The 56686-nt window shown below is 67.0% G+C and carries 51 protein-coding genes, 1 tRNA gene and 1 pseudogene (2 of these 53 running past the window's edge); 29 read left to right on the top strand and 24 right to left on the bottom strand.

Going from position 1 to position 56686, the window contains the following annotated elements; translation table 11 throughout:
- The 3 genes from BAU06_RS27260 to BAU06_RS06825 all read left to right on the top strand — a co-directional run.
- Positions 1-762, top strand: the 3' portion of a protein-coding gene (locus tag BAU06_RS27260; RefSeq protein ID WP_156770169.1) for a cytochrome c oxidase assembly protein. It extends 1524 nt beyond the left edge of the window; the window shows 762 of its 2286 coding nt (coding positions 1525-2286); the start codon falls outside the window, past its left edge; its stop codon occupies positions 760-762.
- Positions 763-828: 66 nt separating this feature from the next.
- The gene (locus BAU06_RS06830; protein WP_066346054.1) at positions 829-1026 is read left to right on the top strand and encodes a DUF3606 domain-containing protein; all 198 of its coding nucleotides are present in this window, start codon (positions 829-831) and stop codon (positions 1024-1026) included.
- Positions 1027-1125: 99 nt separating this feature from the next.
- Positions 1126-1998: an MBL fold metallo-hydrolase gene (locus BAU06_RS06825; protein WP_066346051.1), complete on the top strand. Its 873-nt coding sequence runs from the start codon at positions 1126-1128 to the stop codon at positions 1996-1998.
- Positions 1999-2166: 168 nt separating this feature from the next.
- Here BAU06_RS06825 and BAU06_RS26830 read toward each other — a convergent pair whose 3' ends face one another.
- From BAU06_RS26830 to BAU06_RS06810, 3 genes are read right to left on the bottom strand one after another with little or no spacing between them, the layout of a single operon-like run.
- On the bottom strand, positions 2167-3072 hold the full coding sequence (locus tag BAU06_RS26830; protein ID WP_082988027.1) for a c-type cytochrome: 906 nt from the start codon (positions 3070-3072) through the stop codon (positions 2167-2169).
- Positions 3073-3080: 8 nt separating this feature from the next.
- On the bottom strand, positions 3081-4850 hold the full coding sequence (locus BAU06_RS06815; RefSeq protein WP_066358332.1) for a GMC family oxidoreductase: 1770 nt from the start codon (positions 4848-4850) through the stop codon (positions 3081-3083).
- 1 nt (position 4851) lies between these two features.
- Positions 4852-5643, bottom strand: coding sequence for a gluconate 2-dehydrogenase subunit 3 family protein (locus BAU06_RS06810; RefSeq protein ID WP_066346044.1), 792 nt, complete (start codon positions 5641-5643; stop codon positions 4852-4854).
- 424 nt (positions 5644-6067) lie between these two features.
- On the opposite strand from BAU06_RS06810, the gene BAU06_RS06805 reads away from it, so the two are divergent.
- The 3 genes from BAU06_RS06805 to BAU06_RS06795 all read left to right on the top strand — a co-directional run bounded on the left by BAU06_RS06805 (position 6068) and on the right by BAU06_RS06795 (position 8758).
- Positions 6068-6622, top strand: coding sequence for a ferritin-like domain-containing protein (locus BAU06_RS06805; protein WP_066346041.1), 555 nt, complete (start codon positions 6068-6070; stop codon positions 6620-6622).
- Between the two features lie 74 nt (positions 6623-6696).
- Positions 6697-7587, top strand: coding sequence for a manganese catalase family protein (locus tag BAU06_RS06800; protein ID WP_066346037.1), 891 nt, complete (start codon positions 6697-6699; stop codon positions 7585-7587).
- Positions 7588-7618: 31 nt separating this feature from the next.
- Positions 7619-8758 carry a chemotaxis protein CheB gene (locus BAU06_RS06795; protein ID WP_197509453.1) on the top strand — a complete coding sequence of 380 codons (1140 nt, stop codon included), beginning with the start codon at positions 7619-7621 and terminating at the stop codon, positions 8756-8758.
- A gap of 39 nt (positions 8759-8797) precedes the next feature.
- Here BAU06_RS06795 and BAU06_RS06790 read toward each other — a convergent pair whose 3' ends face one another.
- Together BAU06_RS06790 and BAU06_RS06785 are read right to left on the bottom strand one after the other, a co-directional pair.
- Entirely contained in the window at positions 8798-10780 is a 1983-nt protein-coding gene (locus BAU06_RS06790; RefSeq protein WP_066346031.1) for a S9 family peptidase, read from the bottom strand.
- 72 nt (positions 10781-10852) lie between these two features.
- On the bottom strand, positions 10853-11026 hold the full coding sequence (locus BAU06_RS06785; RefSeq protein ID WP_197509451.1) for a hypothetical protein: 174 nt from the start codon (positions 11024-11026) through the stop codon (positions 10853-10855).
- Positions 11027-11207: 181 nt separating this feature from the next.
- Here BAU06_RS06785 and BAU06_RS06780 point away from each other — a divergent pair, with 181 nt between their 5' ends.
- Complete coding sequence (locus BAU06_RS06780; protein WP_197509449.1) at positions 11208-12032, top strand: SIR2 family protein; 825 nt, start codon at positions 11208-11210, stop codon at positions 12030-12032.
- Between the two features lie 46 nt (positions 12033-12078).
- Here the strand turns inward: BAU06_RS06780 and BAU06_RS06775 are convergent, their stop codons facing one another.
- On the bottom strand, positions 12079-14382 hold the full coding sequence (locus tag BAU06_RS06775; protein ID WP_066346025.1) for an ATP-dependent DNA helicase: 2304 nt from the start codon (positions 14380-14382) through the stop codon (positions 12079-12081).
- A complete protein-coding gene (locus BAU06_RS06770) occupies positions 14379-16334 on the bottom strand; it encodes a VRR-NUC domain-containing protein (protein WP_156770168.1) in 1956 nt (651 codons plus the stop codon). The genes BAU06_RS06775 and BAU06_RS06770 overlap by 4 nt, the downstream gene beginning before the upstream one ends.
- A 362-nt stretch (positions 16335-16696) precedes the next feature.
- Here BAU06_RS06770 and BAU06_RS25990 point away from each other — a divergent pair, with 362 nt between their 5' ends.
- Positions 16697-16879, top strand: a complete 183-nt coding sequence (locus BAU06_RS25990; RefSeq protein ID WP_082988026.1) for a hypothetical protein — start codon at positions 16697-16699, stop codon at positions 16877-16879.
- A gap of 48 nt (positions 16880-16927) precedes the next feature.
- On the opposite strand, the gene BAU06_RS06765 is transcribed toward BAU06_RS25990, so the two are convergent.
- The 4 genes from BAU06_RS06765 to BAU06_RS06750 form a co-directional block, all read right to left on the bottom strand.
- A complete protein-coding gene (locus BAU06_RS06765; protein ID WP_066346018.1) occupies positions 16928-17893 on the bottom strand; it encodes a GlxA family transcriptional regulator in 966 nt (321 codons plus the stop codon).
- 125 nt (positions 17894-18018) lie between these two features.
- Entirely contained in the window at positions 18019-18555 is a 537-nt protein-coding gene (locus BAU06_RS06760; RefSeq protein WP_066346015.1) for a carboxymuconolactone decarboxylase family protein, read from the bottom strand.
- 114 nt (positions 18556-18669) lie between these two features.
- Positions 18670-19158, bottom strand: a complete 489-nt coding sequence (locus BAU06_RS27000; protein WP_066668704.1) for a hypothetical protein — start codon at positions 19156-19158, stop codon at positions 18670-18672.
- A 357-nt stretch (positions 19159-19515) separates the two neighbouring features.
- Positions 19516-19591: transfer RNA gene (locus BAU06_RS06750), tRNA-His, on the bottom strand.
- Between the two features lie 251 nt (positions 19592-19842).
- Between BAU06_RS06750 and BAU06_RS06745 the strand changes: the two genes are divergently transcribed.
- Positions 19843-21300, top strand: coding sequence for a phospholipase D-like domain-containing protein (locus BAU06_RS06745; RefSeq protein ID WP_066346009.1), 1458 nt, complete (start codon positions 19843-19845; stop codon positions 21298-21300).
- Between the two features lie 18 nt (positions 21301-21318).
- Here BAU06_RS06745 and BAU06_RS06740 read toward each other — a convergent pair whose 3' ends face one another.
- Complete coding sequence (locus tag BAU06_RS06740; RefSeq protein WP_066346006.1) at positions 21319-21897, bottom strand: ANTAR domain-containing response regulator; 579 nt, start codon at positions 21895-21897, stop codon at positions 21319-21321.
- 580 nt (positions 21898-22477) lie between these two features.
- Here BAU06_RS06740 and BAU06_RS06735 point away from each other — a divergent pair.
- The 9 genes and pseudogenes from BAU06_RS06735 (at position 22478) to BAU06_RS06695 (ending at position 33693) form a co-directional block, all read left to right on the top strand.
- A complete protein-coding gene (locus BAU06_RS06735) occupies positions 22478-23698 on the top strand; it encodes a CmpA/NrtA family ABC transporter substrate-binding protein (RefSeq protein ID WP_231934066.1) in 1221 nt (406 codons plus the stop codon).
- A gap of 10 nt (positions 23699-23708) precedes the next feature.
- Entirely contained in the window at positions 23709-24533 is an 825-nt protein-coding gene (ntrB, locus tag BAU06_RS06730) for a nitrate ABC transporter permease (protein WP_415834845.1), read from the top strand.
- A 4-nt stretch (positions 24534-24537) separates the two neighbouring features.
- The gene (locus BAU06_RS06725) at positions 24538-25422 is read left to right on the top strand and encodes an ABC transporter ATP-binding protein (protein WP_066345993.1); all 885 of its coding nucleotides are present in this window, start codon (positions 24538-24540) and stop codon (positions 25420-25422) included.
- Between the two features lie 34 nt (positions 25423-25456).
- A pseudogene (locus BAU06_RS06720) lies at positions 25457-26659 on the top strand (NAD(P)/FAD-dependent oxidoreductase); the annotation flags it as partial.
- A gap of 88 nt (positions 26660-26747) precedes the next feature.
- Positions 26748-29504 carry a nitrate reductase gene (locus BAU06_RS06715; RefSeq protein WP_066345991.1) on the top strand — a complete coding sequence of 919 codons (2757 nt, stop codon included), beginning with the start codon at positions 26748-26750 and terminating at the stop codon, positions 29502-29504.
- Between the two features lie 2 nt (positions 29505-29506).
- Complete coding sequence (cobA, locus tag BAU06_RS06710) at positions 29507-30331, top strand: uroporphyrinogen-III C-methyltransferase (protein WP_082993540.1); 825 nt, start codon at positions 29507-29509, stop codon at positions 30329-30331.
- Between the two features lie 210 nt (positions 30332-30541).
- Positions 30542-30985 (top strand): HU family DNA-binding protein, encoded by a 444-nt coding sequence (locus BAU06_RS06705; protein WP_066345989.1) that lies wholly within the window; start codon positions 30542-30544, stop codon positions 30983-30985.
- A gap of 436 nt (positions 30986-31421) precedes the next feature.
- A complete protein-coding gene (locus BAU06_RS06700) occupies positions 31422-33152 on the top strand; it encodes a nitrite/sulfite reductase (protein ID WP_066345988.1) in 1731 nt (576 codons plus the stop codon).
- Positions 33145-33693 carry a DUF934 domain-containing protein gene (locus BAU06_RS06695; RefSeq protein WP_066345985.1) on the top strand — a complete coding sequence of 183 codons (549 nt, stop codon included), beginning with the start codon at positions 33145-33147 and terminating at the stop codon, positions 33691-33693. The genes BAU06_RS06700 and BAU06_RS06695 overlap by 8 nt, the downstream gene beginning before the upstream one ends.
- 162 nt (positions 33694-33855) lie before the next feature.
- Here BAU06_RS06695 and BAU06_RS06690 read toward each other — a convergent pair whose 3' ends face one another.
- The 5 genes from BAU06_RS06690 to BAU06_RS26515 form a co-directional block, all read right to left on the bottom strand.
- Positions 33856-34146: a hypothetical protein gene (locus BAU06_RS06690; RefSeq protein ID WP_066345979.1), complete on the bottom strand. Its 291-nt coding sequence runs from the start codon at positions 34144-34146 to the stop codon at positions 33856-33858.
- A 112-nt stretch (positions 34147-34258) separates the two neighbouring features.
- A complete protein-coding gene (locus BAU06_RS06685) occupies positions 34259-34891 on the bottom strand; it encodes a hypothetical protein (RefSeq protein WP_066345971.1) in 633 nt (210 codons plus the stop codon).
- A 50-nt stretch (positions 34892-34941) separates the two neighbouring features.
- Positions 34942-35328 carry a DUF488 domain-containing protein gene (locus BAU06_RS06680; RefSeq protein WP_066345969.1) on the bottom strand — a complete coding sequence of 129 codons (387 nt, stop codon included), beginning with the start codon at positions 35326-35328 and terminating at the stop codon, positions 34942-34944.
- 55 nt (positions 35329-35383) lie between these two features.
- Positions 35384-36358: a tripartite tricarboxylate transporter substrate binding protein gene (locus BAU06_RS06675; protein WP_066345958.1), complete on the bottom strand. Its 975-nt coding sequence runs from the start codon at positions 36356-36358 to the stop codon at positions 35384-35386.
- Positions 36359-36454: 96 nt separating this feature from the next.
- Complete coding sequence (locus BAU06_RS26515) at positions 36455-37102, bottom strand: isocitrate lyase/phosphoenolpyruvate mutase family protein (RefSeq protein ID WP_156770167.1); 648 nt, start codon at positions 37100-37102, stop codon at positions 36455-36457.
- Between the two features lie 282 nt (positions 37103-37384).
- Between BAU06_RS26515 and BAU06_RS06670 the strand changes: the two genes are divergently transcribed.
- Positions 37385-38302 carry a LysR family transcriptional regulator gene (locus tag BAU06_RS06670; protein ID WP_197509448.1) on the top strand — a complete coding sequence of 306 codons (918 nt, stop codon included), beginning with the start codon at positions 37385-37387 and terminating at the stop codon, positions 38300-38302.
- On the opposite strand, the gene BAU06_RS06665 is transcribed toward BAU06_RS06670, so the two are convergent.
- Positions 38299-39192 (bottom strand): LysR substrate-binding domain-containing protein, encoded by an 894-nt coding sequence (locus BAU06_RS06665; protein ID WP_066345947.1) that lies wholly within the window; start codon positions 39190-39192, stop codon positions 38299-38301. The genes BAU06_RS06670 and BAU06_RS06665 overlap by 4 nt on opposite strands.
- Positions 39193-39546: 354 nt before the next feature.
- Between BAU06_RS06665 and BAU06_RS06660 the strand changes: the two genes are divergently transcribed.
- From BAU06_RS06660 to BAU06_RS06640, 5 genes are all read left to right on the top strand, one after another.
- Positions 39547-40119 carry a carboxymuconolactone decarboxylase family protein gene (locus BAU06_RS06660; RefSeq protein ID WP_066345945.1) on the top strand — a complete coding sequence of 191 codons (573 nt, stop codon included), beginning with the start codon at positions 39547-39549 and terminating at the stop codon, positions 40117-40119.
- 28 nt (positions 40120-40147) lie between these two features.
- Complete coding sequence (locus BAU06_RS06655) at positions 40148-40948, top strand: SDR family NAD(P)-dependent oxidoreductase (protein ID WP_066345942.1); 801 nt, start codon at positions 40148-40150, stop codon at positions 40946-40948.
- Positions 40949-40967: 19 nt separating this feature from the next.
- Complete coding sequence (locus tag BAU06_RS06650) at positions 40968-41822, top strand: amidohydrolase family protein (protein WP_066345940.1); 855 nt, start codon at positions 40968-40970, stop codon at positions 41820-41822.
- A gap of 37 nt (positions 41823-41859) precedes the next feature.
- Positions 41860-42798: an SMP-30/gluconolactonase/LRE family protein gene (locus BAU06_RS06645; RefSeq protein ID WP_066345937.1), complete on the top strand. Its 939-nt coding sequence runs from the start codon at positions 41860-41862 to the stop codon at positions 42796-42798.
- 153 nt (positions 42799-42951) lie between these two features.
- Positions 42952-43869, top strand: coding sequence for an NAD(P)-dependent oxidoreductase (locus BAU06_RS06640; RefSeq protein ID WP_156770166.1), 918 nt, complete (start codon positions 42952-42954; stop codon positions 43867-43869).
- 8 nt (positions 43870-43877) lie between these two features.
- Here the strand turns inward: BAU06_RS06640 and BAU06_RS06635 are convergent, their stop codons facing one another.
- Together BAU06_RS06635 and BAU06_RS06630 are read right to left on the bottom strand one after the other, a co-directional pair.
- Entirely contained in the window at positions 43878-44933 is a 1056-nt protein-coding gene (locus tag BAU06_RS06635; protein ID WP_066345928.1) for a CobW family GTP-binding protein, read from the bottom strand.
- A gap of 22 nt (positions 44934-44955) precedes the next feature.
- The gene (locus tag BAU06_RS06630) at positions 44956-46209 is read right to left on the bottom strand and encodes an LVIVD repeat-containing protein (protein WP_197509446.1); all 1254 of its coding nucleotides are present in this window, start codon (positions 46207-46209) and stop codon (positions 44956-44958) included.
- 114 nt (positions 46210-46323) lie between these two features.
- On the opposite strand from BAU06_RS06630, the gene BAU06_RS06625 reads away from it, so the two are divergent.
- From BAU06_RS06625 to BAU06_RS06615, 3 genes are read left to right on the top strand one after another with little or no spacing between them, the layout of a single operon-like run.
- Positions 46324-47292 carry a Bug family tripartite tricarboxylate transporter substrate binding protein gene (locus tag BAU06_RS06625; protein ID WP_066345925.1) on the top strand — a complete coding sequence of 323 codons (969 nt, stop codon included), beginning with the start codon at positions 46324-46326 and terminating at the stop codon, positions 47290-47292.
- Between the two features lie 29 nt (positions 47293-47321).
- On the top strand, positions 47322-47762 hold the full coding sequence (locus BAU06_RS06620; protein ID WP_066345923.1) for a GlcG/HbpS family heme-binding protein: 441 nt from the start codon (positions 47322-47324) through the stop codon (positions 47760-47762).
- Between the two features lie 5 nt (positions 47763-47767).
- Positions 47768-48565 carry a TetR/AcrR family transcriptional regulator gene (locus BAU06_RS06615; protein ID WP_197509444.1) on the top strand — a complete coding sequence of 266 codons (798 nt, stop codon included), beginning with the start codon at positions 47768-47770 and terminating at the stop codon, positions 48563-48565.
- 150 nt (positions 48566-48715) lie between these two features.
- Here the strand turns inward: BAU06_RS06615 and BAU06_RS06610 are convergent, their stop codons facing one another.
- Positions 48716-49156 carry a hypothetical protein gene (locus BAU06_RS06610; RefSeq protein WP_066345920.1) on the bottom strand — a complete coding sequence of 147 codons (441 nt, stop codon included), beginning with the start codon at positions 49154-49156 and terminating at the stop codon, positions 48716-48718.
- A gap of 123 nt (positions 49157-49279) precedes the next feature.
- On the opposite strand from BAU06_RS06610, the gene glgX reads away from it, so the two are divergent.
- On the top strand, positions 49280-51466 hold the full coding sequence (gene glgX, locus BAU06_RS06605) for a glycogen debranching protein GlgX (RefSeq protein ID WP_066345919.1): 2187 nt from the start codon (positions 49280-49282) through the stop codon (positions 51464-51466).
- A gap of 156 nt (positions 51467-51622) precedes the next feature.
- On the opposite strand, the gene BAU06_RS06600 is transcribed toward glgX, so the two are convergent.
- From BAU06_RS06600 to BAU06_RS06590, 3 genes are all read right to left on the bottom strand, one after another.
- Positions 51623-51805, bottom strand: coding sequence for a CsbD family protein (locus tag BAU06_RS06600; RefSeq protein WP_066345917.1), 183 nt, complete (start codon positions 51803-51805; stop codon positions 51623-51625).
- Between the two features lie 139 nt (positions 51806-51944).
- Positions 51945-52610: a ligase-associated DNA damage response endonuclease PdeM gene (pdeM, locus tag BAU06_RS06595; protein WP_066345908.1), complete on the bottom strand. Its 666-nt coding sequence runs from the start codon at positions 52608-52610 to the stop codon at positions 51945-51947.
- Positions 52594-55056: a ligase-associated DNA damage response DEXH box helicase gene (locus BAU06_RS06590; RefSeq protein WP_066358279.1), complete on the bottom strand. Its 2463-nt coding sequence runs from the start codon at positions 55054-55056 to the stop codon at positions 52594-52596. The genes pdeM and BAU06_RS06590 overlap by 17 nt, the downstream gene beginning before the upstream one ends.
- A gap of 244 nt (positions 55057-55300) precedes the next feature.
- Here BAU06_RS06590 and BAU06_RS06585 point away from each other — a divergent pair, with 244 nt between their 5' ends.
- A protein-coding gene (locus BAU06_RS06585; protein WP_066345907.1) for a hypothetical protein crosses the window boundary here: on the top strand, positions 55301-56686 show its 5' portion. It continues 87 nt past the right edge of the window; 1386 of the gene's 1473 nt are visible here — the first part of the coding sequence; it begins with the start codon at positions 55301-55303; the stop codon falls past the right edge of the window.

The raw sequence follows: 56686 nt of genomic DNA, 5'->3' as shown, positions 1-56686 counted from the left end.
GCGCAATGGAACCGCGGCGCCTACCTGGTGCAGACGCTGGGACACTGCGGCGCCTGCCATACGCCCCGCGGCCCCGCCTTCCAGGAACGCGGCGACGACGAAACGTCCCGCCACTTCCTGACCGGCGGCGTGAATGACCACTGGTTCGCGCCCAACTTGAACAGCGGCATGGGCTCGGGACTGGGCCGCATGAGCGTCGACGAGCTGGCCACCTTCATGAAGACCGGACATGCCAACGGCAACATGGCCTACGGCAGCATGGTCGAAACGGTGGAAACCAGCCTGCAGCACCTGACGGACGAGGACCTGCGCGCCATCGCGGTCTACCTGAAGAGCCTGCCGCCGAATGCGGACAGCGGCCGCTACCGCGAGGACCGCGCGGCGGCGGCCGAGGCCACGCCGGAACAGGGCAATCGCACCCTGGACGTGGAGTCCGTGGGCGCCGCCGTGTACAAGAACTTCTGCGCGCAATGCCACCAGGCCAACGGCATGGGCATACCGGGCGTCTACCCCCGCCTGGCGGGCAACCCATCGGTGCTGGCGCAGGACAAGACCTCGCTGATGCGCATCGTGATGGAAGGCGGGCGCAGCGCGCAGACGGCGCACGGCCCGGCGCCGCAGCACATGCCTCCCTTCGATACCGTGCTGACCGAGGCCCAGATCGCGCAGGTCATCACCTATATCCGCAGCTCCTGGGGCAACGACGCGCCGCCGGCTTCGGGCGCGGAAGTCGCGCAGCTGCGGCAGGCGTTGAAGAAATAGCAGCTCAGCCGCCGGCACGCCCTTTGCTCCGCTGTGGGTTCCTGTTCATCGGCAAGGAGAAAAAGCATGAGCGATAACCTCAACGACCGCGGCCCGCGCGACCGCTCCCGGATCGCCCTGGACGAAGAGTGGGAGCTGCGCTACTGGAGCAAGGAATTCGGCTGCACGCCGGACGAATTGCGCGAGGCGGTCAAGGCGGCCGGCAGCAATGCCGTCGACAAGGTGCGCGCGCAGCTGAAGGCACCCGCCCGCACGGCGGGATAGGCCGGCGCCGCCGCGCTATCCCCCGCCCGGGCGCCGCGTGGGCGGCGGCCGGGGCATGGGGCTTGCAACGATGGCGTCCTTCCCTTTGACGGCGCCATCATGCGTATCCATCACCTGAACTGTATATCGTCATGCCCGCTGGGCGGCCATCTGATGGATGGCCGCAGCGATTGCCTGCTCTGCCGGGGCACCCTGTGCTGCCATTGCATCCTGATCGAAACACCGGCGGACGGGCTGGTTCTCATCGACACCGGCTTCGGGCTGCGCGATGTGCGCGCGCCGCGCACGCGCCTGAGCGCTTTCTTCCTGGCGCTGCTCAAGCCCGACTTCAAGGAATCCATGACGGCGGTGCGGCAGATCGAGCGCCTGGGCTACCAGGCGCGCGATGTCCGGCACATCGTGCTGACGCACCTGGATTTCGACCATGCCGGTGGCCTGGACGACTTTCCCGACGCCAGCGTTCACCTGTCGCGCCCGGAACGCGAGGCGGCGGCGCGCCAATCCACCTGGCTGGACCGGCAGCGGTATCGCCCGCAGCAGTGGTCTTCCCGTCGGCGCTGGAAGGAGTACGCCCCCACCGGGGACGACTGGTTCGGTTTCCAGGGCACGCGCCCCATCGAAGCACTGCATGGCGAGGTGGCCCTGGTCCCCCTGCACGGGCACACGCTGGGCCACGCGGGCGTGGCGGTGCGGCGGGGCGATGGCTGGCTGCTGCAAGCCGGGGACGCCTATTTCTATCATCAGGAACTGGACCATGACCGGCCGCGCTGCACACCAGGCCTGCGCCTGTATCAATGGATGATGGAAAAGGACCGCGGCGCGCGCCTGCACAACCAGGCGCGCCTGCGCGAGCTGCGCCATCGACATGGCGGCCAGATCGCCGTCTGCTGCAGCCACGATCCCCACGAATTCGATGCGCTGCGCGCCGGTGCCGACGCCGCGGGCCCGCTGGCGCAGCCGGCGGCGGGCTAGCCGGCCTACCAGGGCTGCACCAGCAGGACCACCAGGATCACGGTGACCAGGGCCCAGAACATCCACTTCGTTTTCATGCATCATCTCCTGGCGCGGTGGCCGGCGGGTACGTCTGGCCGTCCGGCAAGCGGCGCTGGCCGCATCGCGCCGGCTGACGGCGGCTGCCGCTCAGCGTCCCGAACCGCTGCCGGATGGTCCGGATCCGGAACCTCCTCCGCCGCCCCCGGGGCCCTGGCTGCCCCCGGTAAGAGGCGCGCCCTGCTCGGTGCCCGTGCCCGTGGGTGCCGAAGGCCCGGCCTGCGGCGCGGAGGGTACGCTGGCGCCCTGGATGGCGCGCTGCCGGATGGCCGCCGCCTGGGCATCGTCGCGCGACGGCGCCGGCATTTGCGATAGATAGCCGGTCACCGCATCGATATCGGCATCGCTGAGCTGGCGGGCGATCTGGGGCATTTGTCCACTCGGGTCGTTGGTGCGCGTGCCGCTTTTGAACTCGCGCAGCGCGGATGCGAGGTAGCCGGCGTGCTGTCCGGCCAGGTAGGGATAATTGGGCGGCTCTCCCGCGCCGCCCGGGCCATGGCAGTTGGCGCAGGCCTGTACGTGCAGCGCCTCATCGCCGGCGGTATAGAGGGTCTCGCCGCGCTTGCGCGCGTCCGCCGACTGCGCGGGCGCGCCGCCGGTCCCGGAGGCAGGCGGCGTGGCCGGTGGCTTCAGGCTTTCGTAGTAGGCGGACACGGCGGCGCGTTCCTCCGTGCCCAGGCCCTTGGCGATGGGCGCCATGATGGGATTCTGGCGGCGTCCATCGGCATAGCTGTCCAGCTGCTCCTGCAGATAGCGCGCCGGCTGTCCCGCCAGCCGCGGGAAACCGCTGGCGGCATTGCCTTCCCCCTGCGCGCCGTGGCAGGTCACGCAGGCGATCACACCCTTGGCCGGGTTGCCATTGGCCGCGATGCGCTGGCCCGCCTGGACGTCGGCGGTCCCGGCCGCGCCCGCGGCCGTCTGCGCGGCGGCGGGCGCCAGCGTACAGCCCAGCAGCACGGGCAGCGCGGCGTGGGATAAAGCTACTCGGATATTCATGGCGCACCTCAAGCCTGGACCAGCGGAGCCGGGGATTTCAGATACCGCGACACGATGGCGTCCGCCGCCCAGTAGGCCAGCGCGCCGACCGTACCGGTCGGGTTGTACGAAGCATTCTGCGGAAAGTTCGACGCGCCGATGACGAACAGATTGTGCAAGTCCCAGCTTTGCAGGTACCGGTTGACGACGCTGGTCGACCGGTCGTCGCCCATGACCGTGCCGCCGGTATTGTGCGTGGTCTGGTACTGCGTCACGGTGTAGGGCCCCTTGCGCGAGGCGCCATGCACCTGCTTGCCACCCATGGCGCGGCCGATCTCCAGCGCGCGATCGGTCAGGAAGCTGGACATCTTCACGTCGTTCTCATGGAAATCGAACGTCATGCGCAACAGCGGCAGCCCCCAGGCATCGCGATACGTGGGGTCCAGGTCCAGGTAATTGGCCCGGCAGGAAACCGAGCTGCCGTGCACGTTCAGCACCGAGGTATGGTTGTAGTGGCGTATCACCGCCTTTTTCCATTCCGATCCCCAGGGCGGCGTACCCACCGGCGTGGGATGGAACTCGATCGGACGGCCATTGGTCATGATTTCGCCGATATAGGCACCGCCGACGAAACCATGCGGGCCGTGGTCGAAGTTGTCGGAAACGAAATCCGAAACCACCGTGCCGCAGGCCCCCGAACGCATGAAGGGATTGATGTTCACGCTGGCGTCGTAGAACACCTGCACCGCGCTCATGGTCTGGTACGCGTAGCCCCGGCCCACCACGCCCTTGCCGGACTCCGGGTCGTAGGGCTGGCCGATTTTCGACAGCAGCAGCATCCGCACGTTGTTCAGGGCGAAGCCGCCGAGGATCACCAGATTCGCCGGCTGCTCGAACTCGCGTCCCGCCGCATCCACATAGGTCACGCCGGTGGCGCGCTTGCCGTCGCTGTCCACATTGATGCGCAGCACCTGGCACTGGGTACGCAGCTCGAAATTCTTGTCCTTCAGCAGGACCGGCAGCAGGATGGTCTGCGGCGAGGACTTGGCATAGTGCTCGCAACCGTAGCGCTCGCAGAACCCGCAGAACATGCAGGTGTTCAGCGTCATGCCCTCGGGGTTGGTGTAGGGCTGGCTCAGGTTGGCGGAAGGCTGCGGATAGGGGTGCAGGCCCAGCCCGGCCGCCGCCTTGCGGAACATCGCGGACCCGTAGGGTTCTTTCATGGGCGGCGTGGGGTAGTCGCGCGCGCGGGGGTCTTCGAAGGGGTTGCCGCCTTCCACCTTGCCGCTCTTCAGGTTGCCCGCCTTGCCGCTCACCCCCAACAGGTACTCGAAGCGATCGAAGTACGGTTCCATCGTGGCGGCGTCCACGCCCCAGTCCTGCACCAGCAGGTCCTCGGCCATGAATTTGTCCCCATAGCGCTCGCGCGTCAGGCTGCGCATGCGGAAATCCGTATCCTGGAAGCGGTAGGTCTGGCCATTCCAGTGCACGGCCGCGCCGCCCAGGCCCGTACCGGGCAGGAAGCTCTCCCAGCGCCGTATGGGCAAGGCCTCCTGCCGGCTGTTATTGCGGAAGGTCACGGCTTCCTTGGTGTTGTCCTGCATCAGGGCCTTGCGCACGGAATAGCGCAGTTCGTCATGCATGTAGGGCCCCTGGAAGTCCGGCACCGTAAAGCGCGGCTCGCCGCGCTCCAGGCCGACCACATGCAGTCCCGCCCGCGTCAATTCCCGGCCCAGCATGGTGCCCACCAGGCCGACGCCGATGAGCACCGCATCCGTTTCTGGCAGTTTGGTAGCCATGTCAGCGGCCTCCGTGGGACTGCCCGGCCGCATGGCCCGGCATGGTTTCCGGCGTGGTCCCATTGCCGGTGGGGGCGTTGCCGACCGACGCAGGCACCTCCGGATGGATATGGATCACGCCGCGATTGTCTTCGGCCAGGCTCATGGGCGCGCGGTTGAAGGCGATGCCATGCTGGTCCACCAGGTGATAGTAGGTGGCGTGGGCGCCAGGAAAGCCGATCATCTTCCACGACACCATGTCCTTGTTGCCGCCGTACACCGGGTCGCTCAGGAAGCCCTCCACGGTCAGGCCCCACAGCGACTCGAAGAACACATTGGCCGGCACGCCATTCAGATCGCGCTTGCTTTGCTGCAACTCGCGCAGGAAGGCATCCTGCTCGGCCGGGGCGCGCTTGTCGAAAGGCGTGCCGCTCTTGCCGAGCTCCTCCCGCAAGGCGCGACAGGCATTGCGGAACAATTCGGCGGGCGTGAAGGGCAACTGGTATCCCTGGGTCGGCTCGCCCTGCTTCCATGGCCCGCCGCGATACAGCCGCTCGCCGGCTCCCCAGGCGCCGCCCAGCTGCTTGTCGATGTAGTTGGGCACGCCGGCCTCCAGCGCGCCGGGGCCCGCCTCGTCCTGCGGGATCAGCCGCGCCACCGCCGCCTGGACGAAGGCGGCTTCTTCGGGCGTCAGAAAGATGTAGGCAGCCGCCTTGTCGTCCGCCGTCTGCGCGGTCGCGACCGCCGGAGCGGCCGATACCGTCGCCGCCGCCAGTCCGGCGCGCTTGAGGAAGTTTCTTCTCGAAGGAATCATGATGGCTTCTCCCTTGGAAACGCCACGCTGGGCGCATCCGGCGCTCCCGGGATAGCCGTCCTTCCCGGGCAGGCGGGCGGGAAAGGCGCCGGCCGTCCGCGCGCGCCAGGAGGGCGGCGGCGAAGCAAAGGGGCAAGGCGCCGGACACACAGGGCCGCCGGCGCAGGTTGAGTAGGCCTTACCCCTGCTTTGTAGGTAGCGGGCCGGCGTTTCCCGCGCACGGCGCGCCATGCGGACCGCGCCGCCGCACAGGGCGCGGACCTTGCGATTTCTCAATCCATCCATGCGCTACGCCGGATCAATGTCCAGCATATAGACCTGGATGCGGCGGACGGGAACGGCACATGCGCCCTTGGGCCACGTCAGCCAGGCCGCGGCCGCACCGCATCGGGACGCCCGGCGATAACGCTTACAGGAGATCGCGATGGAAAGCACCGCAAGCACCGCAAGCACTGCGGCGACGATAGACCCGGATGTACTGGAATCGCACTTCATGGATTGGCTGCGTGACGCGCACGCCATGGAGCAGCAGGCCGAGACCATGTTGACGGCGATGGCCAAGCGCATAGAAAGCTACCCGGACCTGAAGCTGCGCATCGAAAAGCACATCGAGGAAACGCGCAACCAGGCCCAGCTCATCGCGCAGTGCATAGAACGGCGCGGCGGCGACACCTCCGCGTTGAAGGACCTGGCGGGCAAGGCCATGGCCGGCATGCAGGGCGCCGCGGGCATGTTCGCCAGCGACGAAATCGTCAAGGGCGGGATGATGAGCTACGCCTTCGAGCATTTCGAGATCGCCTCGTATCGCAACCTGATCGAGGCCGCGCGCATGGTGGGGGACCGCGAAACCATGGCCATCTGCGAACGCATCCTGCCCGAGGAGCAGGCGATGGCGGACTGGCTCGCGCACAACCTGGCCGGCGTTTCGCGGCGTTTCCTGGAATTGGCCCAGACCCCCGGCGCCAAGGCCAAGGTCTGAAACCACAACCGTCGGCACGCTGGCGGGCCCGCCGGGTTCGCGGCCGCCGATCCTGCCGATCGACTGGAGGATTTATGTTTGCCCACAACAAACGACTGCAATACACGGTGCGCGTCCAGAGCAGCAACCCCGGACTGGCCAACCTGCTGCTGGAGCAGTTCGGCGGCCCGCAAGGCGAACTGGCCGCCGCCATGCGCTACTTCACGCAGTACGTCGCCGAGGAAGACCCGGGCCGCAAGGACATGCTGATCGACATCGCCACCGAAGAGCTCAGTCACCTGGAAGTCATCGGAACGCTGGTGGCCATGTTGAACAAGGGCGCCAAGGGCCAGCTCGCGGAGGCCGTCGATACCGAAGCCGAGCTTTACCGCGCGGTGAGCGGTCCCGGCAACGATTCCCATGTCACCCAGGTCCTGTACGGCGGCGGGCCGGCGCTGATCAATTCGGGCGGGCAGCTGTGGAACGCCGGCTACATCGATTCCATCGGCGATCCCTCGTGTGACCTGCGCTCGAACATCGCGGCCGAAGCGCGCGCCAAGATCATCTACGAGCGCCTGATCAACGTCACCGACGACCCCGGCGTGAAGGATGCGCTGACCTTCCTGATGACGCGCGAAGTCTCGCACCAGCGGTCCTTCGAAAAGGCGCTGTACTCCATGCAGCCCAACTTCCCCCCGGGCAAGCTGCCGCCCGACCCGCGTTTCGCCAACACCTACTTCAATATGTCCGAAGGCGAAGGCGACACGCGCGGCCCCTGGAACAGCGACGAGAACTTCGAGTTCGTCGCCAGCGCCAGCGAGGCCGGCCCGCAGGACGGCGACGGCATGGCCACGGTGCAGCTGGATGCCGACGAGACCACGGCGGTACAGGGCCTGATGGCTCGCACCGCATCGGACCCGCAATCCAATCCGCGGACCGGCGCGGAATTGGGCGCGGGCAATGCGGAACCCGGAACCACGACCTGAGCAGGGATCCCCGCTACGCCGCGGATCGGGCATGCTGGAGCCCGCCGCGGCGTTTTTTTATGTGCGGGTGGAACGACGCCTGGGTTCCGGCCGCCCGGCACAGCAGTTGCTGCCGATCCTTATCCGCGCCCGGGACCGCGTGATGCACAACGACTACGACGGCGTCCCGGCGCCCAAGGACGACGCCATGTCTTCTTATCTTACCGACCGGTGCATCGCCATCGGCGCTTCCTGGGGAGGTGTCACCGCGATCCTGCGATTGGTCGCCGAACTTCCGGCCGACATTCCCGTGCCGGTTTTCATCGTCCAGCACATCGGCGCGCATGCCAGCCAGCTGGATGCGCTGATCGACCGGCAAGGGCCTAACCCCGCGAAGTTTCCCGCGCACGGCGAACGCATCCAGGCCGGCACCATCTACGTGGCACCTCCGGATCGCCATATGCTGGTCGACAAGGACACCATCATGCTGGACCCGGGCCCCAAGGAGAACCACGCCCGGCCCTCCATCGACCCCTTGTTCCGGTCGGTGGCCCTGGCCTACCGCGAGCGGGCCGCGGGCGTCATCCTGACCGGCATGCTGGACGACGGCACCGCGGGGCTTAAGGCCATCAAGGACTGCGGCGGCATCGCCGTGGTGCAGGATCCGGCCGATGCGGAGCAGGCCGACATGCCCCGCAGCGCGATCGCGAATGTCGAGGTGGATCACATCGTTCCGCTTGCCGGCATGGGCGCCTTGCTTGGAACCTTGGCGCAGTCCCGACCCGGCGGACAGACCGTGAATGTGCCGGACCATGTCCGGCGGGAGCATGCCATGACGCTCGGCCAGAGCATCATCGAGAATCTGACGACGATCGCGCATCCCTCCGCACTGACCTGCCCTGACTGTGGCGGCGCCTTGTTCGAGCTGAACGACACACGGCCAATGCGCTATCGCTGCCATATGGGTCACGCCTTCACGCTGGAGTCGCTCGCGAACGTGCAGGCGGACACCGCGGAAGTGTTCCTGTGGGCGGCGCTACGCTCCCTGACGGAAAAGTCGCTGATCATCCGCCGCATGGCGGAGGCCCTGCCGCACGGAGATACCGCCCAGGCGGAGCAGGCGCTGCGCGAGGCCGACCGGCTGTCAGCGGTGTGCGAACAGTTGCGCGGCCTGGTGCAAAAGTCCACCTGAGGGCACCGCCGCAAGGCAAGGCCTGGTGGCGGCGGGCGCCTAGCTCCGCGGCGCTTCCTCGCGCTTTCGCGGCTGGACGTCGACATCGATCCACTTTTCCACCCAGCCGACCAGCCGGGTCACCGCGTCCATGCGCCGCGAAGGTTTCCCGCTTTCCAGGAAGTGGTGCGTGGCTTCCGGGTAGAGCACCATTTCGGCCGGCGTCCAGGTCGACGCCATGATGCCGACGAAGAGCTCCTCGGCCTGGCATTTGGGGCAGCGGTCGTCCGCCTCGCCTTGCAGGATCAGTGTCGGGGTCCGGATGTTCTCCACATAGTCCATGGGCGAGAGTTCCCGCATGGCATCGCGCTTGACCGCGGCGTCCCCGTACATCGAATACGTATCCGCGTAATAGCCGCTATCCGAACTGCCGAAGTGGTTCTCCAGGCTGGTAACCGGGGCACATACCACCGCCGCGCGGAAGGCCGTGGAATTGCAGATCGCCCATGCGCTGAGAAAGCCGCCATAGGATTTTCCCGCGATGGCCAGCCGCTCGTCGGCGATACCCTCCTTGCGCAGGGTCTCTACCGCAGCCAGATGCTGGTCCAGGTCGTACCTGCCCCAGTTCTCGCGCAGGCGCGAACTGAAAGGCCGTCCGTAGCTGCTGGACCCCACCGGCTTCAAGGCCAGCACGCTCCATCCCCGGGAAATCAGCACATACCAGTAGGCGTGCATATTGAAGTCCAACAGGGCATAGCTGGCCGGTCCGCCGTGCGCGTCCACCAGCAAAGGCGTCGGTCCCTTGGCGTCCACCGGCCGCAGCAGCCAGCCGTCGATCTCTTCGGTCCCGCGATCGCCGTCCGGCACAATGAAGCGCCGCATCTCGACCCGCGGAGGCAGGCGCTCGCTCCACCAGGCGTTGAAGTCGCTGACACGCGTCTCTTTCAATCCGTCGCGGTCCGCGCGCCAGATCTCCCCGGGGCACGCGGCGTCCTGGCTGACGCAGGCCAGGTGGCGGGCGGTGCAAGCGACGCGCGCGATATGCCGGTCGCAGCCCAGTATCGTGGCGACGCGGCCATCCGGCACCGAGACGGAGACCACCTCCTGGCGGCCGTTGCGCGCCAGCAGCGCCACCAGGCTGGTGCCGTCCAGGGACCAATGCACGGATTGGCCCGACACCACTTCGATCCAATCCGGTCCCAGGGCCTCGACGCAGCCGCGCTCCACATCGTAGATCCAGAGGCGCATCTGGGCATCGCCATCCTGCAGGCTGCCCGTCAAGGCGATGTAGCGCCCGTCGGGCGACCACTTCGGATACGACACCGACGCCAGGTCGGAAGTGGCCTGCCGCTGACCGCTGCCGTCCGCATTCATCAGCCACATATCCGTACGATGCGCCAGCCGTCCTTCCCGCGGGCGCGTATAGGCAATGCGCCGGCTGTCGGGAGAGAACCGTATGCTGTTGACCTGGTACGCGCCTTCCGTCAGCGGCTTGTGTTCGCCGGTCTGCGCATCCAGCAGGTAGGCATGGATTTCGGAATCCAGCGTATAGCCTACCCCGTCCAATTTGTACGGCAGGCGCCAGCAGACCCTGGGCGCATCCGGACCGCGGGCCGTATCCTGTTCCTTGCCATGGTCGCCGCGGATCTCCGGATCCACCGTCAGGGTGCAACACACCACCAGGCTGCGCCCATCCGGCGCCCATTCCAGGGAGGACACGCCCGAGGCGGTACGGCTCAGCTGCATGGCTTCTCCGCCATGTGGATCGATCAGGTAGACCTGTTGCCCGTGGCCGCGATTCGATAGAAATGCAAGGCGGCTGCCATCGGGCGACCACCGCGGGGAGCTATCCGATTGGCCGAAGGTCAGTTGTCGCGGATCGCCGCCATCCAGGGGTACCAGCCATATCTGTGTCCGCGTGCCGTCGTTCTCCTCATCGGCCGCTTCGACCGAGCAGGCGGCGATTTCGGTGGACCGGACGCAGTCCAGATCGGTGATCGTGCGGTACAGGCAGATATCGTGAACCTCGAAAGCCTTTTGCATGCCAGTTCCCATTCCTGTCCAGCCAAAAAGAGCCGCCCGCGGGCGGCTCTTTGCACTGCTGCGCGACGGGGCTTAGCGGCGGTTGCGCTCTTGCTCGTTGCGGTCCTGCTGGTTCTGCTGCCGGTTCTGGTTGTTCTGCTGTTCCTGTTGCCGGTTCTGGTTGTTTTGCTGGTTCTGCTGCCGATTCTGGTTGTTCTGCTGGTTCTGCTGGTTGCGATTCTGCTCGTTCTGGTTCTGCTGCGTCATGGCGTGCTCCATCCGAAGGCAAGAAGGTTTGCGGCGAAATGCCGCATCCCTTTGGAGCAATAGCTGTACCCGGCACCATCGGCCAGCGTCATGGCCCGGGCGGACGGCCCCAGGTTCAGCAAGACCGACTCGCATCGCCCTTTCCTGCCAATCCGGGTACACGCCTTGCCTCACGACCGCCATGCATTCCCCCGATGAAGATCCCGATCCCCTGGCAGAACTCCGGCAGGCGTACGCCGACGGCCGTCTCATCCTTTTCGCGGGTGCCGGCGTGTCGGCCGGGCTGGGACTGCCCACGGCGCCGGAATTCGCCGAATGGATCGCGCGACAGCTGGAGCAGGATCCCAAGGCATTCTGCGAGTACGGCGACGTGCAGACGCTGGCCGAGTACTACCGGCTGAGGCTGGGCGCCGAGCAGTTGCACGAATGGCTGCTGAAGGAGTGGAATCAGCGCGATGTCGATGTCGGCGCCTCCGAAATCCACCGCCTGATCGTGCAGGGACGCTTCCATGCCATCTACACGACGAACTTCGACCACTGGCTGGAAGCCGCGCATGAGCACCACGGCAGGCCCTACCTGAAGGTGACCGGCGTCAAGGACCTGGCCGCCCTGGCGGAAACCGACGTGCGGCCGATCATCAAGTTCCATGGCGACCTGGACGATCCGGCATCCCTCGTCCTGGGCGAAAGCGGGTATTTCGAACGCCTGGGCTTCGATACGCCGCTGGACCTGAGACTGCGCGCCGATCTGCTCGTGCGCCCGGTCCTGTTCATCGGCTACAGCATTTCGGATATCAACATCCGCATGCTGTTCTGGAAGCTCGCCAGGCTTTGGGAGAGCCCGCGCGACGTCTGCCATCGGCCGCCTTCCTATCTGTTCTGGCACCAGGACAACCCGGTGGCCAGGGCGGTGCTGGCGCAATGGGGCATACGGGTCGTCTCGTCGCAGGAAGCCGATCCCGGCCAGGCCCTGCTGCACTTCATGCGCGACCTGGCCTCATCCTGAGACCCGCCACGCGCCGGCCGGTATCCGCCGGACGGGATGGCCGGCGTCAGCTTTCCCGCGTTGGCCGCGGCAGCAGGCGAGGCCGCCACCAGGACGGCAGCAGGGCGCGCACCTTGGCGCGACAGAAGCGGTCGTCGATGAGGTACACGCTGCCCCGGTCGTTTTCCGTGCGGATCACCCGGCCCGCGGCCTGCACGACCTTCTGCAGGCCCGGGTACAGATAGGTGTAGTCGTAGCCATTGCCGAAGCGCGCCTGCATGCGCCGCATCATGTGCTCGTTCACGGGATTCACCTGCGGCAGGCCCAGCGTCACGATAAACGCGCCGATCAGGCGGTCGCCGGGCAGGTCCACGCCTTCGCCGAAGGCGCCGCCCAGCACGGCGAAGCCCATCCCTTGGCCGTCCGGCGTGAAACGGGCCAGGAAGGCCTGCCTGCCGTCGGCATCCATCCCGGCGGCCTGCCGCCACACGGGCAGGTCCGGATGGCGCGCCTGGATATGGCCGGCCAGGCGGTCCGCGTATTCGAAGCTGCTGGCAAAGCACAAGTAATTGCCGGGCTGCCGGCGATACGCGCTTGCCATGATTTCCACGATGGCCGGCAAGGAGGCATCGCGGTCGCGGTAGCGCGTCGACACGCCGCCCACAAGATGCACGGACAGCTGCTCGGCGCGAAACGGCCCGGCCACGTCCAGGCGCCGGCAGTCGCGCGGCAGGCCCAGCGTATCCTGGTAGAAGTCCATGGGGTTCAAAGTGGCGGAGAACAGCACGGCGCCATGCGCGCCCGCCAGCCGCGGCGCCAGGAAGGGAGCCGGCACGACATTGCGTATGCCCAGGCTGCCCTGCGCCGGCGCCTTGCCCTGCCCGGTATCGCGGGTCACGTCGAATAGGGAATGCTCGCCGAAGGCATCGGCCAGCCGCAGAAAGGCCAGCAGGCCGAAGTAGAAGCGCAACAGGTTTTCCGGGGCCTCGCCGCCCTGCTCCGCCAAGTGGTCGGCCAGCGCCGCGACGGCCTGCTGCATCCTCGATATCAGCGATTGCGGAATGCGTTCGTAAACCTGGTACGGTTCTTCCTGCAGCTTGAGCAGCTCCCGCCATCCGCGCCGCAGCGCATCCAGTGGCTTGCGCAGCGGCGCGGGCGCCACGCGGCGCGCGGCGGCCAGTTCATCCAGGCCCAGGTGCACGCTGTACATGCGGCGGGCGCGCTCTATCATGTTGTGCGCTTCGTCGACCAGCAGGCCCACTTTCCATTGATTGGCCGTCGTCAGCGCATACAACATCGCGCTGGTATCGAAGTAGTAGTTGTAGTCGCCCACCACCACGTCGCTCCAGCGCACCAGTTCCTGGCCCAGGAAGTAGGGGCATATGCCGTGGGCCAGCGCGGCCTGGCTCACGGCCGCGCGGTTCATCCGGTACGCGGCCAGCGCCGTCTCGCGCGCCTGGGGCAGGCGGTCGTGGAAGCCGCGCGCCAAGGGACAGGAGTCGCCATGGCAGGCCTTGCCCGGATGCTCGCAGGCCTGTTCGCGCGCGACCAGCTCCAAGGTACGCAGCGGCAGGGCGGGTGCATCGCGGCGCACACGGTCCAGCGCATCCAGCGCCAATTGCCTTCCGGCGGTTTTCGCGCACAGGAAGAACACCTTGTCCAACGTACCGGCGCAGGCCTTGAGCATGGGAAAGACCGTCGCCATGGTCTTGCCTATGCCCGTGGGCGCCTGCGCCATCACGCAATGTCCGTCCCGCGCCGCGCGAAACGTCGCCGTGGCGAGCTCTCGCTGCCCGGCGCGGAATTCGCCATGCGGAAAGCGCAAAGCCGCCATGGCGGACTCGCGCGCGCGGCGATGCGCCGTCTCCTGCCGGGCCCAGTGCAGGAAACGTTCGCAATGATCGATGAAGAAAGCGCGTAGCGCGTCGGCGCCGCAGGTCTCCACCAGCGCGGTTTCCTGCTGGCTGCCGATGTCGAAGTAGACCAGCGCGACGTCCACCTCGGACAGCTTGCGCGCCTGGCACAGCAGATGGCCGTACACCTTGGCCTGCGCCCAATGCAGCGCGCGATGGTTTTCCGGGATGCGTTCGACTCGGCCGCGGTGCGTCTTGATCTCTTCCAGGCGGTTGCGGCGCGCGTCATAGCCGTCGGCCCGCCCACGCACACGCAGCAGGCCATGCGAGCCGCTGAGCGCGATCTCCGTTTCGTAATCGGACCCGCGCCGCGCGGTGACCGCGCTGTGCCCCGCCACGCCTTCCTGCGCCGATGGCGAGGGCGTAAAGCGCAGGTCCAGGTCGCCGCGGCGCGCGGTGAACTCGCAGAGCGTGCGCACCGCGACGACGTAATCGTGGGCGGCGGGTGGCGGCGTCATGCGTCGGCCCCCCGCCACGCCACATGGCACACGCCGGCCGGTATGCCATGCGCCAGCAGATAGGACAGCGTGCGCCGCTGGTTGTCCTGCAACCTGTCGCCCGGGCCTTTCACCTCTATCAGGGCATAGCGGCGTTCACCCGGCCAGAACTGGATCAGGTCCGGCCAGCCCGTGCAGTGATTCCCGATATCCGCCAGCACCCGCTGGAACCAGCGCTTCATGTGGGCGGCCGGCACGCAGTCCAGCGCGAGCCGCAGGAGATCGGCATCCAGCGCGTGCCAGGAGACGAAGGGCGACTGTATGCCGGCCTTGGCATGGAAGACGTCCATGATGGCCGCCCTATGCGTGCCGTCGTCCAGCCGCGCCAGGCACTCCTGGAAGGCGGCGCGCCGGGACTCGACGAAGTCCGGGCCATGCAGGTCGGCGGGACCGCGCTGGTAGGGATGGAAGAACGCGCCCGCCACGGGAAGAAAAACCGCCGGCCAGCACAGCAGGCCGAACAGGCCGGTGACCAGCGTGTTCTCTACGTAGAACACGGGCGCGTCGGGCCGGGACAAGGCCTCCCGCGTCGCGTGCTCCACCGACAGGAATGGCGTCGGCCGCGCCAGCAGCAGGTCGGTCCGCGGCGGCGATGTCCATGCCGGGCCGGTACGCTCGCGCACGGCTTGCAGCCTGCGGCTGGCGCGGGCGTGCAGGCGCTGCATCAATTGGGTCTCCGCCTCGTTTTCCGGGCTGAGCAGGGCTTGCTCCGCCAGCGCCATCGCACCGGCATGATCGCCGCTGTGCTCCAGCACGCGCGCCAGGCGATGCCGCGTTCCGGGATATCCGCATGACCGATAGATGCGCTGCGCTTCCGGCCAGGCCTGCCGGCTTTCGCAATGGCGCCCCAGCGCGAACAGCAGCTTGTCGCGCCGCCGCGCCAGCCACGGATTGGCCGGCGCTTCCGCGTGCACCGCGGTCCAGACGTTTTCCCAGGGCTCGCCCGATTCGAAGCTTTCGCGCTGGCGGTGCAGGCGCAGATAGGTATCGACATCCTCCCGCGCCTGGAAGGCCCGCGCTTCCAGGGGAAACGCCACGTTTTCGTAGCGGAAGATGCCCAGGTCCGCCAGCACGAACTCCGACCACGCCTGGCGCAGGTTGCCGAAGAACATCAGGCGGAAGCGCTCCACCATGCCGGCGATGCCGACCGCGACGACGTCGCAGGTGTCGTCTTCGCTGTGGAAGACGGCCGGTGCGTGTTCGCGGGCCTTCTCAGCGGCATATCCGGAGGCCGGCGCTTGTTCGTAGGCCTGGTCATCCAGATCCGCCGTCCGCGTCGCGGCTTCTTGATCGCTGCCGTCCGCGCCCCGCCACGCGCCTTCCCGCGAGGGAAGGCCGCCTCCCCGCTTCCACTCGCTCCAACGATGCGCCCGCGGCCACAGGGGCCGCAAGCCATCCATCCAGCTCGTCTTGGTGGCGCGGGCCGGGATCCGGGCATCGATCGCGTGGAAGAATCCGGGTAGCTCCGCGCGTTTCAGAAGATGGAAGACCTGGTCCAGCGTGAGCACCGGATCGGGATCGAGCCAGCCCAGGTCCAGCAGCGGTCGCGCGGCGGTTCGCACGCAGCCGATTTCCGTGTACACAAGCCCGTCCATGCGGAAGACCGGGCCTTTGCGCATCAGCAGGCGCACGAGCAGCGCACGGGCAGCCAGCGGCAGCAGCGGGAAACGCGCGATGAAATCCCGCTCCGCGATATCGAGAAGGTCGTCATACCGCGCAAGAATCCAGTCCAGCGCGAACTGGAAATTGTGCAGGTAGTAGAACCGTCTGTCCGCGGGCGGTCCCGGCAGCCTGGGTAGCGCCGCGGGCACAGCCGCGACGGCGACGTGGGGGGTGGAGAGCGGGACCGCCGGCGTCGATGGCGGTAAGACCGGGTCGCTCGGCGGGCGCTGGGCAAGGGAAGTGGCGGACATGGCTGATACTGTATGAAAGTACAGTATATCGTCGCGGGCATTCCAGGCGAAGTCCGCCGTGGCCGCCATGCCTTGCAGCGGCTCAGGCCCCGCGCCTTTCCTATGCCCAGCCTACCTGTTCCGGGGGAGCGCATGGATATGCAAAAGTGGCTGGGCTGGCCTTGCTGGCGGCGCCGGTATTCGGCTTGCTGTTCGCCGCCGTGGCGCCCCAGGCGCCTCGATGGTCCGGTAAAGGCGGCGGCGGTAAACTCCGGTGATCCGCTCGCCCAGGTACGCAGCCCCAGCGGGCCTCCGGCCGCGCTCCCCACGCGATAGCGCCACGCGCAAGGCGGATCAGCAGTCCCGAGGATTCGGAGGTCACCATGAATTTCCCGAAACGCGTTATTTCCCTGGCCGCCGCATGCGTGCTGGGCGCCATGCTGGCCGGATGCGCCAACGACGGACGATTCGATCATCCCGGCCCGCCCCACCCCGGCGCCGTGAACCCGTGGGCCAGCGACCGAGGGTGGGGGCCGGGACCGAACTATCCGGCGACGGGGCGTTGAGCGGCGACTGATCGCAAGCAAACGCCGTGGCGATCGCCCTGAGGGCAGTCACCTCCCCTGTTGATTGAACGACAGCCGGTAATGCTGGGGACTGACGCCGACCGAGCGAAGGAACGCGTTACGCATGCGGTGGGCGTCGCCGAAACCACATTCGTAGGCAATGGTCTTGATGGGCGCATCGCCGTTTTCCAGCAGGCATCGCGCCGCGTCGACTCTGGCCCTTTGCACGAACTCGGCGGGAGTCAGGCCCGCTTCCTTCGCGAATGCCCGCGAAAAGCTTCTCACGCTCATCCTGGCCACAGCGGCCAGTTCGGACACCGTGAGGGGCCGGCGCAGGTTGGCGAGGACATAGCGCTGCGCATCCGCGACCGGGGAAGCCGAATCCGCGGGCGCGTTCAGATACGGGCTGAACTGTGACTGCCCGCCCGTGCGCTGCATGACGACGACCAGACGCTTGGCCACGCTAAGTGCGATTTCCGCGCCCTGATCCTGGCGCAACATGTGCAGGGCCAGATCGATGCCGGCGGAAACACCCGCCGATGTGTACAAAGGTCCGTCCTGGACATAGATGCGATCCGGCTCCACGAAACAGCCCGGGCATGTCGAGATCAACGCCTCCACGGAATCCCAGTGCGTGGTCACGGTGCGGCCTTTCAACATACCGGCTTTGGCGAAGATCAGCGCGCCGTTGCAGATCGATCCGTAACGCCTGGCGCGGGCACACGCGCCTCGCAGCCAGGCGTAGACCGCTTCGTCGAACTGCCGCGTGGACAACCCGCGTCCCCCGGCCACCAGCAATATGTCGGCCTTGAAGTCCGGCCGCGTCCAGATGGCGGTGGCCGTCAGACTCATGGAGTTTGTGCAGGTGACCGCGGGACCATCGATACTGATGGTCTGCAGCTCGTAGGCCGCCTCGGGCGGCAATAGGCGATTGGCCTCGGCGAAGACGTCGAGCGGACCTGATACGTCCAGGGACTGAACGCCATCGAAGACAACAACCGCTACCGAAGCCATGGCCTATCTCGAAGTATCCAGGAATCGTTTTACCTCAAGAATGGCCCCGCCAGAATCACGCTACCGCTTGCCCGCCTTCCGGGTCACCCATGCTGGCTTGGAACCTCGCCATGAGGTTCATGGAATCAATCGGCGGCCGGAAAATCGAGCACGGTATCGTTCACTCGGTTGAACAGGTTGGTAAGGGTGATGCTTGCGATCGCCAGCATCGCGTCCACGATCTGGCTGTCGGTCACGCCGGCCGCTTTCACTGCGGCAAGCACCTCGGCCGCAACGATGCCGCGGCTCGTAATGACGTGATGGGTGAATGTGGCCAAGGCATCGTTGCGAGGGTCGCCGGAAGGCCGCGCGTCGCGCACCGCCAGAATGGCTTCCCGGCTCAGGCCCAGTTTTTTGCCTAGCAACGTATGTGCGGCCAGGCAGTAATCGCAACCGGTCGCCCTACTGACGACAAGCTTGACGATCTCGATGTCCATCGGGCTCAGGCTGCTTTTCTTCAGCGCGGCTTCAAGGCCCAAGACTGCTTCCAGCGCGACGGGACTGTTACCGCCGATGCCCAGATAGGAATTGGGGACCTTGCCTGCGGCGCTCTTGACCGTCGCGAACAGTTCGGCGGCGCGGCCGGAGGCCTCGGACAATGCAATGGTGTGGAGACGAGCCATGAAGCTTACCTTTCACGCAAGTTGAGAGATCGGTGCGGGGCGCCTTCTCGCATCCGTTTGGATAGCCGGCCATGGACGCATGGGCCTTCGTTACCGCCCCGCCTAAGGTGTTCGTTATCGCGGGCCGGCGTAGACCATCCTGGTGAACTGGTCGCCGTTGAAGACAAAATTTCCCCATTGGGCATCGAAGGGCGCCGTGGGCCTGGCGGCCACGATCTCGTCCAGCGACTTGCCGATGCCGGCGTCGACCAGGAGCATCCCGTCCTTGCCGGACAGCACGGTGATGTTGCCGCCTGATCCCATTAGAACCGCGAGGTTGCCGCGCAGCACCTGCACGACCAGCTCGGAGTCCGCACGCCGCAGGTAGCGGGATCCGGCGCCGGTATGGAAATAGTCGTCCGGGGTAACGGTGCCATTCTGTGCGGAAAGGTCCGTCGAACCCGCAAGGACGGGGGCTGTAAGGGCCGGCGCGCTCCCTGCAAGGAAAGCAAGCGCCGAGAGGGTGGCCCGCAGACGGGTGACCCGCACGCGGGTGGCCCGCAGACCGGCAGCACACCGGCGATCCTTGCGGGAGATTGCTTCAGTTTGGAGCTGCGAATTCATGATGCCTTGCGTGGTCTCGCCGACAGATCTCTTGGTCGGAAAGATTATGAATTCGCCACCGCGCCTGCGATACCGGTACCTGCGGGCGATTCAAGCCAAGCTGCGGGCAATTTCCGCCAAGGCAAGCTGGGCACGTGCGCGATCCCGGGCGGGCAACCGAGGCATACCGGTATCTTTGCCAGCCCGGACCGGGCAATGGCCGCGCCCCGGCTTCAGCCATGGGAGCGTTCCGAAACCGGGTTTCTGCTCCGGGTTTCTGTTCCGGATTTCTGCTCCCCCGCCTCTGCTCCCATTTCGGACCGCAAATAAGAAAAGGCGCTACGGAAAACCGTAAGCGCCTGTCCTTGAAGATTTTTTTGGGGTGGCTGATGGGACTCGAACCCACGACAACCGGAATCACAATCCGGGACTCTACCAACTGAGCTACAGCCACCGCAGCAAAGAGACGAGATTCTAGCATGCTTTCCGGGGGGCATTTCAAGCCACCCCGACCGGCGGTTCCAGGCCACGCCCGCCGCTGCCCACCGTGCCGAAAGCGCCACACTCCGCGCCCCGACCGCCGCCGTTCCGCCTCTTTCCGGCACAGCAGGCCGCGCCGGCTTGGTATCCTGCGGAGCTGGCCGGCCACGGCCGCGCCGGCGCAACGCCTTTCGCAACTCGCCCGGCAGCGAATACCTGGAATCCATGCGCGAACTGCATCAGATACTGGAAGCCTATTGGCCACATATCGTTTTCACGGTCAGCCTGGTGGCGGGGGCCGGCGCCGCCGTCCATGCCGCCATGACCAAGAACGACGTACGGGCCGCCATCGGCTGGGTCGGCATCACGCTGTTTTCACCCTTGCTGGGCGCCGCCGCCTACTTCGTGGCCGGCGTCAACCGTATCCGCATCACCCGGGTTTCGCAGCTGCGCGACGACGCCATGGTGGCCTATGCACGGGAACCCGCCGCCGCCGAACCGGACGTCGTGCCGCTCTCCGCGCCGCAATTCGCCTCATTGAAAACCCTGGCCGACAAGGTCAGCCACTTCCAGCTGCTGGGCGGCAACTCGGTGCAATTGCTCGATGGCGGCGACGAGGCCTATCCCGCGATGCTGCAGGCGATCCGCCAGGCGCGCTATACCGTGGCGCTGCAAAGCTACATCTTCGACAACGACCCCATAGGCCGGGAGATGGCGCAGGCGCTGATCGAAGCGCGCGCACGCGGTGTACAGGTACGGGTGCTGATCGACGCGGTGGGCTCGCATTATTCGCGTCCGCCCATCATCGGGACACTGAAAAAAGGCGGCGTGCGGACCGCGCGCTTCATGACCAATCCCCTGGGCGTGCTGCGCATGCCCTACGCCAACCTGCGCAGCCACCGCAAGATACTGGTGGTGGACGGCCGGGTCGGGTTCTCCGGCGGCATGAACATCCGTGCGGCCTTCGTCAGTGCCCTGGCGCGCGAGAACACCAACCGCGACACGCATTTCCGCTTCGAAGGGCCGGTCGTGACCCAGCTGCTGTCCGTGTTCGCCCATGATTGGGACTTCACCACCGGCGAGTCGCTGGCGGGCAGCTTGTGGTTCAACCATGCGGCCAGCGCCATGGCCGGCAACGTCGCGGTGCGCTGCGTGCCCTCGGGGCCGGACCGCTCGCTGGGCAGCACGCACAATATGCTGCTGGGCGCGCTGGCGGTGGCCCAGAAGCATGTGCGCATCCAGTCGCCCTACTTCCTGCCGGACCAGACGCTGATCGGCGCCCTGGCGACGGCCGCCCGCCGCGGCGTGCGCGTGGATATCGTGATCCCCGGCAAGAACAACCTGCGGCTGGTCGACTACGCCATGACGGCGCAGCTGGACCAGGTCATACGCTGGGGCTGCCGGGTGTGGCGCACCACCGGCATGTTCGATCACTCCAAGCTGATGACGGTGGACGATGCCTGGTCGTACGCGGGTTCGTCCAACCTGGACCCGCGCAGCCTGCGGCTGAACTTCGAACTGGATACCGAGATCTACGACCGCGCCACGGCGCAAGCCATCGGGCGGCGCATCGACGCCACCATCGCGAGCGCGGTCCCCCAGACCCTGGACCTGCTGCGCGGCGCGCCCTTCCTGAAGCGGCTGCGCAACAAGGTGATCTGGCTGGCAACGCCTTATCTGTAGCGCTATCCGGGCCGCGGCTCAGCTCTTCAGCCAGCCCGCGGCTTCCACCATCGCGCGCGCCACCTCGCCGATGCGGCGCTGGCTCTTCATCGCGTGCTCGCGCAGCATGCGGTAGGCCTCTTCTTCCGAGACGCCGCGCAGCGACATCAGCAGGCCCTTGGCTTTTTCCACCCACTGGCGCTCGGCCAGCCGCTGCCGGGCCTCGGTCAGTTCCTCGCGGCGCGCGCGATCGACGGCGTAGCGCTCGATGGCGACGTCGAGCAGGCTGCGGATGCGGGAAGCGGGCACCTCGCCCACCACATAGGCCGCCACGCCGGCCTGCAAGGCGGCGCGCATGGTCTGGCGGTCATTGCTCTCGGTGAACATGACGACGGGACGGTCGCCGTGCGCACTGGCGACGCAGACGCCTTCCAGCGTGTCGCGCGATGGCGCGTCGGTGTCGATCAGGACGACGTCCGGCGCGTGGCGCGCGATCAGCGCGGACAGATCGGCCGCCGGCAGGACTTCCGCGACGATCTGCACGCCGCCCTGCTCCAGCGTGTTCCGCAGCTCGGCCACGCGTCCTTCGCCATCCCTGATCAGCATCACCCTGAGCATCTGTGTTTCCTCGTCTCCCCCTTGTGCAATGCAAAATGCATGCCATTCCAAGGCCTCGCCGGGGGCGCCTGGTCGCGTGGCACGCCCGGCTCGCGGGCCATCGGCGCCTGCGGGCCGTGGCGCTACGGGGCGGGATCGGCGCGGCGCCCGCCCCGCCGCCGGTGCCGCGCGCGGCATCGCGCACCATGGCTCGCACCGCATTGGCGCATCGTCGCCTCGCACTGCACCATTTCGCCGCACCGGCCGCTGGCCGGAGCGGGTGCGCGCCGTGCCGGCCGCGCTTTGGGGCAGACAAGTGCTTGATCCACATGGGAATTCCGGTGCCGCGGCCGCCGACCGGAAAATTGGCATAGCTATTGCTTGAATCGTCTCGACGGCCAACGGGGGCCGTCATGACCGCCAAGATGGCGACCGGAACAACGACGTTCCGCACGCACAGGGATAGCCCTGCGCGCGCGGGACGTTTTTTTTTGCGCCGGGATTTCCCTTTCTGGATGATCGAATGAAGCTCAAGACTTTTCCGCAGCATCCGACCCACGCCGTCGCGGCCGCGCCGGCCGACCTGCAACGTCGCCGCGTCATGAGATGGGCGACCCGCACCCTGGCGGGAGCCAGCATCCTGGGAATGGTGGACCCGCGCGTGCGGGCCGGCGCCTGGGCGGCGGGCACCGATGCCCCGGAAAAGACCGAAGTGAAGATCGGCTTTATTCCGCTGACGGATTGTTCCTCGGTGGTGATGGCCTCCGTCCTGGGACTGGACCAGAAGCATGGCGTGAAGATCGTCCTGTCCAAGGAAGCATCCTGGGCCGGCGTGCGCGACAAGCTGATCAACGGGGAACTGGACGCGGCGCACGTGCTGTATGGGCTGGTCTACGGCGTGCACCTGGGCGTCGGCGGCCCCAAGAAGGACATGGCGGTACTGATGGGCCTGAACCAGAACGGCCAGGCCATCTCGCTGTCGCAGCAGCTGAAGGACGCCGGCGTGACCGACGGCGCTTCCCTGGCCCGCGTCATGGCGGAAAAGAAGCGCGAATACACCTTCGCGCAGACCTTTCCCACCGGCACGCACGCCATGTGGCTGTACTACTGGCTGGCCGCCAGCGGCATCAATCCCATGCGCGACGCCAAGGTCATCACCGTGCCGCCGCCGCAGATGGTGGCCAATATGCGTATCGGCAACATGGACGGCTTCTGCGTCGGCGAGCCCTGGAACGCGCGCGCCATCCTGGACAAGGTGGGCTTTACCGCCGTCACCACGCAGCAGATCTGGCAGGACCATCCGGAGAAAGTGCTGGGCACCTCCGCCGAGTTCGTCTCGCGCTATCCCAATACGGCGCGCGCCGTGACGGCGGCGGTGCTGGAAGCCAGCAAGTGGATAGACGCATCGCCGGAGAACCGCCGCAAGACCGCGGAGACCGTGGCGGCCAAGTCCTACGTGAACACCGACGTCAGCGTCATCGTCGACCGCATGCTGGGCCGCTATGACAACGGCCTGGGCAAGACCTGGGACGATGCGCACCCCATGCGCTTCTATGGCGACGGCGCGGTCAATTTCCCCTACCTGAGCGACGGCATGTGGTTCCTGACGCAGCACAAGCGCTGGGGCCTGCTCAAGGACCATCCCGACTACCTGGCCGTGGCCAGGCAGATCAACCGCATCGACGTCTACAAGCAGGCCGCGGCGGCCGTCGGCGCGCCGCTGCCTGCCCGGGAGATGCGCGCCTCCACGCTGATAGACGGCGTGGCGTGGGACGGCAGCAACCCGGCCGCGTATGCGGACGGCTTCAAGATCAAAGCCTGAGGACACCGCCATGGACCGATCGCTTCCCCTTTCCGGCGCCCGGCCGTCCTGGCCATGGCGCGACTACGTGGATGGCGCCCTGCGCGCCGTGGTGGGGCCCGCCGCCGGCTTCGCCCTGTTCGTGCTGGTGTGGCAGACCATCGCGCTGCTGGTGCCGGCCATCCCGACGCCAGCCAAGACCTGGGACGCGGCGGTCGTGTTGTTCGCCCATCCCTTCTACGACAACGGCCCCAACGATCGCGGCATAGGCTGGAACGTGCTGGCATCCCTGCTGCGCGTCGCGGGCGGCTTCGGCCTGGCGGCGCTGGTCGGCATCCCGCTGGGCTTCGCCATCGGCCGCTTCAAGGCGCTGAACGCCCTGGCCTCGCCCATCATCAGCCTGCTGCGTCCGGTGTCGCCGCTGGCCTGGCTGCCGCTGGGACTGCTGCTGTTCAAGGCGGCCAATCCGGCCGCCATCTGGACCATTTTCATCTGTTCGATCTGGCCGATGATCCTGAACACCGCGGCCGGCGTACAGCGCGTGCCCCAGGATTATCTGAACGTGGCCCGGGTACTGGACCTGTCCGAGTGGAAGGTGCTGACCCGCGTCCTGCTGCCGGCCGCCTTGCCGCATGTCCTGACCGGGGTAAGGCTCTCCATCGGCACCGCCTGGCTGGTCATCGTCGCCGCCGAGATGCTGACCGGCGGCACCGGGATCGGCTTCTGGCTCTGGGATGAATGGAACAACCTGAAGGTCGAGCACATCGTGATCGCGATCTTCGTCATCGGCATCGTCGGCCTGACGCTGGACGTGCTGCTCATGCAGCTGGCCAAACGCTTTACCTACGAGGAGTAAGGCCATGGAGAAGTTCGTACGCATCGAAAGCGTGGGCCAGGTGTTCGAGACGCGCAAGGGACCGTTCGTCGCGCTGCGCGACATCGAACTGACCGTGGCGCAAGGCGAGTTCATCACCCTGATCGGCCACTCGGGCTGCGGCAAGTCCACCTTGCTGAACCTGGTGGCCGGCCTGACGCGGCCGACTTCCGGCGTGCTGCTGTGCGCGGAAAAAGAAATCGCCGGGCCCGGCCCGGAGCGCGCCGTGGTGTTCCAGAACCATTCCCTGCTGCCCTGGCTGACCTGCTTCCAGAACGTCCACCTGGCCGTGGAGCGCGTCTTCGGCCGCCACGAAAGCAAGGCGCGGCAGGCCGAGCGCGTGCATGCCGCCCTGGAGCTGGTGGGGCTGAGCCATGCCCAGGGCAAACTGCCCCGCGAGATCTCCGGCGGCATGAAGCAACGCGTGGGCATCGCGCGCGCGCTGGCCATCGAACCCAAGGTGCTGTTGATGGACGAACCCTTCGGCGCCCTGGACGCGCTGACGCGCGCCCACCTGCAGGACGAATTGCTGAAGATCGTCGCCAAGACACGCACCACGACGATGATGGTGACGCACGACGTGGACGAGGCCGTGCTGCTCTCGGACCGGGTGGTCATGCTGACCAACGGCCCGGCGGCCACCATCGGCCAGATCCAGGAGGTGCCGCTGCCGCGCCCGCGCGACCGCGTGGCGCTGGCGGAGGATCCCCGCTACCTGGCCTGCCGTGCCGCCGTGGTCGATTTCCTGCACCGCCGCTACGCGCATCCGGCCGAAGCGTCGTCACGGACGGCGGCGCCCGCCCCGGCGGCCGCGCCGGCCTTCGTCGCGGCGGCGCCGCTGGAACCGGCGCGGGCGCGCAACGCCGCCTGAGCGCCCGGACGGGCCGGACCGACGGAGATTGGGAATGGACAGGCAGAAACTGGTGGTGGTGGGCAACGGCATGGCCGGCACGCGCACGCTGGAAGAGCTGATGACGCTGGCGCCTGACCTGTACGAGGTCACGGTGTTCGGCGCGGAGCCGCACCCCAACTACAACCGCATCATGCTGTCGCCCGTGCTGACGGGCGAACGCACGCTGCGCGAGATCGTGCTGAACGACGTGCCCTGGTACGCCGAGCGCGGCATACGGCTGCTGCTCGACCGCCCGGTCACGAAAATCGACCGGGCGCGCCGGCAGGTCCATGCCGCCGACGGCACGCTGGTGCCCTACGACAAGCTGCTGCTGGCCACGGGCTCCACGCCCTTCGTCCTGCCCGTGCCGGGCAAGGACCTGGAAGGCGTGCTGACCTTCCGCGACATCCAGGACGTCAATCGCATGATCGAAGCCGCCGCCTCGCATCGCCGCGCCGTCGTCATCGGCGGCGGCCTGCTGGGCCTGGAGGCCGCCAACGGCCTGGCCACGCGCGGCATGCAAGTCACTGTGGTGCATCTGGGCGCCACGCTGCTGGACCGCCAGCTCGACCCCAACGCCGCCGACCTGCTGCGCGCCAGCCTGGAAGCGCGCGGCCTGGAATTCCTGATGGCGCGCGAGACCGCCGCCATCCTGGACGACGGCGCCGGCCGCGTGCGCGGCGTGCGCTTCGCCGACGGCCAGGAGATTCCCGCCGACCTGGTGGTCATGGCCGTGGGCATACGGCCCAACACGGCGCTGGCCGAGCGGGCGGGGCTCTACGTCGACCGGGGCATCGTCGTCAGCGACACCATGCAGACTTTCGATCCCCGCATCTATGCCGTGGGCGAATGCGTGCGCCATCGCGGCATCGCCTACGGACTGGTCGCGCCGCTGTTCGAGCAGGCCAGCGTGGCGGCCAATCACCTGGCCCTGCGGGGCACGGGGCGCTACGCGGGCAGCGTCACCTCGACCAAGCTGAAGGTGACCGGCATCGACGTGTTCTCCGCTGGCGACTTCATCGGCGGCGACGGCACGCAGGCCATTACCCTGAGCGACACCATGGATGGCGTGTACAAGAAACTGGTCATCAAGGACGACAAGCTGGTGGGCGCCTGCCTGTACGGCGACACGGCCGATGGCGCCTGGTATTTCCGGCTGATCCGCGAAGGCACCGCCCTGGCCGGGCTGCGCGACCGCCTGATGCTGGGCGAATCCGACGCCAAGGGGGCATCGTGAAAACAAGCGCCATCCCCCCCGCGGCCGCGCGCGCCGGCCGCCCTATCGCGCGCCAGGAGCACTGAGGATGGACACCCCGTACTCCCGTGCCGGCGCCATCGCGGAAGAGGTTTCCGCCGCCACACGCACCGTATCGTCGGTCTGCTGCTATTGCGGAACGGGCTGCGGCGTGCGCGTCCAGGCGCAGGGTAATCGTGTCATCGCCGTCAGCGGCGATGAAAGCCATCCCTCCAATCGCGGACGCCTGTGCAGCAAGGGTATGCAGCTGGCCGACACGGTACGGCGCGACGCAGCGCGGGTGCTGCGCGCGCAATGGCGCCCCAGCCGCGACGAAGCGCGCGCGGACATCGCGCTGGACCAGGCCCTGGATATCGCGGCGGACCGGCTGGCGTCCGTCATCGCCCGGCATGGCCCGGACGCCGTGGGCTTCTACCTGTCCGGCCAACTGCTGACCGAAGACTACAGCGTCTTCAACAAGCTGGCGCGCGCGCTGGTGGGCACCAACAACGTGGACACCAATTCCAGGCTGTGCATGTCCAGCGCGGTGGCCGGCTATAAGCAGACCCTGGGCGCCGACGCGCCCCCGGCCTGCTACGAGGACCTGGAACAGGCCGACACGGTTTTCATCGCCGGCGCCAACGTGGCCTACGCGCATCCCGTGCTGTTCCGCCGCCTGGAGGCCGCGCGCCAGGCGCGCCCGCATATGCGCGTCATCGTGGTGGACCCGCGCCGCACCGACACGGCCACCGGCGCCGACCTGCACCTGCCCATCCTGCCCGGCACGGATGTCGCGCTGTTCCATGCCATGCTGCATGTCATGGTCGAAGAAGGATTGATCGACCGCGGCTACATCGAAAACCATACCGAGGGCTTCGCCGCCCTGGAAGGGCGGATCCGGGCCTACTCCCCGGCCGCGGCGCAGGAAATCTGCGGCGTGCCGGCCGCCGACATCGTCCAGGCCGCGCGCTGGTTCGCGCGATCGCCGGCCACGCTGTCGCTGTACACCATGGGCCTGAACCAGTCCAGCAGCGGCACCGCCAAGAACGCCGCGCTCATCCACCTGCACCTGGCCACCGGACAGATCGGCAAGCCGGGAGCGGGACCGTTCTCGCTGACGGGCCAGCCCAATGCCATGGGCGGCCGCGAAGCGGGTGGCATGGCGACGCTGCTGCCCGGCCACCGCGATCCCGCCAACCCCGATCATCGCGCCGACGTGGCCGCCCTGTGGGGCGTGGAAAGCCTGCCCGCCACGCCCGGCTTGCCCGCCCTGGAGATGTTCGACGCCGTCCTGGACGGCCGCATCAAGGCCTTGTGGATCGTGGCGACCAATCCGGCGCAGTCGATGCCGGACCAGGCTCGCGTCCGGGCCGCGCTGCGCCAGGCCGAATTCGTCATCGTGCAAGACGCCTATGCGGGCACCGAAACGCTGGACTATGCCGACCTGGTGCTGCCCGCGGCCACCTGGCCCGAAAAGGACGGCACCACCACAAACTCCGAACGGCGTATCAGCCGCGTGCGCGCCGCCATCGAGCCGCCCGGCGATGCGCGCCCGGACTGGCGCCTGGCCGCCGACGTGGCCACGCGGCTGGCGCGGCGCATTGCGCCGGGCAAGGCGGGGCATTTCGCGTATGCCGACGAAAGCGCGGTCTTTGCCGAACATGCCCGCACGACGGCCGGCCGGGACCTGGATTACAGCGCCCTGACCTACGCGCTGCTGGAACGCGACGGCCCGCAACAGTGGCCATACGGCCTGGGCGCGGCCACGGGCACCGCCCGCCTGTATGGCGACGGCCGCTATCCCACGCCCGGCGGACGTGCCCGTTTCGTCGACGTCGACTACCTGCCCGTCGCCGAACCGGTCTGCGCGGAATACCCCCTGCGCCTGACCACCGGCCGCCTGCGCGACCACTGGCACACGATGGCGCGCACCGCGCTGTCGCCCACGCTGACGCGCCACGTGGAGGAGCCCTGGCTTTCCATGCATCCCGCGGATATGGCAGCCGCCGGCGTGGCGGAAGGCGAACTGGCCCGGGTGGCGTCGCGTCGCGGGCATCTGGTCGTGGGCGTCCGCGCCGACGAGGGACTGCGGCCCGGCCACGCCTTTCTGCCCATGCATTGGGGCAGCGCCTTCATCGCCGGCCAGGGCGTGAACGCCCTGACCAACCCGGCCCGCGATCCCGTGTCGCGCCAGCCCGAACTGAAGCACAGCGCGGTCGCGGTCGCGCCCGCGGGCCTGCCGTGGCAGGCGGCCGGATGGATACGAGGCGATGCCGCCATCCTGAGGCAGCGCCTGGCGCCCTGGCTGCGCCGCTTCTCCCATGCCGCGCTGTTGCCCACGGCGCTGGGCGGCGGCGGCATAAGAGTGGCGTTGGGCGAAACCCGGGCGCCGGACGTGGACACGCTGCAGGCGCTGTGCGCGGCGCTGGAGCTGGGCTCCGCCATGCCCGCGCGCCCGCACGCCGCCTATGACGATCCGCATCGCGGCATCGTGCGCCGCGTCGCGCTGGCGGACAGGAAGCCCGTGGCCTTCTTCGTGGCGGGCGACACGCGGATCGTGGATGCGCTGTCGGCATGGGCCGATGGCGGCGCGGGGCCCGCCAGCGTGGCGGGACTGCTGATGGGCCGCACCGGCCCCGTCGAGCGCGCACGCACGGTATGCGTCTGCCATGGCGTGACGGACCGCGCCATCCAGGCCGGCATCGCCGCCGGACTCGATCTGCAGGGACTGCGGCGTACCCTGCGCTGCGGCACGGGCTGCGGGTCCTGCGGCCCCGAAGTCGCGCGCATGGTGGCGCGGGCCCACGTTCATCGACAAGGAAGCTGACCATGCAGGATGCATACGCTGAACCCGCCGGCGGCGCGCCGGCCAGCCGGGCAGGGACCGCGGCGGCTGCCAAGGCGCGCGGCAAGGTATGGCTGGTGGGCGCCGGCCCCGGCGATCCCGAACTGCTGACCGTGAAGGCCGCGCGCATACTGCGCCAGGCCGAAGTCTGGCTGGTGGATGACCTGGTGGGGCCGGACATCCATGCCTTGGCCGCCCCGGGCGCGCGCATTCTGAAGGTGGGCAAGCGTGGCGGTTGCCGCTCCACGCCGCAGGATTTCATCCTGCGCCTGATGGCCCGCCATGCCCGCCAAGGCCGCGTCGTCGCGCGCGTCAAGGGCGGCGATCCCTTTATTTTCGGGCGCGGAGGCGAAGAGATGCAGTGGCTGGCCGCGCGCGGCATCGCCGCCGAAGCGGTCGGCGGCATCACGGCGGGACTGGCCGTCGGCGCGGCGCTGGGGCTGCCGTTGACCCATCGCGGCCTCAGCCGCGGCGTTGCGCTGGTCACCGCGCACACCATGGACGACACGCGGCCGGACTGGCGCGGCCTGGCGGCCAGCGGCCTGACCGTGGTCTGCTACATGGGCATGCGCGATGCCGGCGCCCTGGCCCGCGAACTGCGGGAAGCCGGTTTCGCGGCGGATATTCCGGTTGCCGTGGCGCATCGGGTGTCCTGTCCCGGCCAGCGCCACATCGTCACGCGACTCGATCGCATGGCCGCGGATATCGCGAATTCAGGGCTTTCCAGCCCCTCGGTCATCGTCATCGGGCCCGCGGTCTCCCTGATCGACGCGGCCCGCCTGGGCCCGGACATGATGCTCGCGGCCTGAATCCAAGGGCATCGCAAGCCCCGCAAACCCCCTTTTTTCAGGGCTCTGCAGAAGCGCGACCGTTGTTGTCGCGCCTCTTCAGGGCTTTTTCGCGCGTAATCCACGCCAAATAATGTACATAACTGCGCGGCTTAAGTATCATCGCGTTCAGCCGTCGCCAGGCGTACGGCTTGAGCCTTGTGCTATTTCAACCTAACCATTCTTTCGACCATGGCCACTAAAGCTCCTGCAAAGAAAGCCTCCACGACCGCTGCCAAGAAAGCCCCGGCCAAAAAAGCCGTGGCCAAGAAGGCCGCTGTGACCAAGACCGCGTCGGCCAAGAAAGCCGCCGCTCCCGTAACCGCGCTGAAGAACGCGCTGAACAAAAGCCAGCTGGTGGCCCACGTCGTCGAACAGAGCGGCGTCGAAGCCAAGTCCGTCAAGGCCGTGCTGGCCAGCCTGGAAGGTGCCGTGCTGGCGTCCGTGAACAAGAAGGGCTCCGGCGAATTCACGCTGCCCGGCCTGTTCAAGGTCACCGTGCAGAAGGTCCCCGCCAAGCCCAAGCGTTTCGGCAAGGATCCCTTCTCCGGCGAAGAGCGCTGGTTCCCCGCCAAGCCCGCTTCGGTCAAGGTGAAGGTCCGCCCGCTGAAGAAGCTGAAGGACGCCGCGCAGTAATACGCGCAAGTTCTGAAGGCAGCTTCAGAAGCCTGCTTTAAAAGCATGCATTAAACGCAGCGTGCTTTCGAAGCGTGCGTCAGTCCTGGAAACCCGCCGCAAGGCGGGTTTTCTCTTGGCGCGGAAAGATGGGTTGTCGCGTGAGCGCGCGAAGGCGGACGTCTCGCGCCATGGGTGGATCGTCGGGCGGGCCTGCGAAGCAGGCAGCAAACAGCCAGGCAGGCGGCTTGATCGCCAGGCAGCCAAGCGGCACGGCGGCTGCGCGGCCAGGCGCCAGGGGGCCAGGGGCCAGGCGGCCAAATAAGCCCGCCATCTAAGCAAATAACTTCAGGTCAATAGCGGGGACAGGCTCCCCGCATCCAGGCTACGATTGCGCTTTCGGCCTATTTTCCAGGGCCCTCGCACGCATCCGGCGTGCGCACCGAGGCGCATAGACATGTACGTGTATGACCCCATAGACCAGCAACTGGTCGAAGAGCGCGTGGCGCAGTTCCGCGACCAGACCCAACGCTTCCTGGCCGGCGAACTGTCCGAGGACGACTTCCGTACCCTGCGCTTGCAGAATGGCCTGTATATCCAGCGCCATGCGCCCATGCTGCGGGTCGCCATCCCGTACGGCATGCTGACTTCGCGCCAGCTGCGCATGCTGGGCCACATCGCGCGCAAGTACGACCGCGGCTATGGCCATTTCAGCACGCGGCAGAACATGCAGTTCAACTGGCCCAAGCTGGAAGACGTGCCGGACATCCTGGCCGAACTGGCCACGGTGCAGATGCACGCCATCCAGACCAGCGGCAACTGCATCCGCAACACCACCACGGACCATTTCGCCGGCGTGGCGCCCGATGAAGTCACCAACCCGCTGGTGTGGTGCGAGATCATCCGGCAATGGTCCATGCTGCATCCCGAGTTCGCCTTCCTGCCGCGCAAATTCAAGATCGCCGTGAGCGGCGCACACGAGGACCGCGCGGCCGTCGGCGTGCACGACATCGGCCTGCAAGCCCTGCAACAGGATGGCCAGGTGGGATTCCGCGTCTGGGTGGGCGGCGGCATGGGCCGGACGCCCATCGTCGGCAAGCTTATCCGCCCCTTCGTCGCCTGGTACGACCTGCTGACCTATCTGCAAGCGGTGCTGCGCGTCTACAACCTGCACGGGCGCCGCGACAACAAGTACAAGGCCCGCATCAAGATCCTGGTCAAGGACCTGACGCCGGAGGTCTTTACCGAGCAGGTCGAGCAGGAGTGGGCCTATCTGAAGGACGGCCCCAACAAACTGACGCAAGCCGACCTGGACAAGATCGCCGGCCGTTTCACCTGGCCCGAATATGACCCGGCCGCCGCCCAGGAACACGATGCGACCGATACGATGGCGGCCGCCGACCCCGCTTTCGGCCGCTGGCTGCGCAAGAATGTGCGCCCCCACCGGGTCGCCGGCTACGCGGCGGTAACGCTGTCGCTCAAGCCCACCGGCACCCCGCCCGGCGACGTGACGGCGGACCAGATGGATGCCATCGCGGATCTGGCCGACCAGTATTCCTTCGGCGAAATGCGCGTCTCGCACGAGCAGAACCTGATCCTGGCCGACGTGCGCCGCAGCCGCCTGTACGAGCTGTGGACAGCGCTGAAGCCGCTGAAACTGGCCACCCCCAACATCGGCCTGCTGACCAACATCATCTCCTGTCCCGGCGGCGATTTTTGCGCCCTGGCCAACGCCGTTTCGATTCCGGTGGCCGACGCCATCCAGCGCCGCTTCGACGACCTGGATTACCTGTTCGAGATCGGCGAGCTGGACCTGAACATCTCCGGCTGCATCAACGCCTGCGGGCACCACCATGTGGGCCATATCGGCATCCTGGGCGTCGACAAGGCCGGCGAGGAGTGGTACCAGGTCACGATAGGCGGCCGGCAGAACGGCGCCGGCGATAACCTGAACGATGTGGACCCGCTGCGCGCGGGTGGCGCGGCCATCGGCCGCATCATCGGGCCCTCCTTCGCCCGCGACGAAGTGCCGGGCGTGGTCGAGACCCTGATCCACACCTATCTGCGCCTGCGCGACAGCGAGGAAGAGCGCTTCGTCGATGTCGTGGCCCGCGTCGGCATCGATCCCTTCAAGAACGACGTCTACGGCAGCGCCGAGCGCCAGAAAACGGAGGCCGCCCATGCCTGACCAGACCTCTCCGGACAACCTGATCCGCTACGGCCGCCTGCAAGCCGATACATCGCGCCGCTACGAAGCCACCGAGGCCGATGACGCAAGCAGCACCCCGCCCGACGAGCCGGACTGGATCGTGCCCTTGTCGACCTGGCTGAAAGCGCGCGACAGCCTGCGCGCGCGCCGCCATCCCGTCGGCATCCTGCTGGAGCCCGATGCCGACCCCGGCGACCTGCTGGAAAACGGCGGGCGGACCATCGATCCCAAGGGCATTGCCTACCTCGCGGTCAACTTCCCCATGTACACGGACGGGCGCGGCTACTCCATCGCGCAGATCCTGCGCACCCATCATGGCTGGCAAGGAGAACTGCGGGCCCTGGGCGACGTCCTGATCGATACCATTCACTATCAGGCGCGCTGCGGCTTCGACAGCTTCCTGGTCAAGCCCGGCCATGATCCGGTCAAGGCGCTCCATGCGCTGAAGACCTTCAGCCATCACTACCAGCAGGGCTATGCGCGCCCGCCGGAGCCGGAACTGGCCACGGCGCAGGCCTGATACCGCCGCCGGGGGCGCTGGCTATCGTCACGCCCCGGACGGGCTACCCACATCCAAGCGCATCCAGGGCGGGTGGCTCGAGCGCCCATGCGCGGCGCCTGTCCGGCGACCGGGGGCACGGCGCCGTGTACCGTGCACCGGCGCCGAAGGCGCGGATGGCCCTTACTTGCCTTGCTCCCCGAAGTTCGCGTCTATCCATCTGCGGGCCCAGGCCTCGGCCTGTTCGCGGGCGTCGTCCGGCGTCATATAGCTGCCCACCGGCGGAAACGCATAGCGGCCGCCTTCCGCGTTGCCTCGCGGCATGACCTCGCGATCGCCCTCCTGCTTTTCGCCGTCCTTGCCGCCCTGGGCCTTGCCGTTCCGCAGGGCCTGAACGACAAAAGTGGCTTCATACTGGCCGGCCGCATCGGGCACGATGGTGGTTTCGATCTTGAAATTGCGGTACTCCGCCATGGCGTGCTCCTGATAGGGAATGGCTGCCTCGGGACGATGGTGGGCCGCGGCGAGCGGTCCCGGCCCATCCGCGCCCCATCGCCATCATCCGGCAGCCCATCTGGTTGTAGCGTTATCGCGGGCTGGCCTGTCCGGCGCGCGGAATGTCGCGCGCGGGCGTACCCGTGGGGCTGCCCGGTTCGCGTTCCGGCGGCCGCAGCGGGTCGAAGTCCACCCACCTGCCCTCCTGCCAGCGCCCCTGTGCGCGCTCCACGTCCACGCCGCCCGCATCGCGAAGAACACCGCAGGCCTCGGCCTCTCGCGTGACATCGGTGTGCAAGGCCAGCAGTACGCCCGCGTGCCGGGCTTCCGGGTGCTCGGCCGGAGCGCCGCGGTTGCGTGCCACCCCCGGCTTCCTTTTGCCGGTTACCCACAGCGCGCCCATCAGCGAACCGATATAGGCGCCGACGGCCGCCACGGCCACCACCGCCAGCGGCGCCAGCTGCAGCGCGCCGCCTATCAGCCCCCCGACGAGGGCGCCGATCAGTGCCAGGCCCGCGCCGCCGAGCATCGCGCCGTAATGCGCCTTGCCGGCGTCCGGATCCGCCTCGCGGTCGCCGCCAATTGCATACTTGGCATGCGCGCCCGCCATATTGACGTAGAAAATATGCACGTCGTCTTCGGCGAAGCCGCGGGCGAACAATGCTCTTGCGGCGCCCTGGGCCTGCTCGAAAGTCGTGAACCGTGCGGCCACGATAAGTGCCATGACAGTCTCCCTGTAGCGTGTGCCGTATTGCGGAGTACGCCCCGCAAGCGTCATGCCATGGAAGAGAACCGCGCCAAGGCATCGCGCAGCACGACGGCCTGGTTGTGCTCCGGATCGCGCGCACCGTAGAGCAGGATGATGTCGCGGCTACCCGCCTCGGCCAGCAAATCGCGCAAGCCCTGCCGCGCGGCTTCGGCGTCCAGCTCATCCATATACCGCGCGCGGAATTCGGCCCAGCGCGCCGGGTCATGGCCGAACCATTTGATCAGGTCCCGCGTGGGCGCCAAGTCCCTGGCCCAAAGATCCGGCTGCAGATCCGCCTTGCGCAACCCCCGGGGCCAGAAGCGATCCACGAGCACCCGATACGCCTTGCCCCCAGGCGTGGCGTCGTAGGCGCGCTGGATTTCGATGTTCCGTGAGGGGTGGCGATGCGTCATGGTGATGGGTGCCCGGAAAAGAAGGGTTGGGACCGAGTCGGCGCGCTCCGTCCTTCTAGTGCGGATCGATATCCAGCTGCTGGCGAAGCGCCGACACCAGCCTACCGAATTGTTCATACTCCGCGTCGATACGCTGGCGGAACTCGGTTCCTTTATAGACCACGATCTGCTCCCCCGCACCCTCGGCGTATGCCCGTACGGCCGGTGATCCGGCGGCGGCTTCGAAACCGGCCTCCAGCTCGCGGAGGCGCTCCACGGGCGTGCCCTTGGGTGCGATGATTCCGCGCCAAAGGAGCGTTTCCTCGTCAGCCAGCCCCAGGTCCCGTAGGCCCGCAGCGCCCGGCAGCTGCGCCACCTTATCGGCCGAAGTGACGAACTGGCACTTGGCCCGACCTGTCCTTACGTGCTCCATGACAGGCGGCAATGAACCGACGTAGATATCGATATGGCCACCGAGCATCGCGGCCAACGTTTCACCCGCGCCTTTGAAGGGGACATCCCGTTGGCGGGTGTCCAGCCGCTTGTATATACGTGCCATCGCAATATGGGCGCTATTGCCGACACCATCGGTGCCATATGTATAAGCGTCCCGGTTCGTCCGAAGCAGTTCGATCATCTGGTCTCCCGTATCGGCGGGGAAATCAGCCTTTGTACAGACTGCATATGGAGCGCTGGTAAGCCGCATCACGGGCACGTAGTCGGATGGCAGATAGGCCACGGGAAGCGTGTGAGGCGCCACCGTCAGCGGCCCCATCCAGACGCCAGCCAGTGTATTCCCGTCGGGCTCGGATTGAACCAGCTTGGACACACCGATGGTCCCCCCGGCACAACCCGTTGTCGAACACATATTGATGACGGTAATGGGCTTCCCGAGGTATGGCTCGGACTCTTTTGCCAGGATGCGGAAGAAGCCGTCTGTCCCACCACCGGCAGTGGTGGGTATGATCAACCGTACTGAATCCGTTGCGCGGGCAGACGTCATGGCCAGCAGCATCACGGCAGCGGGCATTAGGCGATAGAGAAGCCTCATGAGCTCTCCTATGGTAGATGGTCCTTGGGGATACCCTCGTCCCACCCTTGGTGTCAGCGACTAAAGACCGGAGGATCGGGCCAATCGCGGATCTCGCTAGTGGAGCGGGGGACGGCGAGCAGCTTGGGTAACGCGGCGCCTCACACGATTCCTGCGCCGTAGTTCGGCCTTCGCCTTCGCGGTCTGTGCCCGTATCGGCGATCCGGCGTCAGGATCGGGAAGATCACGTTTCCTCGGCAATACCGCTGCCGCGACACCGCTTCCCTCCACCACGCACAACACTAAAGAGGCGTGCCGGATGGGCGACAAAGGCGCTCTGGAAAAATCGACGCATAGAGGTTTTGGCACGTTCTTGACCAGTCTACGTAGATCGTCGGCCAGAATGGGGCCATCGAAAAATAGGAAATCCGCCCCTGCGTTGGCGCACTCATTCAGGCGATCGACAAGACTCGCATAGTCCGGCCTACCCCGTGAGTGAACTCTTACGCAGATGAGAAAATCAGGATCCCATCTGCTTCTGACCGCAGTCTGGATAAGTGCCGTCGCTGCAATGCGGTCGCGTCCGCACACCGTCCCGGCTTCTCTCACCCAAAGACTTTCCAACAGGACGCCAGAAACTCCAGAGCGTTCTACGGCACAGATGCTGTCATACACCTGCCGAGCGGACTCACGAGAAACATCGTGGCTGGCGATAAAGAAGTCCGCTGTTGGGATATGGCTATCTGGATCGACGGTGAAATCCATCCCGCTTCCTGACGGTGCCTGCGTATACCACGGCACTCCGCCGTGACCGGCGAAATGCCGGGATCCAAGCAGTCGCTCCTCTCCGCAGAAAAATGCACGATAACCGTTGCCGACCGGCAATAACGTGCAAACACGCGGATCGTTTATCAGCCTTCGCATGTATCGCCTGCTGTTCACCTGTTCCTCCACATTGAAGCGCCACCTTCAGCCGTCGGGATCCTAGCAACAGGAATGCAACCGCATCCAATCAATTCTTCACGCGTAGATCGATAAATGCCGCTTATGAAAAAACTATCCATCCCGCAAATGGAAGCACTTCTGGCCATCGCGAAGTACGGCTCCTTCCACGCGGCAGCATGTCGCATGCATGTCACCCAGCCAACCATTTCCATGCGTGTTCGCGAGCTCGAAAGCACCTTGGGAACACGGCTTTTCATGCGCGCCGGCCGCGGCGTGACGCTTACCCCATCCGGAATGCTGGCGGTGCGCTACGCGGAACAGGCTCTTGGGCTGCTGGAAGAGTTGGAGACCCGGCTGGGAGGCAAGGCCCCGCTGAATGGCACCCTGCGGTTAGGGTCGTCCGAAATGATCGCGATGACGAGCCTGCCGGAGATCGTGCGGCAACTCGAGGGCCGATATCCAGGCCTGCAGATCGATATCACAGTGGCGAACAGCTTCACACTGCACGACCTTCTCGCTACGGGAAAACTGGATATATCGCTATTGACCCATCCCGACACCAGCCGACTCGTGCGTCTGGTACCGATCGCACTGGCGGAAGTCGGATGGCTGGGCTCGGAGAAGCGGCTGAGCGCCGACACGACATTTTCGCCTGCCCGACTGGCGGGACAAAGCTTGTTGAGCGTTCCGCCGCCATCGCCGCTGCATGAGATGTTGGTCGAATGGTGCCTCAAAGAAAACGCTCCCCCGCCGATGCTGAATACGTGCAGCAGCTTATCCATCATCGCCGGCCTCGTACGCGCGGGAATAGCGGTCAGCCTGCTTCCCGTTTGCGTTCTCGCGGACGAAATCGAACGGGGCAGCGTCATCCGTTACCAGCAGCGACGAGCCTTCGATCCGCTCAGGATCTGCGCCGCATTTCCGCGAACGGCCTCAGGCAGCGACCTGAATTGCGTTGTAGAGATCGCAACTGATGTTTTGTCGAGGCATCGCAACTTCTCGGCAATATCGTCCCGCTAGAGACGCGAGGCCATACCGGGCACGCCCAACAGTCCCAACAGCCGCGGCAGTACCGGCAGGTTGTTGCGCGGGTTCCAGACGACGGAGTACTCGGCGTAGGCCTTGACGCCGTCGATGGGGCGGAACACGACGCCCGGCAGGCCGGCGCGGGCGAAGGCCCGGGGTACCAGCGATACACCGCGGCCCATGGCGACCAGGCTGACCACGGACACCAGATGCATGGCGTAGTGGCGGATGTTCGGGCTGAAACCCGCCTGCATGCAGGCCGCCACCGTCAGGTCGTGGAAGGTGGGTGCGCTTTGGCGCGGGATCAGGATGAAGGGGTCGCCGGTCAGGCGGGCCAGCGGCACGCGCCGGCGTCCGGCCAGCGGGTGCGATTGGGGCATGGCGACGACCAGCGGGTCGCTGGCCACGCGATGGAAACCCATGCCTCCCAGGCCCTGCGAGATCTGGCCGAAACCCAGATCGATGCGGTCCTGCCGCAGCGCTTCCAGCTGCTCGGAAGAGCCCATTTCCTCCCAGACGCTATCGATGCCGGAGGCCTCGCGCTCGATGCGGCGAAAGACCGCTTCGACGCCCATGAACAGCACCGCCGCGACGAAGCCGATGCGCACGCGGCCGGTGTCCCCCAGCGCGCTGCGCTGCACGGCGCGGGTCGCCAGCTCGGTCTGCGACAGCAAACGCCGGGCTTCCTCGACCAAGGTCAGGCCGGCCGGCGTCAGCCGCACGCTGCGCTTGTTGCGGTCGAACAGCGTCACGCCCAGGCGGGCCTCCAGCTGCTGGATATGCTTGGTCAGCGGAGGCTGCGAGATATGCAGCCGTTCGGCCGCCCTGCCGTAGTGGAGTTCCTCGGCGACGGCCAGGAAATAGCGTAGCGATTTGGCGTCCATCGGAGTGATGCCGGGGCCGCGAGCGGGATGGTGTCAGACCGCGCGGCAACGGGAAAGATCAGTGGGAAGAAGCGCTGGAAGCGCCGATCCGGTGATTCTATTTCGGAATCAATCCTTTCCAAAAAATATATTGGACCGAAATCAAACCACCAACCAGAATCTGTGGCTGTCCAGGCCGGCCGAGCCGGCCGGAGCGGGTTGCCCGCTGCGGCGCCCCCGCGCCCGGAGCGACCGTCCACGGCCACCCGCCCACCGCGCACCGACCACGGACCACGGACCACGGACCACCGAACACCGAACACCGAACACCGAACACCGAACACCGATCACCACGATAACCAACGGAGACGCCCCATGGCACGCATACAACCGCTGCAGCCCGGCCAGATGAATGCCGAGCAGCAGCGCATACACGACCTTATCGCCAGTGGCCCGCGGGGCCGCGTGCGCGGACCGCTGGCCGTCTGGCTGCACCGGCCGGCACTGGCCGAGCCCGCGCAGGCCCTGGGCCGATACTGCCGCTATGAAACCAGCCTGCCGCCCCGCCTGTCGGAGTGGTCCATCCTGGTGCTGGCGCGCCACTGGCGTTCCGAATTCGAGTGGTGGGCGCACAAGCAGCTGGCGCTGAAGGCCGGCCTGGATGAAGCCATGATCGACGCGCTGCGCGACGACAAGCCCATCCCCTACGTCAACGACGACGAAGCCCTCGTCCATGAGTTCCTGACCACCCTGCACGCCCAGCGCCACATCCCCGACGCGCTCTACGAAAAGGCGACCATGGTGCTGGGCGAGGCCGGCATCATCGACCTGGTCGGCATCGCGGGGTATTACTCCCTGGTGTCCATGACCCTGAACGTGTTCGAGGTCATGCCGCCGGAGGGCGAGCCGATCGAAATGGGCCCGCATCCGGGCCAGGCAAGCAAATAGCCGTGGCGATACCACGGGGAGACACGATATGAGCGGAAGACTGCAGGACAAGGTGGCCATCGTCGTCGGCGCGGGTTGCGTCGGGCCGGGCTGGGGCAATGGACGGGCCGTGGCGGTGCGCTTCGCGCAGGAAGGCGCCAGGATTTTCGCGGTGGACAAGAACGCCGACGCGATGACCGAAACCCTGGAGCGCATCCGCGCGGAGGGCGGCGAGGTCGCATCCTGGACCTGCGACGTGACGCGCGACGACGAGGTCGCCGCCATGGTGGAGGCTTGCCGCAAGCAATACGGCCGCGTCGATATCCTGGTGAACAATGTGGGCGGCTCCGCCAAGGGCGGTCCCGTGACGCTATCGGAGGAAACCTGGGACGCGCAGATCGCCTTCAACCTGAAGAGCGTGTTCCTGACGTGCAAGCACGTGCTGCCCCTTATGGAAGCGCAGGGCGGCGGCGCCATCGTCAACACCGCGTCCACCTCCGGCATCCGCTGGACCGGATCGGCGCAGGTCGGCTATGCGTCCGCCAAGGCGGGAGTGATCCAGTTCTCGCGGGTGGTGGCGGTGGAATATGCCAAGAAGAACATCCGCGTGAATACCGTCATCCCGGGCCAGATGCACACTCCCATGGTGGAAGTCCGCCTGGCCAAGCAGCGTGCCGGCGGCGATGTGGAAGCGCTGCTGCAGCAGCGGCAATCCCGCATCCCGCTGAATTTCATGGGCGACGGCCGCGACACCGCCAATGCTGCGCTGTTCCTGGCCTCCGATGAAGCGCGCTTCATCACGGGCGCGGAAATCGTCGTCGACGGCGGCATGAGCGTGCGCTGCGATTGATGGAAACGGGCCAGACGCCATGACAGATCGAACCCCGCGGCACGACGCCGGACCGGCATCCCAGGATGCCGGCATCTGGGACAGCCACTTCCATGTTTTCGGGCCATGGGATCGCTATCCCCTGCCGCCCAATCCCTCCTACCGCCCGGCGGAGGCTACCTTCGACGCCGTGCGCGCGCTGCACGCCCGCATGGGCGTGACCCGTGGCGTCATCGTCCATGGCGCCAACTACGGCGCGGATCATTCGGCGATGCTGGGCGCGCTGGCGGCCAGCGGCGGCGCCTATCGCGGCATCGCGATCATCGACCCGGACGTTCCCGAGACCACCTTGCGCGACATGCACGAGGCAGGCGTGCGCGGCATCCGCTTCAACGTGCTGTCGCACCTGAGCGGCGGCGCGCCGCACATCGATGCGGGCCGCATGCGCGCGGCCATCGCGCGGATTGCCCCGTATGGCTGGCACGCGCTGGTCCACGCGGGTCCTGACGACACCATCGCGGTGCTGGAGGCCCTGGACGGCTGCGGCGTGCCGGTGGTGGTGGACCATATGGCGCGCCTGCCCGCGCGGGGCGGCTTGGACACGCCGGCCGGCCAGGCGCTGCTGGGCTGGCTGCGGTCACCGCGGATCTGGGTCAAGGTATCCGGCGCGGACCGGGTGACCGATGGCCGGCCCGACGAGGCCATCCCGCAGATGCGCGCACTGATCGAGGCCGCGCCCGATCGCGTGCTATGGGGCAGCGATTGGCCCCACGTCAACATCAAGTACCAGGCGCCGGACGATGCCTCGCTGCTGGCGCTGGCACGGCGCGTCTGTGGCGACGCCGGCACCGCCCGCGCCCTGCTGACGGACAACCCGGCACGGCTGTACGCCTGAGCCGGCGCCCGCCCCTGCACTCATTGGAGCCTTCGCCATGTGGGAACCCACGCAACGCTATCCCGATCCCGCCGTGCGCAGCCTTGCGCCGGCCTTCGACGCCCTGCACCTGCCGCTGGCCGCGGTCGAGCGCATCGCCACGGGCAGCCGCTGGGCCGAAGGCCCGGTCTGGTTTGGCGACGGCCGCTATCTGCTATGGAGCGACATCCCCAACGACCGCATCATGCGCTGGGACGAGGCCACGGGGCAGGTGGGCGTCTTCCGCGGCCCCGCCAACAATGCCAACGGCAACACCCGCGACCGGCAGGGGCGGCTCATCACCTGCGAACATGGCGGCAGGCGCGTGACCCGAACCGAGTACGACGGCTGCATCACGGTACTGGCCGACACCTACGAGGGCAAGCGCCTGAATTCGCCCAACGACGTGGTGGTGAAGTCGGATGGATCGATCTGGTTCACCGACCCGCCCTTCGGCATCGTGGGCTATTACCAGGGCGAGAAGGCGGAGCAGGAGCTGCCCGCGAACGTGTATCGGCTGGACGGCCAGACCGGGCGGCTGGAGGTCGTGGCCGACGACGTCAACGGGCCCAACGGGCTGGCGTTCTCGCCCGACGAATCCAGGCTCTACGTCATCGAATCGCGCGCCCGCCCGCGGACCATACGGGTGTTCGACGTCACTGCGCAAGGCACGCGGCTGGCCAACAGCCGCGTCCTGGTGGACGCGGGCCCCGGCACGCCGGACGGCTTCCGCGTCGACGTCCATGGCAACCTGTGGTGCGGCTGGGGCATGGGCACGCCCGAACTCGACGGCGTGCGGGTCTTCTCGCCGCAAGGCGAACCCATCGGCCATATCGGCCTGCCCGAGCGCTGCGCCAACCTGTGCTTCGGGGGCAAGCACCGCAACCGGCTCTTCATGGCGTCCTGCACGTCGATCTACTCCCTGTTCGTCAACACGCAGGGCGTGGCCGGCGGCTAGGCCACGGCCGGGCGCGCCCCGCCCCGCCTCGCGGTGGTCCTCGCGCGCGGCGGCGCTGTCCGGGCGGCGCTATACTGCGTAAATTATCGGTAGATCACTAGTCGCGCCGCATGGGTAGCGCGGCCGCCGATACGCCACGCACGAGGACCAGCCGTGACCGCATCTTCCGCATCTACCTCCGCAGCATTCCCGCGCCGCCCCACCGTGGGCGTGCTGGGCATCGGCATCATGGGTTCGGCGATTTCCGCCAACCTCGTCAAGGCCGGTTTCCCGGTGGTCGGCTACGACCCGCTGCCGTCGGCCCGCGCGGCCCTGTCCCAGGCCGGCGCCCGGCCCGCCGCCGCGCCCGAAGAAGCCATCCGCGCGGCGGATTTTCTGGTTCTGTGCCTGCCCAGCGACACGGCGCTCTGCGACGTATCGCGCCAGATCGCGGCCGCGGGCAAGGAAGGGCTGCTGGTCGCCGAGACCAGCACGCTGGCCATTCCGGCCAAACAGGATGCGGAGGACCTGCTGGCATCCCGCGGCATCACCTTGCTGGACTGCCCGCTGTCCGGTACCGGCGCGCAGGCCGTGACGCGCGACCTGGCCGTGTATGCCAGCGGCGACGCGGCCGCCATCGAGGCGATGCGGGACGTCTTCGACGGCTTTGCCCGCGTCACCTACAACATCGGCGCGTTCGGCAACGGCATGCGCATGAAGCTGATGGCCAATCTGCTGGTGGCCATACACAATATCTCCGCGGCGGAGGCCCTGCTGATGGGACAGCGCCTGGGCATCGACATGGACCTGGCCGTCAAGGTCCTGGCCGACGGCGCCGGGGGATCGCGCATGCTGCAGGTGCGCGGCCCGGCGATGAGCGCCGGCACCTGGGACGAGGCCACGATGAAGGTATCGATCTGGCAGAAAGACATGAAGCTCATCGCCGCCGCGCTGGCGGAAGCCAACGTGCCGGCGCCCCTGTTCAGTGCCTGCGTACCGGTCTACAACGCCGCGATGGGCATGGGGCATGGCGACTCGGACACGGCCGCCGTATACGACGTGCTGGAAAAAATGTCGGCGCCGCGGCGATAGCCGTCCTTCTAGGAGCGGATCGCCCCCACGGCGTCGAACAAGCCGCGTATCGCCGCGGCCTTGATGTTGCGGGTGATGAACACCAGCCGCGATCCGCGGTCCTCCCCCGGCCAGTCGTCCAGCGTGACGGGCGGGTGCATGATGTGCTGCACCGCCTGCACGACCACGGGCTTGCCTTCCACGTTGACGATGCCCTTCACGCGCAGCAGGTCCGCGCCGCGCATGCCGATCAACATGTCCATGGCCGCCGCGAACACATCCCAGGTAAAGGGCGTCTCGAAACGCAGCGCCAGCGTATCGATGCCGGCATGGCGCGAGGGCACACGGTCGCCAAGATAGCCGCCCTGCCCGTCCTGCCCGTCCTGCGGCGGGGCGTCGTCGAAGGCCGTGCCCAGGAAGCGCAAGGCGCTTTCCCGCGAACGGGCGCTGGCCAGGCCCAGGCCGGTGAGTTCGGCCGGCTCGATCTGTCCCATGCTGGTATGCCGCACGGCCGCGTTGCCGTTGATCTCGCGCAGGGACGCCGTCAGCGCGCGAACGTCCTCGGGCTGGGCCAGGTCTTCCTTGGTGATCACCAGCAGATCGGCCACCGCCGCCTGTTTGACCGCCTCGGGCTGGGTCTTCAGCTGCTCCGGCCCGTTGACGGCGTCGACCAGGGTTACCACCCCGTCCAGGCGGTATTGCGCGCCCAGCATGGTGTCGCTGGCCAGGGTCTGTATGACCGGCGCCGGATCGGCCAGCCCGGTGGTTTCGATGACCACGCGGTCGAAATCGGCGATCTGCCCCGCGCGCCGCTGGCCGAACAGCTCGCGCAGGGTTTCCTGCAGATCGGTACGGACGGTGCAGCACAGGCAGCCGTTGGCCAGCAGGCTGACGTTTTCCGACGACATCACGACCAGGTCGTTGTCGATGCCGATCTCGCCGACTTCGTTGATCACCACCGCCACCCGGTTCATATCGGGGTGCGTGAGCAGCCGCCGGATCAGCGTGGTCTTGCCGCTGCCCAGGAAGCCGGTGATGAGCGTGACGGGCAGCTTGCCCGCCACGGGATCGCGCTGATATGCCATGCGGAAACTCCGGCCGCGCCGGTCAGATCGTCAGCTCCAGGATGTACAAGCCTCCCGAAAAGCGGTCGATGGTATAGACGATGCGGCGGTCGTCGACATAGACGTCGTTCAACTGGATCGCGCCGGCAGGCGACAGCTTGGGCGCGCCCGGCACATAGTAGGCGACTTCTTCCACGTGGTAGGGATCGCTGGTGTCGTACACCCGCACGCCGCCATTGAAGAAGGTGCCCACGATAAGCGTTTCCGACTGGAAAGACACGGGCAGGGGCAGGTTCTCGTGCAGGTTGTGCGCGCCGAAGCGGCCCCCGCGCTTGGCGAAGGCTTCCACCGGCGGCATCGGGAAGGTACCGATGGGCAGCGGGTGGGCTTCGGACTTGGCATTGACCACCCACACCAGCTTGGGCCAGTCCGCGCCGTCGTCCTGCACGCACTCGTCGCTGACGATCCACAGGTCGCGCTCGAACAGGGGCAATACGGTGTGCGTGAAGCCATTGTTGGGCGGCGAGTGGTTCCAGTTGGACACCACCTTGATATTGGACTTGTCGGAAATGTCCAGCACGAAGGCGCCGCCGTCGATATAGCCCACGTAGGCGCGATCCGGCCGCTGCGGGAAGACGTTCGTGTTGTGCGCGCGGAAACCGGTATCGAATTTTTCCGGCAGGCGCCGGGGCGGGGGCGCCGCATCGCCCACGCGGGTACCCGGATACCACCAACGGCCGGCCTCCACCGGCTTGGCGGGATCGCTGACGTCCACGATGCGGTAGATCTGGTCGTCCTTGGGATCGTGCGGCTGGAAGTCCGGCGCGCCCGAGGCCATGTGCACGGTCTTGCCGTCGACGAACCACAGCGCGTGCACGCCGCGCGAATACGGACCCGAGCAATCGAAGTGGGAGACCAGCCGCGGCTGTTCCGGCACCGAAATATCGAACAGGTCGAAGCCGGCGGGCTTCATGCCCGGCGACTGGGTCTGGTAGGCAACCGCCATCAGGTTGCCGCACACATCCAGGGAATTGGAGCGCACCTTCATGTGCGGCAGCTCCGTCTGCACCACCATCCTGGGCTGGCGCGGGTCGGTGACGTCCACCGCGGTGAAATTCTTGGGCGCGGATTCGTGGGCCATCCAGAGGATGCGGCGGCCGTCCGCGGCCTGCTGCATGGCGATGCCCTCGCCCAGTCCCCCGAAGCCCTCCAGCTCGTGCTGGGCCAATAGTTTCATGTTGTGGGCCAGGGTCTGGTCGGCACGGCCGGCCTGGCTGGGACTGCTGAAATTCGCCATGAGTGTTTTCCCGCTCGGAGATTTAGTGATTGCTTTCTAATTTATCGATCGATAGTATATCCGCAAAGGCGCCGCACAGAACGGCGCCATGCCCATACCACCAGGAGACAACGAATGTACCGCCGAATCACGACCAGCATGGTCGCGGCAGTGCTGTTCGCCTTATGGGCGAACGTCGCGGCTGCCGCTTTCCCCGATCGCCCCGTCCATCTCGTTGTCACCTTCCCGCCAGGGGGCGCATCCGACCTGATGGCGCGCATCCTGGGCCAGCGCCTGGCGGAAATATGGAAGCAGCCCGTGATCATAGACAACAAACCCGGCGCCGCCGGCTCCCTGGGCACCGAGTATGCCGCCCGCCAGCCGGCCGATGGCTATACGTTCATGATGGGCAATATGGGGCCGACGCTGGTCAATCCCCTGCTGAGCAAAGTGCCGTACAACATGGACCGCGACTTCATACCCGTATCGCTGGTGGCCACCGGTCCCGTGGTGCTGGTCGTCAATCCAAAGTCGCCCTTCAAGACCCTGCAGGACGTGATCCGCGCCGCCAAGGCCAAGCCGGGCGCCTTGAATTTCGGTTCGGGCGGCGCCGGCACCCTGGCCCACCTGAGCGGCGAAATGCTGGACGAAGCCGCCGGGATCAAGATGCAGCACGTGCCCTACAAGGGCGGCGTCGCCGCGGTCAACGACGTGATGGGCGGACAGATCGACATGATCTTCGCCGACACCCAGGCGGTCATGCAGTACATCAAGGCGGGGCGGCTGCGGCCGCTGGCCATCACCAGCGAACAACGCTCCCCGCAACTGCCCGACGTGCCCACGGTGGCCGAAAGCGGGCTGCCCGGCATGGTCGCCCTGAACTCCTGGGGGGTGTATCTGCCGGCCCGCACGCCCGCCGACGTGGTGGAGGCCTATCGCCAGGCAATGGCCAAGGCGATGTCCGAGCCGGGGCTGGTCAAGCTTTACAACGAGCTGGGCGTGGATGCCATGCATACCAGCGGCGCGGAACTGGTACGCTTCAACCGCGCCGAGACCGACAAGTACGAGAAAATCATCAAGGACAAAGGCATACGCGTGGACTGAACGCCGCGCGGACCATCGGAGAATCTAGGATGAGCAATGTGCTGCTGGAACAGGCCGACCGCATCGCCGACGAAGCCCTCAGGCAGGGCCGCGAGCGCGGCTTCGCGCCGCTGACCGTGGCCATCATGGACGCGGGCGGGCACCTGGTGGTGCTCAAGCGCGCAGACAACTCCGGCATCATGCGGCCCCAACTGGCCATGGCCAAGGCCTGGGGCGTGCTGGGCATGGGACTGGGCGGCCGCGAGCTGGCGCGCCGGGCGCAGGGCGCGCCGGCCTTCTTCGCCGCGCTGAACACGATTTCCGAAGGCCGCATCGCGCCCGTGGCCGGGGGCGCGCTGATCCGCGACGCCGCGGGACAGGCGATCGGCGCCATCGGGATTTCCGGCGACACGTCGGACAATGACGAGCTATGCCTGATCCCGGCCGTGCGCGCGGCCGGCCTGACGCCCGATACGGGAGACCCGCTGTAAGCGCCATGGTGTCCACGACCAAATCGACGCGCGCGACGCGATCCGCCGCGCCCGCCCGCAAGACATCCGCCGGTACCGCCAAGGCCGCCGCGCCGCGGCGGGCCGCGAAAGCGGCTCCCGCTGCGGAGAAAAAGCCGCGCCTGCGCGCGGCGGAACGCCAGCAGCAGATCCTGCATGGCGCCATCCGCTACTTCTCCGAGAAAGGCTTTGCCGGCCACACGCGCGAGCTCTCGCAGCGCCTGGGCATCACGCAACCGCTGCTTTACCGCTACTTCAAGTCCAAGCAGGACCTGATCGACCAGGTCTATCTGCACGTCTTCATGGGGCGATGGCAGCCGCAATGGATTGCCCTGCTGCGCGATCGCTCCATCCCGCTGGCCGACCGGCTGGTGCGCTTCTATCGCGAATACGCGCGGGCCACCTACCAGCCCGAATGGATACGCATCTACATGTTCGCCGGCCTGGAAAGCAGCGGGTTGAACCGCCGCTATCTGCAGCTGATCAAGAAAGACCTGCTGGCGCCCTGTTGCCAGGAGCTCCGGCACTATTGCGGCATGCCCGACGACACCCCCGTGTCGGAACAGGAGATCGAGTTCTACTGGACGCTGCACGACGGCCTGTTCTACACCGCGATCCGGGAAACGATCTACCAGTCGCCCATGGAAGTGTCTTTCGACGACAAGGTGCGTTATGCGGTGGACAATTTCCTGGCGGGCGCCAGGACGGTATATCCCCGCCTGGTGCGCGAAGAGCGGGAACCGCAAACCCGCGCCGGCAAGACGCGCCGGCCGGCGCCCGCCTGATGCCGGAGTACGGACTGACGCGATGCCCGGTATTGCTTGAAGATCGGGGCCGCCTGAAGCTCGGCGCCGCTTGAGCCCTGTCCCTGCGCCGCGTGGGCCCCCGGCCGGACCTGAAGCGGCAAGCCAGTGGGCGGCCAGGCGGCCTGCCGCCTAGCGGTCCAGCGTCTCCGTGCCGCCGGCGCCGCGCAGCTCGTCCGTCCCGTCCGCCAGCGTCACGAACAGCGGCGGCGCGGACACGGAATGCACGGATGCCTCGGCGGCGCTATCGGGCAGTTGGCGGAACAGGCCGTCCACGTAAAGGAAGGTCAGCTGCGCAGCCAGGTGGCGCAGGGCGCTGCCCAGATCGGGCAAGTCCTGTCCCTGGATGGCGCCCTGGTCCAGCCGGTAGCCATAGCGGCCTTGCTCCTCGAAAAGGTCGCCGACCTCCACGACTTTGCCGGCGGCGTTCTGGATGTACAGGCGGCCCGCCGCGGCGGACAAGGCGAACTGGTGCGCCGCCGGCGCGCCGTCGTGCACGTCCTTGGCGTCCAGGGGGGATTCCACGCCCAGCTCCATCGCCAGGCCCTGCACGGTGTCTTTCAGCGTGTTCATGTCCCGTCTCCGATTGCCGAAGCGATGCTCCCGCAACCGCCATTCCCGCCGTGGGCATGCGGGTTGCTTCTAAGCCCGGCCGCCTGCTCATCCATTCAGCGGCGACAACCCCGGAGCATTGCCATGACGCACCAGCCACGCATTACCGAAGGCTCGCCATTTCCCCTGGGCGCCACATGGGATGGCGAGGGCGTGAACTTCGCCCTATTCTCGGCGCATGCCACACGCGTCGAACTCTGCCTGTTCGATCCCACCGGCCAGAAGCAGATCGAATGTATCGAATTACCCGAATTCACCGACGAAGTCTGGCACGTCCATGTGCGCGGCCTGCAGCCGGGAACCGTCTACGGCTACCGCGTCCACGGTCCCTACGACCCCGAGAACGGCCATCGCTTCAATCCCCACAAGCTGTTGCTGGACCCCTACGCCAAGGCCTATGTCGGCGAACTCAAATGGGATCCCGCCGTGTTCGGGTACACACTGGGCGGCGACGACGCCGACCTGGGCCTGGACGAGCGGGACAGCGCGCCCTTCGTACCCAAGTGCCAGGTGGTCGACCAGAACTTCACGTGGAAACACGCGACCCGTGTCCGCGTGCCCTGGGAACAGACCATCTTCTATGAAACGCATGTACGCGGCTATACCAAGCGGCATCCCGCCGTGCCGGAATCGCTGCGCGGCACCTTCGAGGGGCTGGCCCAGCAGGCCGTGATCGACCATATCAAGTCGCTGGGCGTGACCTCGGTGGAACTTCTGCCCATCCACGTGTTCGTCAACGATAGTTATCTGCTGGACAAGGGGCTGACGAATTATTGGGGCTACAACACCATCGGTTTCTTCGCCGCCGATCCGCGTTATTTCGCGCGGGGCGCGGACATCACCGAACTGAAGGAAATGATAGACCGCTTCCATGAAGCGAACCTGGAGGTCATCCTGGACGTGGTCTACAACCATACGGCGGAGGGCAGCGAATTGGGCCCCACGCTGTCCTTCCGCGGTATCGACAATGCCTCGTACTATCGCTTGCTACCGGACCAGAAGCGCTACTACATCAACGACACGGGCACGGGCAACACCTTGAACCTGTCGCATCCCCGCGTTTTGCAGATGGTGATGGACAGCCTGCGCTACTGGGTCACCGAGATGAACGTGGATGGCTTCCGCTTCGATCTCGCCACCATCCTGGCGCGCGAGCCTGGCGGTTTCGACTACGAAAGCGGCTTCCTGAAGGCTTGCCGGCAGGATCCGATCCTGTCCAGCGTGAAGCTGATCGCCGAACCGTGGGACTGCGGCCCGGGCGGCTACCAGGTGGGCGGCTTTCCGCCGGGATGGGCGGAATGGAACGACCGTTTCCGCGATTGCGTGCGCGCCTACTGGAAGGGCGACGAAGGCGTGGTGGCGGAGCTCGCCGCGCGCATCACCGCATCCGGCGACAAATTCAACCACAACGGACGCCGTCCCTGGTCCAGCGTGAACTTCATCACCGCCCACGACGGCTTTACGCTGCATGACCTGGTTTCGTACAACGACAAGCATAACGACGCCAACGGCGAGGAAAACCGGGACGGGCATTCCAACAACCATTCGTGGAATTGCGGCGCCGAAGGCCCGACGGACGACGAGGAAATCCGCGCCCTGCGCGAACGCCAGAAGCGCAACATGCTGGCGACGCTGCTGTTTTCCCAGGGCACGCCCATGATCCTGGCGGGCGACGAGTTCGGCCGCACCCAGCATGGCAACAACAACGCCTATTGCCAGGACAACGAGATCAGCTGGGTCGATTGGGACATCGGCGATGACGGGCAGGCGCTGATCGAGTTCACGCGCAAACTGACGACCTTGCGGCACACCCTGCCGGTGCTGCGGCGCGGCCGCTTCCTGACCGGCGAGTATGACGAACAGATGAACGTGGCCGACGTGCGCTGGATCAGCCCGGCGGGAGTGGACATCGCGGACGACCAGTGGTCGGATCCGGGCATGCGCTGCTTCGGCCTGATCATCGACGGGCGGGCGCGGGCCACGGGCATCCGGCGTCCGGCTTCGGACGCGACACTGATGCTGGTCTTCAACGCGCACCACGACATGGTGGAATTCAAGGTCCCCGAAATCCCGGGCAGCGACCAGTGGACCTGCATGATAGACACGAACGCGCCCGTGCGCACCGAGCTTCCCAGCTTCGAATCGGGCGATGTGTACCAGGTCACGGGCCGGTCTCTGTTGCTGTTCGCCCTGCAGGCCAAGGGACAGACCGGCCGTGTGCTGGAAAACCTGGAAGAAGCGATGACCGACGAAGAAGCGCCCAAGGCCTGAGCGAGGCGGGGCGGACAGCGCCGGGCCATCCGCGCGTCGAAACAGGCGTCGGGACGATGCCGGTGTCTCGAACGAACCCGCAGGCTGGTTGCGGGCAGGCCGGCAAAGAAAACGGGGGCGGCCGATGCCGCCCCCGTTCCATCCGTGGATTGCGCCTTAGGGCTGATTGTTCTTCTTGATGTCTTCCTTGACATCGCCGGCGGCCTTCTGCGCCTTGCCCAGGCCTTGCTGGACGTCGCCCTTCAGTTCCTGGCTCTTGTTGCCGGTGGCCTTGCCCACGGTCTCGTTGACCTTGCCCTTGACCTGTTCGCCTACGCCCTTCACTTGGTCCTTGTTCATAGCGGTGCTCCTTCAGGAAAAACGCCGGAATTGGCGCATGTCCATGGTTCAGCAAGGGCCATGCCCAGCTGTGCGAGCGACGCCGGACGCGCCAAGGCGGGCGTGTGCCGTCCGCGCGCCGGCACGGAGGCGACTGTCGTCATGGCGTCGGCCTGCCAACCGCCATGGCGGCACCGTCCACGCACGCCACCAGCGATTCTTCCTGTCCCGCGACGACGACATGGCCGCCCGTGAAATCGGAGAACGCCGGCAGCACCGTCATGCCCGGCCGCAGCCAGAATGCCGGCCATGCGCGCGGCACGCCGGGCACGCGTACCTTGGGATGAACATGTCCCGCGATCACATGCCGTCCATCGGCATCCGCATCGGGCAGATGGCGGAACAGGAAGGGGCCGTCTTCATAACCCTGCCCCAGCTGGCGCACGCCCATCGCCGCGCCATCCAGCGCACGGTCGTGGTTGCCCGCCACCGCGGCCACGTCCAGGCCGGCATGCGCTTCGCGCCACGCCGTCCACATGTCCCGCCAATGGGCCTGGAAGGCGGGGCCGTGCAGCACGTCGCCGACGATCCAGAGCGCCCGCGCGGACATCGCGGCCACCAGCCACGTCAAGCGATCCAGGTCCCCGCGCGTGGCGCCGCTGGGGACGGCTATCCCCGCCCGCCGGAAAACCGCCGCTTTCCCCAGGTGCAGGTCGGCGACGATCAGGCGGCGCCGCGCGGGCCAGTACAGGGCGCGCGCACCCAGCAGGACAACCGGTTCGCCGGCCAGCGCCAGGGCCAGCGAACCCTCAGGCGACGTCCGCATAGCGCTTCTCCAGTTGCGCAGCCGCGCGCTTGACGCGGACCTGCCAGGTTTCCGTACTGAGCTGGCCGCGCAGGCTTTCCATCCACAAGGGGAATGAGAGCGGGCTGAGCGCACCCGGCTCGCACAGCGCCGGCACCCGGGTCTCGCAATCCTGCAACGCCGCCATCAGGCGCGGGGCTTCAAGCTGGTTCTCGAAGACCTCGCGTTCGGCCTGGGCCAGCAGGAGGTGGCCTGGATCGTGGCGGCGCAGGACGTCATAGAGCAAGCCGCTGGATGCCTGCACCTGGCGCAGCGAACGCAGCTCCCGGCCCGGAAAGGATGGCGTCAGCAGGCCCGCCACGCGCGCGATCTCGCGAAACTGGCGGCGCGCCAGCTCACCCAGGTTGACGCCGTCGCGCAAATCCTCGACGGCCTGCCGCGGGCTGAGCAATTGCCGCAGCAGGTCGGCATCCAGCCGCGCCGGTTCCGCCAAGGTCAGCATCAGGCCGTAGTCGTTGACGGTGTACGAGATGGTGTTGGCTTGCAGGCGCCCCCAGCGCAGGGCCATCATGGCCGCCAGGCCTTCGTGCACGGCCCGCCCCGCGAAGGGATATAGAAACAGATGCATGCCGCGCCGCGTGGCGATGCGTTCGGCCACCAGCCGGCCCGGCTCCGGCAGCGCGCCCACATGGCGCAGGATGCGCAGCAAGGGCTCGGCCGCGCGCATTTCCGGATGCGTGCCGGGATGCGCATACAGCCTTTCCACTTCGCGGGCCAATTGCGTGGACAAGGGCATGCGGCCGCCCTGCCAGGTCGCCACCGGACCGTCGCCGCCCTTCGCGCGCCGCACATAGGCCGTCATGCCTTCCAGCCGCACCAATTGCAGCGTGCGGCCGGCGAACTGGAAACGCTCGCCCGGCCGCAGGCGCGCCAGGAAGCCTTCCTCCACCGAACCGAGGCCGCCTCCGCGCAGGTATTTCACGGCGACGGCGCCGTCGGCGGTGATGGTGCCGATGGACAGCCGATGGCGCAGCGCGATACGGCGGTCATGCACGCGATAGATGCCGTCGCTGTCCACTTCCACGCGGCGGAACTCCGGATAATTGCCCAGCGCGCGTCCACCCTGCACGATGAAATCCAGGACGGCTTGCCAGGTGGCGCGATCCAGCGCGGCATAGGCATGCGTGCCGCGCACCTCGCGATACAGGGCCTGCGCCTCGAAGCCGCCACCCAGGGCCAGTGTCACGGCATGCTGCGCCAATACGTCCAGGCTGCCGCGCGGCGGCGGCCGCGATTCGATGGTGCCGCGCGCGATGGCCTGCCTGGCGGCGGCGTACTCGATCAGCTCCAGGGCCTGTGCCGGCACGCAGACGACCTGCCCGGATTCGCCCGGGCGATGCCGCGCGCGGCCGGCGCGCTGCAACAGGCGCGCCACGCCCTTGGGGCTGCCGATCTGCAATACCTGGTCGACGGCCGGGAAGTCCACGCCCAGGTCCAGGCTGGAGGTCGCCACCACGCAGCGGATGCGGCCTTCGCGCAGGCCCTGTTCGGTCTCGGCGCGCAGCTTCGCGTCCAGGGAGCCGTGGTGCAGCGCCAGCGTGGCGGGGTCCTCGGGCCAGATGGATTCCAGGGCACGATGCCACAGTTCCGCCTGCGCCCGCGTGTTGGTGAACAGCAGGCTGGCCCGCACGTCGAACAGGCGCTTGAAGACCCGCGGCAATTGCGACAAGCCCAGGTGGCCCGCCCAGGGCAAGCGGCGATCGCCCGGCGGCAGCAGCGTCGAGATCGTCATCTTGCGGGGCCGCGCGCCGGCGACCAGCGCCGCGCCGGGCAGATGGGGCAGCAGCACAGCGCGCGCTTCCTCCAGGTTGCCCAGGGTGGCCGACAAGCCCCAGGTGCGCAGATCCGGCGACAGCCGCCGCAAGCGCGCCAGGCACAGTTGCAGCAACACGCCGCGCTTGTTGCCCAATAGCTCGTGCCACTCGTCGACCACGATGCAACGCAGGGCGCCGAAGCGCGCCGACGTATCCGGATAGGAGAGAAGCAGGGCCAGGGATTCCGGCGTGATGACCAGGACATCCGCCCTGCCCTGGCGCGCCAGCCGCCGGTCGCGCGCGCTGGCGTCGCCGGTGCGCAGGGCGACGGTCCAGCCCAGGGCCAGGTCCTGCGCGATGCCGGACACGGCGCGCACGGTATCCACGGCCAGCGCGCGCAGCGGGGTCACCCACAACACCCGGGGGCCCGAGGCCGCCGCGGCGCGCGCGGCGGCGGGGTCGGCCAATGCCTGCAGAATGGGACCGCCCAAGGCCGCCAGGGTCTTGCCGCTGCCGGTGGGGGTATGCAGCAGGCCGGATTCGCCGGCCAGGTAGCGGCGCCAGGTCTCGCGCTGGAAGGCGGCCGCCTTCCAGCCGCGTGCCGCGAACCAGGCAGCCAGCGGCGCGTCCCAGGCGGTGGATGCGGCGTCCATGGTCGCCGCCGGGGCAAGCGGCATACCCGCTGAGTGGATTGCGCCGCCTTACGCGCCCCGCCCCCTCCAAAAGGTGCCCGCCATATGGTGTTTCGTGGATCCAAACTGCGACTTGCAATAGTGCAGGAGGCATACTGACATGGCCCTCGAAGGGCCTGGCTGCCGCGCAGGCTTCACCAATCCGACCTGGCGCGATGAACGCCAGCGGACCCAGACCTACGCACCGTGAGCGAAGGAACGCTGGATGGACGAGTTTATTTCGAACGTGCGGACGACCCATTGGGCACTAATCGCCACCACAGCAACCACGCTGGCATTCGCGCTGGCTCCGCGAGATGCTGACGAATATCACGCCGCGCGACTGGAGGCGCAATTTGTCGCCAGTTTGTCGGAGCGGCAACTCGCGATAGATCCGTTCCTCATGCCTCACGGGATATCGAGCCCAGATACGATCGCCGCAAAAAAACTATTCATCGATCACGGCATTGAGGTGGACGACGATTTCCAGTACTACGCGCCGATTCTGTCCGCAATGGAAGGCACCCGACTGACTTTCCCGCGATTGGCAACCTTTTCACAGGATATGCGGCCTCCCATAGTGCCGTTGCCGGGCTCCGACGACATGATAGAAGCGGTACAGCGCATCAAGGGGCGCAGGGGAATGGTGCGCTGCCTGGACGACACGAACGCTCTAGTTTCGTGCAAACCCGTGCCCGAGGGCTTGCCCTTGTCCGCGGCGCGAGTGCTCCGGCTGACTGATAATAATCACGTGGATAGCGATATCCCGTCGGAGGTCCGCCGTTCTGAACTGTTCCCAGATTGGCAGTTTTTCCTGACATTCGGGAAAAACGAAGATAAGGTGACTTATCACGCAGGCCAGCCTACTGAGCTGATAGCGATCTCCGATATAACGCAATCGCCTCACGAGCGGTTCCGGAAATTGGTGCGTTCTAACCCTCTCATTGCCCAAGCACGGGGCCGCACGCGGCCCCTCGGGCGCATTCTTGGGGTGGTCCAGGCTTGGGTTGATAAGTGGTGCGAGAAAAAGCTTGTCGTACGTAATAAATCCATCGAGCTGCAGAGGCGTCGAGTGAGTGAGGACGGCCGCGCTGCGTTGATACGGGGCGATTTTGGCGCATGGATAAAAATATCTGTCGACGCGAACGCGAACATCGGCAAGCTGGCGCGGGACTACTCGGAAAGCTGCCTGCCCGGACAGAACATAATGGGATTGCCACATCTGGACCCGGTCTGGCTCGAAATCGAAAATCTCGAGCCCAAGGCAGCGGTGACTCACCTGTATCGGAAAGAGAAAGAGGCCCAAAACAGAAGGACCATCGATCTGGGCGGTATGCGGGTGGAAGAAGCATCTGTCCGAGTGGTCGCGCCCATCGCATGCTTCGCCATCTCATTGTTCCTGCTTTCCAGCCTGACCATGGTTCGACAACGAAGTGTCGAACAGGTGGAACCTGGTGCCAAGGCGACCGCCGATTATCCTTGGATGGGGCTTTTCAGCGACCCACTTTCACGAGTGCTCACGGCGCTGACCATTGCGATCCTTCCCGTGGTCGTGCCAATTCTGATGCTGCTCCAACTGTCTGAAAAGTTGGATTTGGCATTTGCAATGGGT

Origin of the sequence: Bordetella bronchialis, from assembly GCF_001676705.1 — a bacterium.
GTDB classification, from domain to species: Bacteria; Pseudomonadota; Gammaproteobacteria; order Burkholderiales; family Burkholderiaceae_B; genus Bordetella_C; species Bordetella_C bronchialis.
This window is presented reverse-complemented; position numbering and strand designations above follow the sequence as displayed.

Bases quoted from the DNA above. Each gene is read 5' to 3' on its own strand.
- cobA (WP_082993540.1), top strand. From the start codon at position 29,507: ATGCAGGATGCATACGCTGAACCCGCCGGCGGCGCGCCGGCCAGCCGG.
- BAU06_RS06655 (WP_066345942.1), top strand. From the start codon at position 40,148: ATGAGCGGAAGACTGCAGGACAAGGTGGCCATCGTCGTCGGCGCGGGT.
- BAU06_RS06805 (WP_066346041.1), top strand. From the start codon at position 6,068: ATGGAAAGCACCGCAAGCACCGCAAGCACTGCGGCGACGATAGACCCG.
- BAU06_RS06745 (WP_066346009.1), top strand. From the start codon at position 19,843: ATGCGCGAACTGCATCAGATACTGGAAGCCTATTGGCCACATATCGTT.
- BAU06_RS26515 (WP_156770167.1), bottom strand. From the start codon at position 37,102: ATGGATTTCACCGTCGATCCAGATAGCCATATCCCAACAGCGGACTTC.
- BAU06_RS06645 (WP_066345937.1), top strand. From the start codon at position 41,860: ATGTGGGAACCCACGCAACGCTATCCCGATCCCGCCGTGCGCAGCCTT.
- BAU06_RS06625 (WP_066345925.1), top strand. From the start codon at position 46,324: ATGTACCGCCGAATCACGACCAGCATGGTCGCGGCAGTGCTGTTCGCC.
- BAU06_RS06695 (WP_066345985.1), top strand. From the start codon at position 33,145: ATGCCTGACCAGACCTCTCCGGACAACCTGATCCGCTACGGCCGCCTG.
- BAU06_RS06775 (WP_066346025.1), bottom strand. From the start codon at position 14,382: ATGACGCCGCCACCCGCCGCCCACGATTACGTCGTCGCGGTGCGCACG.
- BAU06_RS06685 (WP_066345971.1), bottom strand. From the start codon at position 34,891: ATGGCACTTATCGTGGCCGCACGGTTCACGACTTTCGAGCAGGCCCAG.
- ntrB (WP_415834845.1), top strand. From the start codon at position 23,709: ATGGACCGATCGCTTCCCCTTTCCGGCGCCCGGCCGTCCTGGCCATGG.
- BAU06_RS06785 (WP_197509451.1), bottom strand. From the start codon at position 11,026: ATGACGCAGCAGAACCAGAACGAGCAGAATCGCAACCAGCAGAACCAG.
- BAU06_RS06740 (WP_066346006.1), bottom strand. From the start codon at position 21,897: ATGCTCAGGGTGATGCTGATCAGGGATGGCGAAGGACGCGTGGCCGAG.
- BAU06_RS06665 (WP_066345947.1), bottom strand. From the start codon at position 39,192: ATGGACGCCAAATCGCTACGCTATTTCCTGGCCGTCGCCGAGGAACTC.
- BAU06_RS06825 (WP_066346051.1), top strand. From the start codon at position 1,126: ATGCGTATCCATCACCTGAACTGTATATCGTCATGCCCGCTGGGCGGC.
- BAU06_RS06670 (WP_197509448.1), top strand. From the start codon at position 37,385: ATGAAAAAACTATCCATCCCGCAAATGGAAGCACTTCTGGCCATCGCG.
- BAU06_RS06600 (WP_066345917.1), bottom strand. From the start codon at position 51,805: ATGAACAAGGACCAAGTGAAGGGCGTAGGCGAACAGGTCAAGGGCAAG.
- BAU06_RS06610 (WP_066345920.1), bottom strand. From the start codon at position 49,156: ATGAACACGCTGAAAGACACCGTGCAGGGCCTGGCGATGGAGCTGGGC.
- BAU06_RS06830 (WP_066346054.1), top strand. From the start codon at position 829: ATGAGCGATAACCTCAACGACCGCGGCCCGCGCGACCGCTCCCGGATC.
- BAU06_RS06760 (WP_066346015.1), bottom strand. From the start codon at position 18,555: ATGGCTCGTCTCCACACCATTGCATTGTCCGAGGCCTCCGGCCGCGCC.
- BAU06_RS06790 (WP_066346031.1), bottom strand. From the start codon at position 10,780: ATGCAAAAGGCTTTCGAGGTTCACGATATCTGCCTGTACCGCACGATC.
- BAU06_RS06725 (WP_066345993.1), top strand. From the start codon at position 24,538: ATGGAGAAGTTCGTACGCATCGAAAGCGTGGGCCAGGTGTTCGAGACG.
- BAU06_RS06690 (WP_066345979.1), bottom strand. From the start codon at position 34,146: ATGGCGGAGTACCGCAATTTCAAGATCGAAACCACCATCGTGCCCGAT.
- glgX (WP_066345919.1), top strand. From the start codon at position 49,280: ATGACGCACCAGCCACGCATTACCGAAGGCTCGCCATTTCCCCTGGGC.
- BAU06_RS06660 (WP_066345945.1), top strand. From the start codon at position 39,547: ATGGCACGCATACAACCGCTGCAGCCCGGCCAGATGAATGCCGAGCAG.
- BAU06_RS06705 (WP_066345989.1), top strand. From the start codon at position 30,542: ATGGCCACTAAAGCTCCTGCAAAGAAAGCCTCCACGACCGCTGCCAAG.
- BAU06_RS06620 (WP_066345923.1), top strand. From the start codon at position 47,322: ATGAGCAATGTGCTGCTGGAACAGGCCGACCGCATCGCCGACGAAGCC.
- BAU06_RS06700 (WP_066345988.1), top strand. From the start codon at position 31,422: ATGTACGTGTATGACCCCATAGACCAGCAACTGGTCGAAGAGCGCGTG.
- BAU06_RS06615 (WP_197509444.1), top strand. From the start codon at position 47,768: ATGGTGTCCACGACCAAATCGACGCGCGCGACGCGATCCGCCGCGCCC.
- BAU06_RS06800 (WP_066346037.1), top strand. From the start codon at position 6,697: ATGTTTGCCCACAACAAACGACTGCAATACACGGTGCGCGTCCAGAGC.
- BAU06_RS06735 (WP_231934066.1), top strand. From the start codon at position 22,478: ATGAGATGGGCGACCCGCACCCTGGCGGGAGCCAGCATCCTGGGAATG.
- BAU06_RS26830 (WP_082988027.1), bottom strand. From the start codon at position 3,072: ATGAATATCCGAGTAGCTTTATCCCACGCCGCGCTGCCCGTGCTGCTG.
- BAU06_RS06765 (WP_066346018.1), bottom strand. From the start codon at position 17,893: ATGGCTTCGGTAGCGGTTGTTGTCTTCGATGGCGTTCAGTCCCTGGAC.
- BAU06_RS06635 (WP_066345928.1), bottom strand. From the start codon at position 44,933: ATGGCATATCAGCGCGATCCCGTGGCGGGCAAGCTGCCCGTCACGCTC.
- BAU06_RS25990 (WP_082988026.1), top strand. From the start codon at position 16,697: ATGAATTTCCCGAAACGCGTTATTTCCCTGGCCGCCGCATGCGTGCTG.
- BAU06_RS06795 (WP_197509453.1), top strand. From the start codon at position 7,619: ATGCTGGAGCCCGCCGCGGCGTTTTTTTATGTGCGGGTGGAACGACGC.
- pdeM (WP_066345908.1), bottom strand. From the start codon at position 52,610: ATGCGGACGTCGCCTGAGGGTTCGCTGGCCCTGGCGCTGGCCGGCGAA.
- BAU06_RS06590 (WP_066358279.1), bottom strand. From the start codon at position 55,056: ATGGACGCCGCATCCACCGCCTGGGACGCGCCGCTGGCTGCCTGGTTC.
- BAU06_RS06630 (WP_197509446.1), bottom strand. From the start codon at position 46,209: ATGGCGAATTTCAGCAGTCCCAGCCAGGCCGGCCGTGCCGACCAGACC.
- BAU06_RS06680 (WP_066345969.1), bottom strand. From the start codon at position 35,328: ATGACGCATCGCCACCCCTCACGGAACATCGAAATCCAGCGCGCCTAC.
- BAU06_RS06815 (WP_066358332.1), bottom strand. From the start codon at position 4,850: ATGGCTACCAAACTGCCAGAAACGGATGCGGTGCTCATCGGCGTCGGC.
- BAU06_RS27000 (WP_066668704.1), bottom strand. From the start codon at position 19,158: ATGAATTCGCAGCTCCAAACTGAAGCAATCTCCCGCAAGGATCGCCGG.
- BAU06_RS06770 (WP_156770168.1), bottom strand. From the start codon at position 16,334: ATGTCCGCCACTTCCCTTGCCCAGCGCCCGCCGAGCGACCCGGTCTTA.
- BAU06_RS06810 (WP_066346044.1), bottom strand. From the start codon at position 5,643: ATGATTCCTTCGAGAAGAAACTTCCTCAAGCGCGCCGGACTGGCGGCG.
- BAU06_RS06715 (WP_066345991.1), top strand. From the start codon at position 26,748: ATGGACACCCCGTACTCCCGTGCCGGCGCCATCGCGGAAGAGGTTTCC.
- BAU06_RS06650 (WP_066345940.1), top strand. From the start codon at position 40,968: ATGACAGATCGAACCCCGCGGCACGACGCCGGACCGGCATCCCAGGAT.
- BAU06_RS06675 (WP_066345958.1), bottom strand. From the start codon at position 36,358: ATGAGGCTTCTCTATCGCCTAATGCCCGCTGCCGTGATGCTGCTGGCC.
- BAU06_RS06780 (WP_197509449.1), top strand. From the start codon at position 11,208: ATGCATTCCCCCGATGAAGATCCCGATCCCCTGGCAGAACTCCGGCAG.